Annotated in this window: 51 protein-coding genes and 1 pseudogene; 16 read left to right on the forward strand and 36 right to left on the reverse strand. The window is 61.9% G+C overall.

What is annotated here, in order from left to right; all coding sequences use genetic code 11:
* Positions 1-91 precede the first annotated feature (91 nt).
* The 3 genes from DVS29_RS31320 to DVS29_RS31330 are packed head-to-tail and all read right to left on the reverse strand — an operon-like array spanning position 92 to position 3,860.
* Entirely contained in the window at positions 92-466 is a 375-nt protein-coding gene (locus DVS29_RS31320; RefSeq protein ID WP_118184416.1) for a DUF4150 domain-containing protein, read from the reverse strand.
* Complete coding sequence (locus DVS29_RS31325) at positions 451-1,743, reverse strand: DUF2169 family type VI secretion system accessory protein (RefSeq protein WP_118184455.1); 1,293 nt, start codon at positions 1,741-1,743, stop codon at positions 451-453. Before DVS29_RS31325 ends, DVS29_RS31320 begins: the two co-directional genes overlap by 16 nt.
* 11 nt (positions 1,744-1,754) lie before the next feature.
* Positions 1,755-3,860 (reverse strand): type VI secretion system Vgr family protein, encoded by a 2,106-nt coding sequence (locus DVS29_RS31330; RefSeq protein WP_118184417.1) that lies wholly within the window; start codon positions 3,858-3,860, stop codon positions 1,755-1,757.
* Between the two features lie 370 nt (positions 3,861-4,230).
* On the opposite strand from DVS29_RS31330, the gene DVS29_RS31335 reads away from it, so the two are divergent.
* From DVS29_RS31335 to tssF, 3 genes are all read left to right on the forward strand, one after another.
* Positions 4,231-5,394 (forward strand): hypothetical protein, encoded by a 1,164-nt coding sequence (locus DVS29_RS31335; protein WP_118184418.1) that lies wholly within the window; start codon positions 4,231-4,233, stop codon positions 5,392-5,394.
* A complete protein-coding gene (locus tag DVS29_RS31340; RefSeq protein ID WP_118184419.1) occupies positions 5,391-6,185 on the forward strand; it encodes a hypothetical protein in 795 nt (264 codons plus the stop codon). Before DVS29_RS31335 ends, DVS29_RS31340 begins: the two co-directional genes overlap by 4 nt.
* 84 nt (positions 6,186-6,269) lie before the next feature.
* Positions 6,270-8,117 (forward strand): type VI secretion system baseplate subunit TssF, encoded by a 1,848-nt coding sequence (tssF, locus tag DVS29_RS31345; protein WP_118184420.1) that lies wholly within the window; start codon positions 6,270-6,272, stop codon positions 8,115-8,117.
* Positions 8,118-8,316: 199 nt separating this feature from the next.
* On the opposite strand, the gene DVS29_RS31350 is transcribed toward tssF, so the two are convergent.
* From DVS29_RS31350 to DVS29_RS31385, 8 genes are all read right to left on the reverse strand, one after another.
* On the reverse strand, positions 8,317-9,891 hold the full coding sequence (locus DVS29_RS31350) for an SH3 domain-containing C40 family peptidase (protein ID WP_118184421.1): 1,575 nt from the start codon (positions 9,889-9,891) through the stop codon (positions 8,317-8,319).
* A gap of 136 nt (positions 9,892-10,027) precedes the next feature.
* A complete protein-coding gene (locus DVS29_RS31355) occupies positions 10,028-11,326 on the reverse strand; it encodes a sensor domain-containing diguanylate cyclase (RefSeq protein ID WP_118184422.1) in 1,299 nt (432 codons plus the stop codon).
* 172 nt (positions 11,327-11,498) lie between these two features.
* Positions 11,499-12,152 (reverse strand): glutathione S-transferase family protein, encoded by a 654-nt coding sequence (locus DVS29_RS31360; protein ID WP_118184423.1) that lies wholly within the window; start codon positions 12,150-12,152, stop codon positions 11,499-11,501.
* A 104-nt stretch (positions 12,153-12,256) separates the two neighbouring features.
* Complete coding sequence (gene arr / locus DVS29_RS31365) at positions 12,257-12,670, reverse strand: NAD(+)--rifampin ADP-ribosyltransferase (RefSeq protein ID WP_118184424.1); 414 nt, start codon at positions 12,668-12,670, stop codon at positions 12,257-12,259.
* Between the two features lie 214 nt (positions 12,671-12,884).
* Positions 12,885-13,772: a LysR family transcriptional regulator gene (locus DVS29_RS31370; RefSeq protein WP_118184425.1), complete on the reverse strand. Its 888-nt coding sequence runs from the start codon at positions 13,770-13,772 to the stop codon at positions 12,885-12,887.
* A 44-nt stretch (positions 13,773-13,816) separates the two neighbouring features.
* Entirely contained in the window at positions 13,817-14,017 is a 201-nt protein-coding gene (locus DVS29_RS31375; protein ID WP_118184456.1) for a tautomerase family protein, read from the reverse strand.
* Between the two features lie 48 nt (positions 14,018-14,065).
* Entirely contained in the window at positions 14,066-14,296 is a 231-nt protein-coding gene (locus DVS29_RS31380) for a tautomerase family protein (RefSeq protein WP_118184426.1), read from the reverse strand.
* A 24-nt stretch (positions 14,297-14,320) separates the two neighbouring features.
* Entirely contained in the window at positions 14,321-15,736 is a 1,416-nt protein-coding gene (locus tag DVS29_RS31385; protein WP_118184427.1) for an MmgE/PrpD family protein, read from the reverse strand.
* Positions 15,737-16,002: 266 nt separating this feature from the next.
* On the opposite strand from DVS29_RS31385, the gene DVS29_RS31390 reads away from it, so the two are divergent.
* Complete coding sequence (locus DVS29_RS31390) at positions 16,003-17,400, forward strand: NAD(P)-binding protein (RefSeq protein ID WP_118184428.1); 1,398 nt, start codon at positions 16,003-16,005, stop codon at positions 17,398-17,400.
* Positions 17,401-17,456: 56 nt separating this feature from the next.
* Here the strand turns inward: DVS29_RS31390 and DVS29_RS31395 are convergent, their stop codons facing one another.
* Complete coding sequence (locus tag DVS29_RS31395) at positions 17,457-18,698, reverse strand: NAD(P)/FAD-dependent oxidoreductase (protein ID WP_118184429.1); 1,242 nt, start codon at positions 18,696-18,698, stop codon at positions 17,457-17,459.
* Between the two features lie 71 nt (positions 18,699-18,769).
* On the reverse strand, positions 18,770-19,558 hold the full coding sequence (locus tag DVS29_RS31400) for an ABC transporter substrate-binding protein (protein WP_118184430.1): 789 nt from the start codon (positions 19,556-19,558) through the stop codon (positions 18,770-18,772).
* 243 nt (positions 19,559-19,801) lie between these two features.
* On the opposite strand from DVS29_RS31400, the gene DVS29_RS31405 reads away from it, so the two are divergent.
* Entirely contained in the window at positions 19,802-20,782 is a 981-nt protein-coding gene (locus tag DVS29_RS31405; RefSeq protein WP_118184431.1) for an ornithine cyclodeaminase family protein, read from the forward strand.
* A gap of 103 nt (positions 20,783-20,885) precedes the next feature.
* Positions 20,886-21,527 (forward strand): helix-turn-helix transcriptional regulator, encoded by a 642-nt coding sequence (locus DVS29_RS31410; RefSeq protein ID WP_118184432.1) that lies wholly within the window; start codon positions 20,886-20,888, stop codon positions 21,525-21,527.
* An 84-nt stretch (positions 21,528-21,611) separates the two neighbouring features.
* On the opposite strand, the gene DVS29_RS31415 is transcribed toward DVS29_RS31410, so the two are convergent.
* From DVS29_RS31415 to DVS29_RS31430, 4 genes are all read right to left on the reverse strand, one after another.
* Positions 21,612-22,124: an HPP family protein gene (locus tag DVS29_RS31415; RefSeq protein ID WP_118184433.1), complete on the reverse strand. Its 513-nt coding sequence runs from the start codon at positions 22,122-22,124 to the stop codon at positions 21,612-21,614.
* A gap of 5 nt (positions 22,125-22,129) precedes the next feature.
* Complete coding sequence (locus DVS29_RS31420) at positions 22,130-23,332, reverse strand: NAD-dependent formate dehydrogenase (protein ID WP_118184434.1); 1,203 nt, start codon at positions 23,330-23,332, stop codon at positions 22,130-22,132.
* Positions 23,333-23,487: 155 nt separating this feature from the next.
* Positions 23,488-24,432 carry a LysR family transcriptional regulator gene (locus tag DVS29_RS31425; protein WP_118184435.1) on the reverse strand — a complete coding sequence of 315 codons (945 nt, stop codon included), beginning with the start codon at positions 24,430-24,432 and terminating at the stop codon, positions 23,488-23,490.
* 212 nt (positions 24,433-24,644) lie between these two features.
* Positions 24,645-25,391, reverse strand: coding sequence for a TetR/AcrR family transcriptional regulator (locus DVS29_RS31430; RefSeq protein ID WP_240655894.1), 747 nt, complete (start codon positions 25,389-25,391; stop codon positions 24,645-24,647).
* 32 nt (positions 25,392-25,423) lie between these two features.
* On the opposite strand from DVS29_RS31430, the gene DVS29_RS31435 reads away from it, so the two are divergent.
* Positions 25,424-25,840, forward strand: coding sequence for a 4-oxalocrotonate tautomerase (locus tag DVS29_RS31435; RefSeq protein ID WP_118184437.1), 417 nt, complete (start codon positions 25,424-25,426; stop codon positions 25,838-25,840).
* Positions 25,841-25,969: 129 nt separating this feature from the next.
* Here the strand turns inward: DVS29_RS31435 and DVS29_RS31440 are convergent, their stop codons facing one another.
* The 6 genes from DVS29_RS31440 to DVS29_RS31465 all read right to left on the reverse strand — a co-directional run bounded on the left by DVS29_RS31440 (position 25,970) and on the right by DVS29_RS31465 (position 33,178).
* Positions 25,970-26,980 carry a glutamate cyclase domain-containing protein gene (locus DVS29_RS31440; RefSeq protein WP_118184438.1) on the reverse strand — a complete coding sequence of 337 codons (1,011 nt, stop codon included), beginning with the start codon at positions 26,978-26,980 and terminating at the stop codon, positions 25,970-25,972.
* Positions 26,981-26,982: 2 nt separating this feature from the next.
* Complete coding sequence (locus DVS29_RS31445) at positions 26,983-28,299, reverse strand: aminotransferase class I/II-fold pyridoxal phosphate-dependent enzyme (RefSeq protein WP_118184439.1); 1,317 nt, start codon at positions 28,297-28,299, stop codon at positions 26,983-26,985.
* A 64-nt stretch (positions 28,300-28,363) separates the two neighbouring features.
* Entirely contained in the window at positions 28,364-29,389 is a 1,026-nt protein-coding gene (locus DVS29_RS31450; RefSeq protein WP_124800739.1) for a glutamate cyclase domain-containing protein, read from the reverse strand.
* Positions 29,370-30,686 (reverse strand): MFS transporter, encoded by a 1,317-nt coding sequence (locus DVS29_RS31455; protein ID WP_118184441.1) that lies wholly within the window; start codon positions 30,684-30,686, stop codon positions 29,370-29,372. Before DVS29_RS31455 ends, DVS29_RS31450 begins: the two co-directional genes overlap by 20 nt.
* Positions 30,687-30,764: 78 nt before the next feature.
* Positions 30,765-32,264, reverse strand: a complete 1,500-nt coding sequence (locus DVS29_RS31460) for an aldehyde dehydrogenase family protein (protein ID WP_205962552.1) — start codon at positions 32,262-32,264, stop codon at positions 30,765-30,767.
* Positions 32,265-32,290: 26 nt separating this feature from the next.
* Positions 32,291-33,178, reverse strand: coding sequence for an NAD(P)-dependent oxidoreductase (locus tag DVS29_RS31465; RefSeq protein WP_118184442.1), 888 nt, complete (start codon positions 33,176-33,178; stop codon positions 32,291-32,293).
* 210 nt (positions 33,179-33,388) lie between these two features.
* Between DVS29_RS31465 and DVS29_RS31470 the strand changes: the two genes are divergently transcribed.
* The 5 genes from DVS29_RS31470 (at position 33,389) to DVS29_RS37485 (ending at position 37,006) form a co-directional block, all read left to right on the forward strand.
* Positions 33,389-34,294 carry a LysR family transcriptional regulator gene (locus DVS29_RS31470; RefSeq protein ID WP_118184443.1) on the forward strand — a complete coding sequence of 302 codons (906 nt, stop codon included), beginning with the start codon at positions 33,389-33,391 and terminating at the stop codon, positions 34,292-34,294.
* Positions 34,295-34,452: 158 nt separating this feature from the next.
* Positions 34,453-35,022 (forward strand): hypothetical protein, encoded by a 570-nt coding sequence (locus tag DVS29_RS37070; protein ID WP_124800740.1) that lies wholly within the window; start codon positions 34,453-34,455, stop codon positions 35,020-35,022.
* A gap of 147 nt (positions 35,023-35,169) precedes the next feature.
* Complete coding sequence (locus DVS29_RS38015; protein WP_240655897.1) at positions 35,170-35,556, forward strand: hypothetical protein; 387 nt, start codon at positions 35,170-35,172, stop codon at positions 35,554-35,556.
* Positions 35,557-35,697: 141 nt separating this feature from the next.
* Complete coding sequence (locus tag DVS29_RS38020; protein ID WP_240655899.1) at positions 35,698-36,339, forward strand: alpha/beta hydrolase family protein; 642 nt, start codon at positions 35,698-35,700, stop codon at positions 36,337-36,339.
* 514 nt (positions 36,340-36,853) lie between these two features.
* Positions 36,854-37,006, forward strand: a complete 153-nt coding sequence (locus DVS29_RS37485) for a hypothetical protein (protein ID WP_164708032.1) — start codon at positions 36,854-36,856, stop codon at positions 37,004-37,006.
* A 25-nt stretch (positions 37,007-37,031) separates the two neighbouring features.
* On the opposite strand, the gene DVS29_RS31480 is transcribed toward DVS29_RS37485, so the two are convergent.
* On the reverse strand, positions 37,032-38,681 hold the full coding sequence (locus tag DVS29_RS31480; protein ID WP_118184444.1) for a thiamine pyrophosphate-binding protein: 1,650 nt from the start codon (positions 38,679-38,681) through the stop codon (positions 37,032-37,034).
* A 149-nt stretch (positions 38,682-38,830) separates the two neighbouring features.
* Here DVS29_RS31480 and DVS29_RS37075 point away from each other — a divergent pair, with 149 nt between their 5' ends.
* Genes DVS29_RS37075 through DVS29_RS31490 form a run of 3 tightly spaced genes read left to right on the forward strand, consistent with a single transcriptional unit; the run spans position 38,831 to position 41,126 of the window.
* A complete protein-coding gene (locus tag DVS29_RS37075; RefSeq protein ID WP_124800741.1) occupies positions 38,831-39,088 on the forward strand; it encodes a hypothetical protein in 258 nt (85 codons plus the stop codon).
* A gap of 44 nt (positions 39,089-39,132) precedes the next feature.
* Positions 39,133-39,558, forward strand: a complete 426-nt coding sequence (locus DVS29_RS31485; protein WP_118184458.1) for a tripartite tricarboxylate transporter TctB family protein — start codon at positions 39,133-39,135, stop codon at positions 39,556-39,558.
* Between the two features lie 8 nt (positions 39,559-39,566).
* Entirely contained in the window at positions 39,567-41,126 is a 1,560-nt protein-coding gene (locus DVS29_RS31490; RefSeq protein ID WP_118184459.1) for a tripartite tricarboxylate transporter permease, read from the forward strand.
* Positions 41,127-41,655: 529 nt separating this feature from the next.
* On the opposite strand, the gene DVS29_RS31495 is transcribed toward DVS29_RS31490, so the two are convergent.
* The 9 genes from DVS29_RS31495 to DVS29_RS31535 all read right to left on the reverse strand — a co-directional run bounded on the left by DVS29_RS31495 (position 41,656) and on the right by DVS29_RS31535 (position 49,909).
* Positions 41,656-42,651, reverse strand: coding sequence for a tripartite tricarboxylate transporter substrate binding protein (locus DVS29_RS31495; RefSeq protein ID WP_118184445.1), 996 nt, complete (start codon positions 42,649-42,651; stop codon positions 41,656-41,658).
* A 98-nt stretch (positions 42,652-42,749) separates the two neighbouring features.
* Entirely contained in the window at positions 42,750-44,480 is a 1,731-nt protein-coding gene (locus DVS29_RS31500; protein WP_118184446.1) for an L-aspartate oxidase, read from the reverse strand.
* Positions 44,477-45,091 carry a fumarate hydratase C-terminal domain-containing protein gene (locus tag DVS29_RS31505; protein WP_118184447.1) on the reverse strand — a complete coding sequence of 205 codons (615 nt, stop codon included), beginning with the start codon at positions 45,089-45,091 and terminating at the stop codon, positions 44,477-44,479. The genes DVS29_RS31500 and DVS29_RS31505 overlap by 4 nt, the downstream gene beginning before the upstream one ends.
* Position 45,092: 1 nt before the next feature.
* Positions 45,093-45,968, reverse strand: coding sequence for a fumarate hydratase (locus DVS29_RS31510; protein ID WP_118184448.1), 876 nt, complete (start codon positions 45,966-45,968; stop codon positions 45,093-45,095).
* 71 nt (positions 45,969-46,039) lie between these two features.
* Positions 46,040-46,393, reverse strand: a complete 354-nt coding sequence (gene sdhC, locus DVS29_RS31515; RefSeq protein WP_118184449.1) for a succinate dehydrogenase, cytochrome b556 subunit — start codon at positions 46,391-46,393, stop codon at positions 46,040-46,042.
* On the reverse strand, positions 46,393-46,740 hold the full coding sequence (locus DVS29_RS31520) for a succinate dehydrogenase/fumarate reductase transmembrane subunit (RefSeq protein ID WP_240655903.1): 348 nt from the start codon (positions 46,738-46,740) through the stop codon (positions 46,393-46,395). The genes sdhC and DVS29_RS31520 overlap by 1 nt, the downstream gene beginning before the upstream one ends.
* Positions 46,740-47,456 (reverse strand): succinate dehydrogenase/fumarate reductase iron-sulfur subunit, encoded by a 717-nt coding sequence (locus DVS29_RS31525; protein WP_118184461.1) that lies wholly within the window; start codon positions 47,454-47,456, stop codon positions 46,740-46,742. Before DVS29_RS31525 ends, DVS29_RS31520 begins: the two co-directional genes overlap by 1 nt.
* 115 nt (positions 47,457-47,571) lie before the next feature.
* On the reverse strand, positions 47,572-48,846 hold the full coding sequence (gene dctA, locus DVS29_RS31530) for a C4-dicarboxylate transporter DctA (RefSeq protein WP_118184450.1): 1,275 nt from the start codon (positions 48,844-48,846) through the stop codon (positions 47,572-47,574).
* A 370-nt stretch (positions 48,847-49,216) separates the two neighbouring features.
* Complete coding sequence (locus tag DVS29_RS31535; protein ID WP_164708033.1) at positions 49,217-49,909, reverse strand: sulfite exporter TauE/SafE family protein; 693 nt, start codon at positions 49,907-49,909, stop codon at positions 49,217-49,219.
* Between DVS29_RS31535 and DVS29_RS31540 the strand changes: the two genes are divergently transcribed.
* A complete protein-coding gene (locus tag DVS29_RS31540) occupies positions 49,878-51,122 on the forward strand; it encodes a LysR family transcriptional regulator (RefSeq protein ID WP_240655901.1) in 1,245 nt (414 codons plus the stop codon). The genes DVS29_RS31535 and DVS29_RS31540 overlap by 32 nt on opposite strands.
* 24 nt (positions 51,123-51,146) lie before the next feature.
* Here the strand turns inward: DVS29_RS31540 and DVS29_RS31545 are convergent, their stop codons facing one another.
* The 3 genes and pseudogenes from DVS29_RS31545 to DVS29_RS31555 all read right to left on the reverse strand — a co-directional run.
* On the reverse strand, positions 51,147-52,148 hold the full coding sequence (locus DVS29_RS31545) for an Ldh family oxidoreductase (protein WP_118184453.1): 1,002 nt from the start codon (positions 52,146-52,148) through the stop codon (positions 51,147-51,149).
* Positions 52,149-52,174: 26 nt separating this feature from the next.
* On the reverse strand, positions 52,175-53,122 hold the full coding sequence (locus DVS29_RS31550) for a hydroxyacid dehydrogenase (protein ID WP_118184454.1): 948 nt from the start codon (positions 53,120-53,122) through the stop codon (positions 52,175-52,177).
* 77 nt (positions 53,123-53,199) lie between these two features.
* Positions 53,200-53,365: pseudogene (locus DVS29_RS31555) on the reverse strand (UxaA family hydrolase); the annotation flags it as partial.

The following is a 53,365-nucleotide window of genomic DNA, read 5'->3' on the forward strand; positions in this document are numbered from 1 at the left end:
CGGACGACCAACCTGTCGGCAGATTCTCATGGCCAACTCGGTTCAAGTGGCAAGAGGTCGGCGCTCTGAAAACGAGTTGTGCAGACCTTCCCTAGCATTCCTCGCCACTGTAATTGCCGTTCATCCAGAACTGATCGTTGTGGCGAACGATGTATTTCCCCTCCACCCGCACTGTTCCGCTGTGATCGATCGGCCAGCATTTCGCTCCGGTGGTGCCGCTCTCGATACCATGCAGCGTTCCCGCCGCGTCTCCCTTCGTGTCAGGCGCAAAGCTGGAGTCGAACCGGACGATCGGCAATCCGTTCGCCTGGACCGTCTTCGCCGTCATCCCGGCATCGCCCAGATTCGCGGTGACGGGATAAGGCACAGGTGGCTCGCTGCTGCCCATCGGGGTTTTGCAGACGTCGGGCATCGTCGATACGATGGTCCACTGGCCGTCCTTGCGGGCGGTCACGTTGTTAGCCACGCTTCCTCCGTCTCGGTCTGTCTCGCATCGGTGTTGATCTGGAGGAGAGGCGCAGTCGGGTTTGTCTCGAAACGTGCTTCGCACACGCGCACCGTCGGCTGCACGGGAAATACTGCTCGCCAGGTGACGAGCACCAACATCTCCTCAGCGTCAATGAAAACGGTATCCGCACGCATCGGCACCGGTGCGATCGCTCCGCTCTCGAACCGAAGTGCAACCAGCGCGCGGTGTTCCGGTAGCCGTGCCCGGAGAAACCCCACGCACGTATGTGCTGGCGCCGCAAGGTTCGCAAGTTCGAACGAGATCCCGTTGTCGGGCCACGCGATCTGCTGGTCTGCCGGTGCGCCATTCCAGTAACCGAAGTCGAAGTCGAGCGGCAGATGGGGCCACCTGTCTGCCCGCCAAGCTTCGTCGTATGTCCCGGCTGCCATAAGACGTGGTGCCCACGCGCGCCCGACCACACCCAGCCCAACCGGTGCGACGCCGTAACTGGCCGCGACCTCTGCCATCCGTGCGGCGTCGATCGGCGCCAATGGATGCTTCGCGAAGACGGGGCTCTCGATCGGGCTATCCCATTCCTCAATCTGCGGTGCCGGTATCTCTGCGATCTTCGCCACATGCGTCAACGCGGAAGTGGCACTCGAAGACGCCACGACATCACCGGCGGTCGCGCATCCGGGGAATCGCTTCTCGACCCATCCGCGACCGAGCGGATTGCTGAAGCACACCTCGTTCAGCTCACGCTCGGCAGGCAGGCCGACGACGCCTGCGGCCGCAACAACGCGGCTGCACCCGCCGAACGCATACTCCCATCGCATTGGTACCGTCGCGACTGCTTCAGGGACCGCGAGTCGCCATCCACGCCATCCTTTCTGGAACACTCGCGGCCCCGTCACGCGAAGGCCCTTGTCGATGACGACCTTGTCTCCAAGGCTGATGCGCACGCGAACTGGCCACGAAGGAAGCGGCTTGCCCTCAGGTGCATGTGCTGTCGCGCGCACCAGAAAGTCACACTTCGGCTTGAACGGCGCGAGGTCGCTCTCCCACTTCACACTGCTCGACCCGGTTTCACCCTCGTATTCATCGGCCATCGCAAGCCGTACGGCGTCATTGCCCGCGAGCAGCCTGCATGCATGCGTGTCGGCGTCCGGAGCGTCGATGTGAATCGGCTCGAGCCGATATCCTGCCTTGAGCACGACCACGTGAAATTCGTGGTCATGCAGGTCAATGGCATGGAAAGCCATCGCGTGGAGTGGAGTGAGGTTTCTGAACTCCATCGCGGCCACGCTTAATTGATGTCGACGGTCTTGCCGTCGATCGAGACAGCCTCTGTTCCGCTGATGGCGAGATTCGTGCCACTGATGGTGATCGTTCCGTCGCTCTGGAGCAGGATGGACGCTTTACCGGTACGCAGTTCGATGCTGTCACCGGCAGTCAGCGTATAGGTCTTGCCGACCATCGTCGTTTTTGACAGTCCAACTTCTTCGCCGCTAGCGAGCCCGACGCCCGTGTTCATCGCGCCTGCAACCGTTATAGCGTACGCTCCACCCACCGTCAGCGCCTTGGCTAGGCCAACGGTTTCCGCCGACGCAAGAGCGATCATCAGATTCTGCGCACCTTCGATGGTTTCGCTCCTGTTGCCCCCGACAGTCAGGGTTTCATTGCTCCCGACCTGCTCGGTGCGGTTGACGCCGACCGTGATCGTCTCGTTGCTCCCGACGGTCTCCGTGCGATCGTTCTTCACGAGGACAGTCTCGTCGTGGCCGACAGTCTTGGTCCGGTCATTGCCGACGCTATGCGACTCGTCGTTCTCGACCTCGATACGCTGATCCTTCTCCGCGTGAATCCACAACTCCTCGGCGCCCATCTTGTCCTCGAAGCGGATCGCATTGGCGTTGGCCGGCGTGGCGCCCTTGCTGGAACGCGTCAGGATGCCGCTTTGCGTTGCGTTCGCCGGCAAGGTCCAGGGCGGCACATTCTGCGCGTTGTAGACGCGAGAAGTAATGAGCGGCCTGTCAGGATTTCCGTCGAGAAACGACACGACCACCTCGTCGCCGATTCTCGGTATCTGGACCATGCCGAAGCCGCGGCTCGCCCACGGCTGACCCACCCGGACCCAGCACGAACTCGACTGGTTTTTCTGGCCGAGCCGGTCCCACGCGAACTGCACCTTCACGCGGCCGAGTGTGTCCGTGTAGATCTCTTCACCATCCGGTCCAACAACCAGTGCGGTCTGCGGACCGGGAATATTCGGTCGTCCGATCGTAAGCGCCGGACGATAGGGGATTTTCTTGCGGATGCAGGTGAAGCTGCAGCTGTACGATGCCGTGCCTTTACCCGCCTGATAGTTGTTCTGCGCCGAATGGCTCACTGAGATGATCAGGAACTGACGGTCATCCTGCGACGCATCCGCATGGTCGTAGTGGTCGTCGACCTGGATATAGCGCGTGGGCATCAGGCGGCGACTCGTGCTGGTGCCCACAAAGATCTTGCTGTTGGCCGCCAGCGCCTCGGTACGGAAGCGCGCCAGTTCGTTGCCGCGGTTGCTGTCCGGAAAGCCCTGCGGGCCGAGATAGTCGTAGATCTCGTACGACGGCACGTTGCCCTGGTCGACCTGGGTATTGGCCGACTCGAGCCGGCGCGCGCCAGGCACCTTGTAGTCGGCAGTCTTCAGGCTGACGTTGTCCGATTCGAGCTGCCGCCGGGCCTGAAATGATGTGATGACGTCGATGTCGTCCAGTGACTCGCCCGTCGAGTACGGCAATGACGGACTCTGTCCGTCGATCGGCCTGGCTCCCGTCGAGCTGTCCGTGATGATCAGCCTGTGGGCACCCTTCTGGTGTTCGAAGAAGAAGAAAAGCCCTTCCTCCTGCATCAGGCGCAGCGCGAAGGTCAGATCGGATTCCCGGTACTGCGTGCAGTAGCTGCGCCGCGGCGGCGTCTTGCGCAGCCGGAACTCGTAGGTTGCGAGCGCACCGTATTCCTTGAACACCTGCGCCAGAATGTCCTGGACGCTGACTTCCTGGAAGATCCGGATGTCTTGCCGGCGCGACAGCATCCAGAGCCACGGCCGGACGACCGCGCTGTACATCGCAAATCCACCGTCAGTATCGAGATGGGCGAACTCCGTGACATACCCGTGAAAATATCGCTCGTCTGAACCGGCCAGCGACGCGGTCACCTGCAGGGAAATGGTGACCGGCTGGCCGATCAGCTGCTTCAGTTCGATATTGCGGTCCTGCGATGCGAGTCGCAGCTGAATATCGAAAACACATGAAAGTCCCTCGGTGGCCCGGAAATCCACCGCCACCAGATCAGAAACGCCATTTGAAGGGCCTTCAAACGAGATCAGGCGATTGTTCTGAAGCTGGAAAAAGCTTGCGCTCTCAGACATTTACATGGCATGCCCCGATACGCCACTGAAGAGGCAAGAATCTTAGCGTCAAACTTTTAAACTGGAAAGTATCCATAGCGAGTCGGAAGTTTTATACATTGCAAATTGAAAACCGGTTGGCGCCGCCCGTTCTTTTCTTGATGGCCGGAAACAAATTCCTTGTCGCCGCTGAAATATCGCGTGTCGGGAGAAATAATTTCCGATTTAAAGATTGTCATCTGGCTGTCAATCTGCAGGAGTTGTATTCGGTTGCCCTGCTGACTTATATTTTCGGACCATCCGCGTCCATCTTTTTTAGTTACATCCTGAAGACGGTTTTAAATCGGCGTTTCTGAATCTTTAAGTCGTCACTCCAGGTTTCTCAGCCACCATGCCCAATGTCCCCGCGTCCTGGGAGCCGTACTGCCACCGCCCCGATGCCGCGCATCATCTGTCGAACTTCGCGAGCGGGGTGCTCGGGCACGACGCGGGCGTGATCTTCTTCGACGGTTCGGCCTCGACGCGGCTCAAGTCCGCACGAGCGGACCGGGACGGCGATACGACGGATCTGGTCGTGTCGGTTTGCCGGGCGCCGCTGTTTCCGCTGGCGTTCCAGGGCGAAGCGGATCCGCAGACGGTCACCCAGATGGCCCGGCAGCATGTGGATGGTTCAGGAACCGGGAGCGTACTGGGCAGCGCAAAGACCCTTTACAACCGTGCGCGCGCACCGCTCGCCGATTTCATCGAAAGCCACAAGACCGCAGTGGACGGCGTGGCGATCGTTGCGGACACCGCGGGCGTCATTTCCGGCGGTCTTGCTGTCGCCAGCATTGCTGCGGGCGGGATTGCCCTCGCTCCTGTACTCGGCGTGGTGGCGGGTCTGGCCGCGCTCGCGCTGCTGGCCGAAGATGGCCAGATGTTCTACTACGAGGTCACCGGGAACGAGGTGCGCAAGAAAAAGCTGGCAAACTCGTGGGCGTACAAGCTCATCGAGACCGTAGCGCCGATACTGGCCATCCCGGATATGGCAGTTGGCGGCGTGCGTGCCGTTGGCGAGCTCCCGACCGCGACGCGCGAAGCAGGTCAGCTCGCGGAGGAGGCGCAGACGGCCACTACACGCCTCGCGGACCAGCGCAGCGCGATCGATGCGTACAAGGAAGCCCACCTGAGCAAGCTCGATCAACCCAATATCATGACGAAGACCCAGAAGATGCAGGCGAAGGCTAACCGGCTGGCCGGCGATGTCCAGCGCGCCCAGGCAAAGCTCCAGAAAGCCACCAACAGCCTGCGAGCGCTGCGCCTGATCGAACTGCCGGCGTATGCGGCGAGTACATATGGCCTTGGTGTCTACGCAACCGATCCGCCGGACTGGAGCGACACGACCAGTTCGGTGGCGCAGGCCTGGCATTCGGCAGCAAGCGGTGGGAGCCAGGATCCGCATCACCCGGCGCACGCGCTGCTGCCGACCCAGCTTCCGTCGCGGATAGCCGGCACACCGGCACCGCTCCTGCAGTTTCATGTGGGTGTACGTCCGGGCAACGGAGCGTCTCGATGAGTTCGCGGCACGTGACGTCCGGAAAGCCGAACAGGCAGACGTCCTCTGCACGCAATGGCCAGCCGGGAGACCGCCCGCGCGGAGCCCCGAGCAACGCCATCGGTGCCATCGTCGCGTTCTACTTCGCGGTCGGGTTGACGGTATTCGAGGCGCTGGGTTGCCTCGCCGACGTTGCAGGGTTCGCATTCGACGGCTTTCTTCTGGTCCAGCTTGCCGTCGTCGTCGCCGTCCTGTTGCCGATCCTGATCGGACTGGGCGGCGGACGGCTGTGGGCGGTCAGACTGTTTCGTGCGATCGCCTGTGCGGCGGTGCTCGCCTGCCCGGTCGTCATCCTGTACGCGATCCATCTCGTTGCCGGAAAGCCGCCGCTCGACCCGGGCCTCGGCTGGGTCATCATCGTTCTGGCAATCGCGCAGATCGGGGCCTTCGTCGTCATCTTCCGGGGGCTGCGACGGGTGCGATGGCTCGATCCGGCGTCACTCCCTGACGAGTGGGAGCCTCCGGCGGGCGTGGCGGAACCGGGCGCGCACAGACTGCCCACTGCCGCCCCTCCGTCGACGACGAAGCGCGGCACGTTGCGCGAAGCGATTGTCTGGATACTGGTTCTGGCAGTGGTGATGCGCTATTACGTCGGCATCTTCAGGATGGACTGGCCGGGACTCTGGCTGTCCAGCGGCGCGTTCAGCAAGGAGGTCGGCTTGATCGTCGTTCTGGTCGCGCCTCTCGTGCTGGTGACTGGAGGCATCATGGCCCGACGCCGGCGGCTGCTCCGGTCCCGCCAGACTGGCTGACCGATCATTTCCAGTTGCTTGCCCCTGCTGCGGGAAACCTGAGCTTTCCCGCCTCCCGGCTGCTGCGCGCGCAGATCCAGGACCATGGACGAACCAGAAGACCTCCTGCCGCACTACGAGCGCGAGCTTGCGAACCTGCGGCTTTCGCTGCGGGAATTCGAACGCGCCTATCCCAAGGCAGCCGCTCGACTGTCGATCTCCAGCGGCCGATCGGACGATCCGCAGATCGAGCGTCTTCTCGAGTCCGCCGCCTTCATGAACGCACGTGCCGTGGAGCGCATCGAAGACCCGGTGCCGGAGTTCACTGAAGCGCTGATCGAGACGGTGTTTCCACTCTTCCTGCAGCCGTTTCCCGCGTGCGCGATCGCGCGGTTCGAGATCGGCAGGCTCTTCGAATCGAGCACGCAGGCTGTCACGATCAAGCGCGGCACACCCCTCGAGCACCGTCCCTCGCTGTGCCAGTTCAGCACGGCGTACGACGTGACGCTCGCCCCGCTGACGGTATCGCGCGCGCGGTTCTCCCCGACGACGGTTGCGCCGACGACTGGCTCGACGCCCTTGCCGCAAGATGCAACTGGCGTCGTGTCCATCGAATTTGCATCGATCGGCCCATTGCTGGAGCCTGGCAGCGAGCTGCTGCCGGATACACTGCGCATCTTTCTGGATACCGGGCGAACGCTCGCAGCAGCGCTGCTCGATGCGATCCTGCTGCATGCACGCGGCGCGTATGTCGAGGCAAATGGCGGTCGCGAGTGGAAGTTCATCGACGGCACGCTGGCGAAGGCCGTCGGATTCGACGCCAACGAGATACTGGTCGATACCCGGCAAGGCACCCGGCGAACCGCGTTGCGCCTGCTGGTCGAATATCTCGCGTTCCCGCAGAAGTTCAGGTTTATCGATCTCGACCTGGCCATGATGCTGCGAACTGCCGGGCCCTGCCAGTCGCTCGCGCTGCACCTGCCGGTAGTAAGCCGCCCCGAGGACGTGTCGGCCACCCGTCAGCTTGAACAGCTGGGTACGCAGCATGTGCAGCTCTTCTGCACGCCAGTCGTCAACCTGTACCGATGCGATGCACAGCCGGTCGAGGTCAAGAGCGGCATGCACTGGTATCCGGTCGTCCCATCGCTGCTCAAGGCGTCGGAGACAACCATCCATTCGATCGACTCTGTCAGCTACTGCGAGGGCGAAGAGAACGCCCCCAAAGGCATCGAGATACCGCCTCATCGTGCGCTACGCCACTGGGTCTCCAGCCCGGGGGCGTTCTGGCTGCGCGAGCGCAGCCGGCGTGTCGCGATGGAGATGGCCGGCAGCGAGTCGGCGATCCGACTCGTCGATATCGAGGAACGTGCCTACGAACTTCCGGCGGGCAAGCTCGAAATCATGCTTGCCTGCACGAACGGCGACGTGCCCCGTTCGATTTCGGTCGGCGCACCGGGTGGTGACCTGCACAGCGAAACCCTGAATCTTCCAGGCCGGATCACCATGCTCGACATCCCGTCCGCGAGCGTCCGGCTATCCGACCAGGGTGCCGCCCAATGGCGGCTCGTGTCAGCCTTCACACCCAACCACACGAACCTGTCCAGCGTGACAGCGCTGAAGGACACGCTCTACCTGCTGGGCGATACGGCATCGCCCGAAGCCACGCGTTACGTGCGCGGCATCGTGGGACTCCGCTGCCGCCGGATCACCCCGACGATGCATCTCCCGCCGATCCGCACGCCCGTGCTCGTCCCGGGTATCGAAGTCACGCTGTCGATCGACGGCGCCGAGTTTGTGGGCGATGCGCTTCACACTTTTGCCCAGCTGATGGAAGGTTATTTCATGCGGTATGCCGGAAGGGGGTGCCTTGCGCTGGTGGTCCGGTCTGATCCCGGGGGAGACATCTATCGCGGCGAGCCGAGAATCCCGCCGCCCACGCTCAGCAGCCTGTAGCCAGAACTGTATTCACTCTACAGGCTAAGGAAAATCGAGAAAATCAGCGCACACACAGCAGCGAAAAACAGCGCAGGAACTGCCAACAAACGCATCGTTCGCATGTTGCTTCCTTCGTCATGGCAGGATCATCGCATCGCAGTGAACTTAGCGCGGACGTCGGAAGTTGCGTGTGCGCTCACGCACACAGTTCACCGGATCAGCCAGCAGGGTTTTCACCCTGTTCGGGCTCGGGTGCGCCAGTGACCGGCATGCCAAGAATGCTGATCTCGAACGTCGGCGTTGCCGCAAGCGATTCGAGGTCGGGGTCTTCGGGATAACGCGGAAGAAGCGGCAGGATCACCGAGCCGCCGACCACGGCGCGCAGGCTGTCGTCAGCTGGCCGCAGCCCCCAGATGTCCTGATAGACGATGGGCACGACATGACCGTCGACGCTGGCATTGCCGAGATACAGCATCACGTGTCCGCCGATATAGACGAGCGTGTGCATTGCCTCACCATGCCGGGACAGGTAGTCGAGTCGTTCAGCTGGCGTCGACTGCGACAGATCGATCATATGCCCCGCGCTCATCTGCGTCGACGAATGGCGCGGCAGCCAAACGCCGAACGCGGCGAAGATGCTCTGCAGTTCTGACGAGCAGTCGTTGTCGAAGTTCGTGTTTCCCCACCCGTACGGACGCCCGATGAGCGCCTTGAGCAAGGTCGCGAGATGGCGCGGCGTGGCAGTCAGCGGCGCGATGGCGACGTCGCTCGCGTCCAGCGTCGCTGTGCGTATCACCGCCTGTCCGTCTGGGTTGCGCGCGGGCACGAGCATGCCGGCGTTGCCCGCTGTCGAGGCAGGCTGCAACGGTAGCAGTGTTCCGGCAGGAGCATCGAAACGGTACACGCCACGGTCATCGCGTACCGGCACGGACGCGGCAACGACGACGCCGAGCCTGCCACGCGAGGCGACCCGCCAGGTGTGGACAAACGCATCATCCACCGAGGCGACGCCATCGCTTCGGACCCAACCCTGTACATCGGGCGTCTGCACATAGCTCCAGCTGCCGTCGGCGCTCGTGCCGAGCATATACAGCGGCGTGCCGGGCCGCACGGCACTCACCTGCAGGTTGTCGAACGGATAGCCCTCCCCGGCGATCCGGTAGTCGTAGAACGAGGGATCGAGAGTCGGCAGTTCCCGAACCGGCAGCGTGGTCGTTGCAATCGCGCGGCGCGACGCATCGTAGCTGTTCGCGCGCGTGAACTGCCCAGCGTCGACATTTCGCGCGATCGCATCGATCCACGCCCTGGTGTGCGCCCTGAAATTCATCCCATAGCCGACGAGGCGGCCCGGCTTGTCCGAATTGTCGAAGCGCGCAAACCGCTGCTCCTGCAGTGCAACGATATCCTTGCCGCCGTTCGCGTAGACCTGACGGCCAATGTACGCGGGGTTCCACGGCGAAGGATCATCGGGCGCTGCGCCGAAGTATCGATCGGACAGCGCGGCAAACTGCGCACGCTGAACGTCGGCGGCAAGGAAAGGCACGTCGTAGTTCGGGCTGCGCGGGTCGATCCAGCGATCGACGTTCTGGTCGTAGTGGCCGAGCGGAAAGACAGAAATCGGCGCGGAGGTCACCGGGCCGCCGTCACGCAACCGTGTCGTGGATTCACCCGCGCAACCGGAAAGCGCGCTCACGACAGCCAGGCAGGCGATCAGCGCATACCGGACGGCGTGGATTCGCCCTGGTGCGCGATCCGCTGCGCGCGGTGCAACGGAGTGGAAAGCATCGATCATTGCAGTAGAAATAGCCCAGCGAGGAGCCGATGATACGCGGACGGTTCTTCCAGGCTACGCTGCCATAGAAAGTGGCTTCGCCTTCCATGTGCACGCACAACGCGTCGCGAAAGTCCCGTACCCATCGTGCAGAAGCCTACCCGACCTCGACGCGATTACGGCCTGACTCTTTCGCCGCGTAGAGCGCCCGGTCCGCCCGCCGCATCAACGCGTCGACATCGCGCTCGCCCGCTTCCCGTGTGACGATACCGATACTGACGGTAAACGGGATCGGCTTCACGCGCCACGCGTGCTCGAAATCCTGTTCCTCGAAACGGCGTCGCAGCGCCTCCGCGATCCGATGCGCGAGCGCGGCATCCGCGCCCGGCAATGCCGCGACGAATTCCTCCCCTCCCCAGCGCGCGAACAAGCCGGACTCGTGCGGAATCGACATACCCACCTTCGCCAGCACCCGCAGTACTTCGTCGCCGATATCGTGGCCGTAGCTGTCGTTGATCTTCTTGAAGTAGTCGATGTCGAGGATAAACACAGACAGAAGGTCGTCGGTGCCGAGCACCTTTTCGACGAAATCCAGAAACTCGCGGCGATTTGGCAAGCCTGTCAGAGCGTCGGTCACAGCCTGCTTCTTCAGCAGATCGATGAGCTGGGCGCGCTCGCTGATATCGCGAACAACTGCCGTGAATTCGATCACGCCATTCACTTTGATCTTCGAAATCGCGATTTCGACGGGGATGATGGTGCCATCGCGATGCCGTCCATACACGCTGTTGCTTTCGTCCATGCGAGGCGGCGTGATCGACCGCAAGCTCATCTGCACCGAGTCGGCGAACTGCTTGACGTTTCGGGAATGATTCGCGCGAAACCTTTCCGGCAACAGGATTTCGATCCTCTGCCCCAGCACTTCTGCCGACTTGTAGCCGAACAGGTTTTCTGCCGCGCGATTGAAGAACGTGATGTTGTGGTGTTCGTTGATCGTCACGATCGCGTCGTAAGCCGAGTCGACCACCGCACGAAAACGGGAGGCGCTCACCTCCAGTTCATGCGCCAGCTGCATCTTCGAGACGGTATCGAAACCCGTCACGAGGACTTCGCGCACGGCCGCACCACTGCCCGTATGTCTGAGCGGTTTCAGCGAGAGATGCCACGGGTGCACGCCGTCATGCAGCGTGAAAGACTGCTGAAGTTCCTGCGCCGCCCCAGACGTAAAGCACGCAAGGAGTTGCTCGCGCAACGCGACTCCCGCTTGATCCGGAAGCAGCGCGTCGAATGGAATGGGGAACGCGTGCCAATCCGCGGGCATCCCACCCGCCATCTGGATGAACGGGTCGTTGCAGGCACGGATGACGAACTCGCCGTGAGCATCGCGCCCGACGACAGCGAAGCCGACCAGCGCGCCGTCCACGTACTCCTGTGATCTGTTACTCAAATCCGACATAGCCTTACCTTACGACACGTTGATGCGGCACCCATTCAGGTAGTGAAGGGTGTCGCTGAAACCGCCGCATCGACTGTTGATATCGGCAAGGCGTCAGGAGTCTTGAGGGAGGAAAGCGACAGGACAGCTTGAGAGGCTTTCCAACAGACCAACACACTGACAAAACGTCGTATTACACCAACGGAGAAGCAAGCCCTTCGGTTTTGATCGCGCGCTGGACCGCGGTTCGCTCCATCATCCGTTGCAGATACTGACCGAGCAGCGGCCATAGGCGCGCGGGTTTCGAGAAACCCCTCGTCCACCGGCAGAGCATGAACGCGTAGGGATCGAGGATCGTGTAGTGCTGTCCCAGTAACCAGGGGCCATTGCTCGATTGAAGCTGGAACTCCAGCTGGTCAAGCAAGGTGCCGATTTTCAACTCAGCGTGAACTCGCACCTGGTTCGCACCCGGCGCGTTGCCAGCGTCCACCCAGCGCTCCGGATAAAAATAGACAATCAACGCCGCTTGCAGTGTGTTCGTCAGCCACATGAGCCACTTGTAAAACTCCGCACGTCCCGGCGTTGCCAGTTGTGGCGCGATTCCGCTTTCTGGATGGGTGTCGGCCAGATGCAGGCAGATGGCAGCCGTCTCGTACAGCACCATATCGCCATCAACCAGTACCGGGATCAATCCGTTGGGGTTCAGCCGCAGATACTCCGCTGACTTGTGCTCATGCTGCCTGCGATCCACCAGCACTAACTCGAACGGCTGGCCGATTTCTTCCAGAACAATGTGAGGAGCCATGCTTGCATTGCTCGGGTAATAGAACAGTTTTTTGATGGTCATGTTTAACGGTGGTCATTGACGTCTGGCTTGTCGGGCTCACAGTACCGCTCCCGGAATTCACATGCTCGTCGCACATACACGCGGAACGAGTGTCATGGCGATGTCTAGTCGATGATATTGGTACCGTCCGCCTTTGCGCGCTCAACGTTCATCTTCATCTGCTGCAGCCGTTCAGGCGAGTGCCCTTGCCAATGCACAACTTCAGCAATGACCCGCAATGGATTCTGGGAGCGATATGAAAGCGCTGGATTACCGGGAAACTTTTTGTCCGTCAGGTTCGGATCGTCGATGAACGGCCCGGTTGGTTCTACGACATAGATGCGTTCCCGTCCGCTGCCGGTCGCCAGTTCAGCGCCCCAGATCGCTGCATCCAGCGTGGCCGTGAAATAAACCCAGGACAGTGGCTTGACGTCCGTGAAATTGGACTGGTAACCGACTACGACAAGGTCTCCGGGTTTTAAATCCGCTCGCGTGCCGTGGAAGAACGATTGTGAAAACGTAGTTGCGGCAGATGACATAGACGACCTTGAATCGCCAACTCACGCTGACAATGCGATTGAATATACCATCTGGTGTCGGATGGCATGTCGCGATTTCGATCGGCCGGCAACTATGCTGCTTACACATCATCTCGAACGACGAGACCGAGCGATATCAGGTTGTCTCCGAGCACAAGCCTGGTCGCTTCGTGGCGCGCCGTTGAACATCGCATCGCCGAAAGAGACACCGCCGCTATGCCGCAACCATCATCGGGCCGGATTCGGCACGCGTCACATCGAGGAATACCTGCATCGCGCTGGAAACAAAACCGTCACGCCGACGAATGAACAGCGTCTCGACGTGCGCTTTTTCCGGTGGAATGCGATGGATAACGACCCCATCCCGCTCTGCTGCCGCGGAAACGACGGCTCGGGGCAGAAGCGTGATGCCGACTCCAGCCGCGACGCACGCGAGGATGGCGTCAGTGGAACCGAATTCGAGCGGAGTTGCAGCGACGATACCCATGTCGGCCAGCAGCGTATCGAGACGCTGGCGATATGAGCAACCGAGCCGGAACACGATCGTCTTGAGATCCGGCACCGACGAAAGCAGCTTCAGGGTTCGCACCGTTCGCGGCGTGATCAGCACCAGCTCTTCCCGAAAGATCGTGTCGCTGCACAGCTCGGGATGATCGAGCGGGCCAGCGACGAAGGCACCGTCGAGCCGGCCGTCGGCGACGTCCGTGATCAGACTGCACGTCGTCCCCGTTGCAAGGGATAGTCGCACCTCCGGATATCGGCGCGCGAAGCCGCTCAGTATCGGCGACAGGCGCAGGGCGGCGGTCGTCTCCAGCGTGCCGAGCGCCAGCGGGCCGCCCGGCTGTCCTTCATCGAGGGCGGCCGTTTTCGCATCCGCAACGAGTTTGGCAATTCGCGTTGCGTAAGGGAGCAGGCGCCGCCCTGCCGGCGTCATGCTGACGCCGCGCGCGTGCCGTTGAAACAGCGGCACACCCACTTCGCGTTCGAGCGACCGGATTCGCGCGGTCACATTGGACTGGACCGTATGCAGTTCCGCGGCTGCCCGATTCATGCTGCCGTGACGTGCTACGGCTTCGAATACCTTGAGGTCGGCGACGTCCATGTTCTGCACCTCCAGACGATGGAAAACAGGCGCGAATCGCTATTTTAGGCTCTTTCCCCGTATTCTTCGCCGTTGATCCGGCTGGAGACGCTGATGTTTTCCACAGGATGCTCGTGAATGATCACGTTGATGATCTTTGGATCGGAGCCGATCGATTCGTGCGTCACCTGGATGATGTCCCGCATCAGCTTTTCGCGACGCTCCGCACTCAGCCCCTGCTTGATATGGCATTCGATGAACGGCATGGCCATGCTCCTCCGCTTCGTGTTACTCCTGTCTGCCGATCCAGCCAGTCACTTGAGACGGCTGATCAACGCCTTGTCGTCTGCCGCACCTTCGACATATTCCGGAAGATGCTCGCCGTGTTCGACAAAATTGACGCCGCGCCCCTCCCTGATCACCAGAAAGATGTCGTGGTGCGTTTCGCCCGTCGCCTCGCCAATGACTTTGAGCAATCCTGCTGCCAGCTTCCGCTTCTGTTCGTCGGTTCGTCCGAAACGCATGTCACATGAGATGAGCGCCATGTTTCTCTCCTGATGTAGCGGGGTTTACTGAATGCCGTGATGCGTCGCCGGAAATTCTGGTGTGCGATCCACGCGGACCATCAACGCCATCAACTCACCGATCGAACGATTTTCAAGGTCCGATACCCATTCGACGATCTCGTCTCGAAGGCTTTGGTCAGCGTATTGTTCGCTTAGCCAATGGAATTTCTCCACGGCCCGCTCCCAGGACAACGGGTTTTCCAGACCGCCTTCAAAGCCCGTATGCGCTTTCGTGAGCACACGGCCATCCTTGCAGCGGATCGTGATCCGGGTGTTGAGCGCCTCCGGATATTGCGCGCTGAAAGTTTCGTCGGCACGTACCGTGACACGCGCGAGCAGCGCTTGCGCATCGTCGGCACGGATGCGCTCCGGTTCCAGCTGAGCCGGCCCCACGACGTCATCCAGCAGTGCTGCGGCGATCAGATACTTGAGGTTGTAGTCAGCCTGCTCCTTCGTCCGCGGCGAGTCCTTCGATCCGAAACTCCCGCCTCCCGCGATGTCGTATCCCGTCTGGAAAATATCGCACGCGACCGATTCGACGTCCTCGCCGCGAACCCGGTTCGCACGCTTCAGAGCAAGCGTCGCTTCGAGCACGGGCTGTCCGTGGATCAACGAGCAGTACTTCTTCATCACGGTCTGATGGATGATGTCGAGGCGCGGATCGTTCCAGTCGATTTCGATCGGCTGCGCGAACATGCGCTCGAGGCCGTTGGGCCCTTCGAACAGACGAAGCGGACCTGTGAACCCGCGTTTTGCCAGCGACGCGGCATAGATGGCGCGCATGCCGGTGATACCCGGCGAGAAGCCCTTCCATTGCGATACCGGCTCGGAATGAACGCAGGTCAGCGAAACGTTGTCCACGGTCGCGATCGCCACCGCATGCGCAATCTGTTCCGCCGACATGCCGAAGAGCTTGCCCGATCCCGCTGCCGACGAAGCCGCCAGCTGAATCGCGTGATTGAATCCTTTCGCCATGACCGGCACGACGGCCGTGATGCGCGACTGGATTTCGTATGCCACCGCGAGCGCGAGCACGAACGCCTTGCCGCTCGCGCGCACATGCTCCGCGGCAGCGAGAATGGTTCCGAAGTTATCGCTCGGATGACACAGGCCACCCGGCGACATGTAGCTGTCAAGCAGATCGACATAGCGAACGAGGCCTGAGTTGTACAGCGCCGCCTGATCGGGCGACGTCCTGCCACCGCCAATCAGCGAGCACGACCCAGCGCCAGCGCCGCGATACTCGTCGAACTGGTCGCGTAGTTCTGCGAACGGCTTGCCCGGTAGCGCGGCGATCGCACAGCCCAGGCTATCGAGGATGTTGCGTCTGAAAAGCTTCCTCGCGTCGGCGGACAAATGCTCTTCGCACGCGTTGCCGGCGAACTGGCCGATGCGTTCGACGATGGTTGGCTCATTCATGCCCCACTGCCTCCATGGATTTCTGCCGGCCGGAGTCGCGACTGCGATGGTGGATACACCCTGGTCTCGCGGCGGCGCCCGCCTCTCGTTTCATACCTTCTCATCCTTCGAAATCGATATCAAACGAAATGATTGGATAGGGGTATCGCGTGTCCAGATAGCTATCTTTAATGTCGATGATCTCCAGGAAAATCCTAGAATAAGAATCAGCGCACGTTCATGACGTGTCCTGGGTAGACCGGCGTCGGTAAGGGCTGCAGCGAAAAATGTCAGACGAAACGCTCGAAACGGACTATCTCGTGGTCGGTGCGGGAGCCGCCGGGATGGCCTTTGCCGACGCGTTGCTCACACATTCCGATGCAACACTCACGATTGTCGATCGTCGCCATGCACCCGGCGGGCACTGGATCGACGCCTACCCCTACGTCCGTCTCCACCAGCCGTCCGCTTTCTATGGCGTGAGTTCCATGCCGCTTGGGCAGGGCGTGCTCGATTCGACCGGAACGAACACCGGCTACTATGAACTTGCTGGGGCAGACGAGATTCGTGCTTATTTTGCCGACGTCATGCGCCGACGGTTTCTATCGAGCGGCCGGGTCCGCTACTTCCCTTGCAGCGAATATCTTGGGGACGACCGTTTCGTGTCCCGGTACACGCAAGCGTCATGGAAGGTAAGCGTAAGACGCAAGGTCGTCGACACCACGTATGTCGAAGGAACGGTGCCCGCAACGAGCCCGCCCCCGTTCGAAGTGGCTGACGGTGTTCGCTGCGTGCCCGCTGGCGATGTCACGCGTATCACGGAGCGGCCCGAGCGTTTTGTCGTCATCGGTGCGGGCAAGACCGCGCTCGATACCTGTGTATGGCTGCTCGAACAGAACGTGCCCGCGTCGTCCATCCGCTGGATCAAGCCGCGGGAGGCGTGGTGGGTGAACCGCCGGTTTCAGCAGCCGCTTGCGCTACTCCCCGAGTCGTACCGCGGCATGGCGATCCAGCTTGAGGCGATGGCGCAGGCCACCTCCATTGAAGACCTCTTCGCCCGACTCGAAGCAGAAGGGTTCTTCCTTCGCGTCGATCCTGCCGTCGCTCCCAGCATGTTCCGCGGAGCGGTGATCAGCGAGACCGAGGTGGACCTGCTGCGTCAGATCGAGGATGTCGTTCGTCTCGGCCATGTAGTCCGGATCGAGCGCGACGAGATCGTGCTCGATGAGGGCCGTGTGCCGACGAACGACGCGACGGTACATATACATTGCGCGTCAAGGGGGCTGATGCGCCGTCCCGTGCGTCCGATATTCGAGGCCAGGCAGATAACCGTGCAGCCATTCCTCTGGGGATTCGTGTGTTACCAGTTCGCCATGCTGGGCGCGATCGAGGCCTTGCTGGAAAGCGACGAGGAGAAGAACCGACTCTGTCCGCCGATCGCTTACTGGGATGTGGACAGGGACTACCTCCGTGCTTTCCTCGCGACTCTTGCGAACGAGCGGGCAAGAATGGCTTATCCGACGGTAGCGAACTGGGCAAAGGAAAACCGCCTCAACCCGTTCGGTGGAATCGGGCACCACCGTGATGCGCCGGAAGTGATTGACGCGCGGGAGCGCATCAAACGCTACGCTGCCGCGGCGGCTGGCAATCTCGCGCAGTTCATCAAGACGAATGCCGGCCTTTAGCGGCGCTCGATATCACCGTTGACCGGCAAGCCCGAATCCGATGAGCGCATCGCAATCTACCTGAATCGCTCAGGACGAAACGGCCACGGATCGGCGACCGGCTTCTCCCCGGTCATCAGCTCGGCCAGCAGGCGGCCTGTCACAGGGCCCAGCGTCAAGCCATGATGATTGTGCCCGAACGAAAACCAGAGCCCGGAATGACGAGGGGCGCGTCCGATGACCGGCCGCATGTCGGGCGTGCAAGGCCGCAGGCCGAGCCAGGGCGCGTCGTCGAGACGGCGGCCAAGGCCAAAGACCGGCCGTGCGACACGTTCCGCCCGCGCGAGCTGGATGCCGGTCGGCGGCGCGTCGCGCCGCGCAATCTCGACGCCTGTCGTGAGCCGCAGACGCCCTTCCATCGGCGCGACGACGTAACCTTGCTCCGTGTCGACGAGCGGCACGGATAGCAGCGCGCCCGTCGCCTCGTAATGCATGTGATAGCCACGCTTGGCCCTGAGCGGAATGCGGTAACCAAGCGGCTCGAAGATTCTGTCGGACCAGGGACCGAGCGCCACGACCACCTCCTTCGCGCTGATCCGGTTCTGCGAAGTCTTCACCGTCCACGCGCCGCCTTCTTCTCGCAGCGTGGTCGCATCGCCCGTCACGAGCGTGCCGCCACCTTCCTCGAACAGGCGGGCGTAGCCCTTAGTCAATGCGCCTGGGTTGGCGACACTCTTCGGATCCTGCCAGTGCAGCGCGCCGCAGAAACCTGGCGCGAGACCGGGTTCGCGCGCTCGCAGCGCGGCAGCATCCAGCGGTGCCACGCGCAGACCATGCGTGCGCGCCGTCGCTTCGGCAACTGCGGCCTGCTGTTCGAATGCATCGGCCGAGCGGAATGCCTCAAGCCAACCGCCGTCGTGCACGAGGTTACGAAGCCCTGCGCGTTCGATCAGCACATCGTGCTCGGCGACGCTGTGACGGATCAGCGGCAGCATGTCGCGCGCGGCAGCTTCGAGCCGCCGCGGCGACGACTCCCACCAGAAGCGCGCGAGCCACGTCGCGAAAGACGGCAACGCCCGGTAGTCCCAGTAAAGATCCGTCGAGCGATTGCGCAGGTAGCGCAGCAACGTTGCGGGCTCGCGCGGAAACGCGTACGGCACGACGGATGAACTTTCGATCAAGCCGGCGTTGCCGAAGCTGGTCTCTTCGCCTGGCGCGCGCCGGTCGAAGAGCGCCACGCTGCGCCCGCGTTGCTGCAGATGCAGCGCCGCCGATACGCCGACAATCCCGGCGCCCAGCACGATCACATCGAAGTCCATACGTCTGTTCCCGTTTCAAACCCGCGGTCGTGAATGCGCATTCGACGACCCCTGCTCCGGTGCTTCAACCCTCACTTTGCGATGATGTCCCGCTTGAAGTACTTCTGCGAAAGCGAGCTCAGTGTCCCATCTTTCTTCAGCGCCCGCAGCGCCGCATCGACCTTCGCGGCCAATGCCCTGTCGTTCTTGCGCATGCCGAAACCTGTGCCTTCGCCAAGCGTCGCCGGGTCGACGAGCGGCTTGCCGACGATCGCATAGTCACGCCCATCCGGCTTGTTCAGGAAGCCGTCCTCGACGGTCTGCGCCTCCTGCACGGCCGCGTCGAGGCGCCCCGCCACGAGGTCCGCATACACCTGATCCTGATCCTGGTAAGAGGCCACCGAAACACCGGCGGTCGCCCAATGCTGCTTCAGGAAGTCTTCCTGCGACGATCCCTGCAGCACGCCGACGCGCTTGCCCTGCAGACTCTTCGCGTCCGGCAGCAGCGTCGTGCCGCGCTTCGCCACCATCACGATCGGCACCACGTAGATCGGCGGCGTGAAATCGATCGACTGTTTGCGCTTGTCGGTGATGTTCATCGCGGAATTGATCACGTCGAACTTGCGCGCCTGCAACGCGGGAATCAGGCCGTCGAACGAGTTCTCCACCCACTCGCATTTCACGCCCATCTTCGCGCAGACCGCATTGCCGATGTCGACGTCGAAGCCCTGCAGTTGCCCGGTCGGCGACTTGCTCTCGAACGGCGGATACGCGGCCTCGATGCCGAAACGCAACGTGTCCTGTGCCTGTGCGTCGACGATGCCGACCGTACCGATCAACGCGGCCGCGACGGCCAGCTGGAGTGAAAGCTTCAGAAGCATGGTGATTCCCTGTGTAGTGAAGATCGATCGATGGTTCTGGACGCGCATGGTGACGCACGCGGCGCCTTCGGGGCGGAGCGAGGCGCCGGAAAGCCGTCGTCGTTCGCACCTGTTCCGGACATGAAGTCTATTCTGGACGAGATGAAAAGCAAGCAATTTTCAAAAATAAACGTCCAGTCTGGACTTTTTGCCCGTAACATGGCGCTACCGCCGCGAGCCGGCAATGATCTGGAGAACAGGCTGATGAGCACGACAAACCAGGACTTTCCGCTGATAGTGCGGCATGACGAGGTGCGCGAGGCCCTGCCCCATCTCGACGTTCGCGGCGCGCTGACCCGCATGTTTCTCGCCCTTGCCGGCGGCAATGCGGTGCAGCCGCCACAGACGCTCAGCCTGTTTCCGCGCGGCGCGGGCGACTTCATCACGTACCTCGGCGCAGTCGCGGATGCGGCGGTGTTCGGCGCGAAGCTGTCGCCGTACATCGTGGCCGGATCGAAACCCGTCATTACCGCGTGGACCGCGCTGATGTCGATGGAAAACGGGCAGCCGCTGATGTGGTGCGACGCCGGTCTGCTCACCGTCGAACGCACGGCGGGCACGACCGCACTGGCCGTCGACCGCCTTGCCGCGACCAGCGCGTGCCGTCTCGCGATCGTCGGTGCGGGGGCCGTCGGGCAGGCGCATCTTCGTCATCTCGCGCCGCTGCGTGCATGGGAATCGATCGACGTGTTCTCGCCCGGGCTCGCCGACGACGAAGCGAAGCGCGCCCAAGTGACCGCGCTCGATCGGCGCGTGCGCATCGCGAAGCAGCTCGAAGACTGCGTACGCGATGCCGATGTCGTGGCGCTGTGCACGTCGTCGGGCCAGCCGGTGCTCGCGGACGGCATGCTGTCGAAACCCGCACTCGTGACGTCGATCAGCACGAACGCGGCCGATGCTCACGAAATTCCGCCAACGTGGCTTGCCGCGATGGACGTCTACTGCGACTATCGCGAGACCACACCGGAGAGTGCCGGAGAAATGAAACTGGCGCGAGAACGGCATGGCTGGTCCGCGCAAAGCGTGCGCGGCGATCTGGCCGAACTGGTGGCCGGCACGGCCGCGCGGCCTTCTGGCGAACGCCACGCGCTTTTCCGCTCGATCGGACTTGGGCTCGAAGACGTGGCGATCGCCTATGCGCTTTTCACGCATCTGACCTCGCCGCGTGAGGGCACGCAATGCTAAGGCCGCCGCGCGCACTGCCCATGGCAAAATAGGGCGCACCATGAAAACGGGTTGCGTGGCGCTGCATCGTCGGCTCGCGCAACCGGGAACCTCCTTTGATCCCATGCGAAAAACCAAGGTCTCAGCTGCACGCCGGCTGCTGCTCGAACGGTACAGCCGCGTTGCCGACGGTATCGCGCTGCTGTTCTTCCCCTACGTCGAGGTCGTCATTCACGACCTGCGCAGCCAGACGATCGCGTACATCGCGAACAACCTGTCCAAGCGGGAAATCGGCGACGACGCCGCACTGGAAGATCTCGACCATTCCGCGCAGGCAGGGACGGTCGGCCCTTACGAAAAGATCAACTGGGACGGCAGACGCATGCGCTGCGTCAGTACGGTGCTGTTCGACGATGAAGGAGTCGCGGTTGGCGTGATGTGCATCAACTACAACATCGCGGTGTTCGACGACGTGAAGCACGTGATCGATCGCATCGTGTCGGGCGCAGGCATCGTGAAGCAGCCTGAAGAGCTGTTCAAGGACGACTGGCAGGAGCGGATCAACACCTTCCTGCACGCATGGCTGCAACAACGGCAACTGGCGCTGAATGCGCTGACGCGCGATCACCGCCGTGAAGTCGTGGAAGCGTTGTGGGCGGAAGGCGCGTTCAAAGGCAAGAGCGCGGTCAATTACGTGGCCAACGTGCTGGGAATGGGACGCGCAACGGTCTATCAGCACATCAAGGATATGCGGGGAGCGGGTTAGTTGGCCATCGGCGCGGATGCATGAGCGCCGGACGGAACACTGTAAGGCGGCAATACTTCGATATCCTGTGTTTCTATCGCGACGTCAGTTCCATCGCTGAGGCCATGAGCCTCGTCTCACTGCTGTCCAGTAGACCCAGCCGATCGCAACCAGCGCGACCGCTCCAGACATCGTCGGCAACACCAGAAAAGACCAGCCAGGTTGAGCGGCGAAGATGATGACGGGGTTGCTGCCAGCCGGCGGGTGAACGGTACGCGTGAGCATCATCAGCATCAGTGCGCATGCGGCCGCCGCAGCCATGGGCAGATACCCCGGGCCGAACAGATGCAGGCACAGCAGGCCCGTCAAAGACGTCAGAACGTGTCCTCCGATGATGTTCCGCGGTTGGGAGAACGGACTGGAAGGAAAGCCGAACAGCAGCACACAGGTGGCCCCAAACGAGCCGAGAATCCATGGTTGCGACGTCTTCTGTGCCAGCATGCCCACGAGAGCCAGGCCGATGAACGCGCCCAGACCGGCAAGCAGGATGCTGCCGGCCTGGGCGCGCCACGTCGAGGCCCCGTTGGCGCCAGCAGGAGCGGCGGACGGGGTCGTCATAGGTGTCAGGCCTTCTTGAAGCGCGCCGCTTCTTCCGAACCCTTCGTCGCGTTGCCCGCGCTGTACGAGTGCGCGCCGACGCCCGCGAGCTTGCCGCCTTGCACGATCAGGTATTCGTCGCGGATCGGACGTCCTTCGAAATAGCACTCGAGGATTTCGCGCGTACCTGCGGCGTACCGGGCCTGTGCCGAGAGGCTGGTGCCCGAGATGTGCGGCGTCATCCCCTGATGCGGCATGCTACGCCACGGGTGGTCCGCCGGCGCGGGTTGCGGGAACCACACATCGCCGCCATAGCCAGCGAGCTGACCGCTTTTCAGCGCATCGACGATTGCATCGCGATCGCACAGCTTGCCGCGTGCCGTATTGATCAGGTACGCGCCGCGCTTGAAATTCTTCAGCGTGTCGGCGTTGATCATGTGTTCGGTTTCGGGGTGCAGCGGACAGTTCAGCGTCACGACGTCACACACCTTCGTCAGGCTCTCGAGGCTCGTGTGGTGCGTGAGATTGAGTTCCTTCTCCACCGATTCCGGCAGGCGATGGCGATCGAGATAGTGCAGTTTCATGTCGAACGGCTTGAGCAGCCGCAGGACGCGCAGTCCGATACGACCGGCGGCAACGGTGCCCACGTGCATGCCTTCGATGTCGTAAGAACGTTCGACGCAATCGGCGATGTTCCAGCCGCCCTCGTTGGCCCAGTTATGGGACGGAATATAGTTGCGAACCAGCGCAAGCGTCGTCATCACGACGTGCTCAGCCACGCTATTGCTGTTGCAGTAGGTGACCTCTGCAACCGTGATGCCTCGATCCATCGCAGCCTGCAGATCGGTGTGGTCCGAACCGATGCCCGCCGTGACGATCATCTTGAGCTTGGGCGCCTTCGCGATACGCTCGGCAGTCATGTACGCGGGCCAGAACGGCTGCGAGATGACGATTTCGGCGTCATGCAGTTCGCGGTCGAGAACGCTGTCGGCGCCGTCTTTGCTGGACGTCACGACCAGTTGCTGGTCCTTCGATTCGAGATATTTGCGCAGGCCCAGTTCGCCCGACACGCAACCCAGCAGATGGCCCGGCGTGAAATCGATCGCCCTGGGCGTCGGCGCGGTCTGTCCATCGGGATAGCGCGCGATTTCCGGAATGGTGTCGCGGGCATATTGCTTCGGCATGCCATTGACCGGATCGTCGTACAACACACAAACGATTTTTGCCACGATATCTGTCTCCGCTCTGAAGGAATGGGAACCGGGTGCCATGCGCAACCCGGGTACGATCGCGCTGCCTGCGACCGATCGACCGCACAGAGTGTTGATCAGGGACGTGGTGAAGGTCTAATCGTTTCGACGTATCGGCTGGTAAATTCGGCTTATCAAGCGTTCATCGATGCACGCGCAACCGCTTGAGATCGATCCAGGAACGTATCGAAACTCTCCTGCAAATCGAGGTGTTTCGCCACCTCCCACAGCGCGGAGACGAGTGGCGGCCGGGATGGAAGATCGCGGGTGATAAGGCCGATCTCCCGCGTCAGTTCCGGCTCGAGCGAAGTCACTGCGACCTGATCGGTATGGTCCATCACGCTCAGAACGCTATGTGGCAGCACGGTGTGGAGCTGGGCGTGCCGCACGTTCGAAATCAGCGTCAGCAGCGAGTCGGCCTCGAGAACGACTTTGGGCTGAACTCCTGCGCGCCTGAATGCGGCGTTGATGACCTGGCGGTTCTGCATGGAGGAATCGAGAAGGCCGAACTGCAATGCCCCAACCGCGTTCCAGCGACGAACACCCAGACACGCTCCTTCCCCCGAGCCTTTGGGGGACGTCAGGACGTAGCGCTCGCGGTACAGCGGAAGCACTTCGAACCCCGCCTGCGTGTCATCGTCCAGATAGGTGAAGCCAATGTCGAGTTCGTAGTCGTCGAGCTGCCGGAGGATGGCAGCTGAACTCAGCGAACGCACCGAATAGCGGATCATCGGGTGCTGTTCGCAACAGGGTGCAACCAGCGATCCGACAATGGGTATCGTGGTGGGAATGACACCGATCCTGATCGTGCCGGTCAGCACCCGGGCGGTCGAGGCATCCTGCCGCATATGGTCCAGCGCAGCGATGGTCTGGCGAGCCCACCCCAGAACCCGCTCGCCCTCCTCGGTGAACCCGAGAAAACGGCGATCGCGCCGGACGATCACTAGGCCGAGCTCCGTTTCGAGGTTGCGTATCGCCGACGATAGCGCCGGCTGCGTGACGTTGCAGCGCTCCGCGGCGCGCGCGAAATGCTGCTCTCTTGCCAGTGTGATCAGGTAGTTCAGTTGACGGATGAACATCGTGCAAACCTGCGGTTTGGAGCCGGCACCTGTCCCATGACAACAACTCATGAAACGGACGGCATCACGTATGAATCGGCGCCCTGCCGGGATGGGCGTTCACAGCTTTTGTGAACGAACGGCATCACCGGGAGGCATTCGCCCCGTTATATCTGAACGGATATTACGATAACTCGATGGACCGTTGGGTCCTTAGGCGGATATCGCCCCGACTACCGAGGCGCTCTAGCCGAGGCCGCCCGTCCCTTCCTCTTGCCCTCCGCCTCAGCGCACGATGGATTCAACTGGCGACGGGTCGCTGCCGCGATCTGGTCAGCAAGCGCTGAATCCGGAACGGCGCGAGCGAGCGTCACCGCGCCGATCAGGGCGGCCAAAGCCGCATACGCACCATCGATTGTCGTCGGAGCATCCACGCACGGCGGTCCGGACGCGATGGCGGACGCGACCTTGCGAAGCTCCGCCTCGAAGACGGACCTGGACTCCGCGTCGGCTCGGGCAACCTCGGGAGCGAGGCTCTGCAGTCCGCAGCTCTCAGCCAGATCGCACTTGCGCCGCTCCCCCACATAGAACGCGACAAAAGCCGGCCACCACTCATCCGGACGTTCCGTCTGCAGCGCATGAAGCGCGTCGACGACATCCGAGACACCTTCGACGACGGCCTGCCGAAACGCCGTCGCCTTGGAATCGAAGTGCACGTAAAAGGCGCCCGAAGTCACACCGGCCTCGCGTGCCAGGCCATCCACGCCCACGCCGCCGAAGCCGCCTTTACGGAAGCCGCGGCCGGCCGCCTCGAGAATGCGCCGCCGCGTGACCTCTTTCTGTTCCGTCCTGGACATGTGACGAATTCCCCAATCGATCTGCCAGTCGATATTGTACTTGACCGCATAACGATCGTTATGTAAATTGGGATAACGGTCGTTATGCGAATGGCCGTGCCGCTTCGTCCGATGCGGCTTCAACCCTTTTGCAGGATCTTGCAGGAGTCACCGCAATGCCTCTCACGCTCACTTTCACCGAAGGCGTTCTTCCCAAAGGCTCGGAGTCCCAGGCAGTCGCCCGCATTACGGAAGCCTTCCTCAGACACCACGGTCTGGCAGATAACAAGGCCATGGCGCCCAATGTGATCGCGCAGGTTCACGTCCTGCCGCGCTCGTCCACGTTCTCCGGAGGAAAGGAGTTCGCTGGAGCTTGGATCGAGTGGAAGGTGCCGTCCTTCGCGCTCGCGGACCGCAAGGTGCAGCAGGAATTCTTCGCCGAAGCCACCGAGATCGTCCACGAGCTTTCAGGCGGCCGCCAGCCGAAGAACCACATCTATTCGAATGCGGTGCACACCGTCGATGGTTCCTGGAACTGGGACGGCAAGGCGCTCACCAACGCGGAACTCAGTGAGGTCATCGGCTGGGGCTGACTGGACAGGTACCGCCGCGCAGGCGGATAGGCCGGATGCTCGACTGCCGGCGGGGGAACCCGCCGGCTGCTCATGCACGTTTGCCACGCACGTTTGCCACGCACGCGCGAACGTACTGCCATCGGAGCGCTACCTGAATGCAGGCTCGATGATCGTCGAGATCAGTTGCACGATTGCCAGATGAGTCGCCTCGGGTATGCCGTCGACGTTCCCGTCGATCACGTTCGCCACCGAATTGATGAGGCCAACATCGACGCCCCGCCTCAGCAGCGCGGCCTCGCGCGCCGGACTGTGCGCGAGCGCGGGCTTGCCCATCCTGACCGCGAATGCTCCGGCAATCGCATAGCAACCCCAGTTCGAGCAGGCCGCTGTCACCAGTACGTCGGTTTCCGTCACGGCGCCGATGCCGGCGCTGCCATCGGGACGCTGATCGCCGAACTTCACATGCTTGCGGACAGCTTCTGCTACGACGCCCATCCCGATCTCGTTGCCACCATCGCCGACCGCCACAGTGGGAATCTTCCGCGCGATCGCTTCGTCGAACAGAAAGTCGATCCGGGCCCGGCCCATTCCGTAGTCGATGCCGCGCATGCTGCAGTAGATGCCGTCCACGTTGCGCCCTACGCGTTCGGTCGAAAAGAACAGCGCTGGGCGGTAACGGTCGATGAGAACCTTCGACGTCTCTTTGGCGCTCGCCTCATCGAGTGGAAAAGGCTCGACGCACACCACCGCGAGACTTCCGTCATCGCGTGCGATCTTCGCCTGCTCGTAGGGCAGCACAGTGAGACCGGCGCTGGTCAGAATCGCGGAAGTGGTCTCGATCAGCGTCGCTTCGACGAACGCGATACAGAGCGCCTTCTTCGCGAGGGACAGCGCTCTGACGATAGCCGCAAGACCGGCCGGACCATCGTTCTCGCCAATCGTCGGCGAGACCCACGCGCGCGATACCGAGCCTGTCGTCACAAACACGTTCGCACGTTCAGGAATCGCGGCCAGTGCATCCGCAGCCGCGCCGACGAGCGACGAGCGCTGGCGTTCGCGTGCCGCGCGATGGAGATGTTCGACTCCGCGACCGCCAAGATCCAGCGACACCAGTGCATCGAGACGATCGTCGATTGCGCTGAAGGTGTGTTCAGCCATGATCAATCCCCCAGGACAAGTTGCCGGATCGCATCGCGGTCGCCAATCATCTTCGCTACCTTGTCGAGCGACAGCAAAACCGCTGCAACCACCGCGTCGAATCCACCGACGCGGTCCAATGCGTCGAGCGTTGGCTTCAGGCGCAACGACACCCGTGCACCGGGCTGCCCATGCGTGTTGACGGTCAGGATGCCGTAGTCGTTCAGCAGCACCATGCCAAGCGCCGACGTCGCTTCACATGGCACGACGACAGGCTGCGCGTGCTCGTCTCCGGCCAGCTTCAGCAGCACGCACAGCACCGCGTCCTCATCGATCATCGGGCCGAGATCGCTGCGCTGCACGAGTTGCCTGCCGAGTTTCGCCTCGAGAATCGCAGCGAGCTGCTGCCCCGCCGCCGACTCCTTGCGCAGGTCGTCCGGCTGATACTTCTGGAGCGAGCGCAGCACGGCGGCCGCGATCGGCGCGCGGGCTTCCATGCCGAACTCCGCTCCCTTCGCGGCGGCTGCCGTCACCAGTTCCGCACGCCCGACGAGCACGCCCGCTCGCGGTCCGGAGAGGCCCGCCTTGTCACAGTTCGTGATCGACAGATCGGCGCCGAGCTGAAGGCTCAACTGTCCACCGTGCAGTACGGTGCGCAGACGCGCGCCGTACGCTTCGTCCAGCAACACTTTCGCGCCCAGCGCGTGCGCGTGCTGAACGACTTCCTGTGTGACGTGATCATCGAGCCGCTCGAGACTGCTGGTCACCGTCGTGACGACCACCAGTGCGGGTCGATGCGTCTCGATGACCTTGAGCCATTCCTTGTCGCCCTGAATCTCGTGAACGCTCACGCCCGCGATCTTCGCGCCGCGTATAACCGACGCATGCGAGCGTCCGCCGGGCGGCACCACGGAGACAATGGATCGCCCACCTGCCAGCGCGCCAATCGTCGCGATGATGCCGGCGCTCGTCCGGTTGAACGTCGCCACTGCGTCGGTACCGCGTCCGCCCATATGGCCGATCGCGACCTCGCGCAATTCCTCCGCGGCGAGGCCGGGACCAACCCACTCTTCGCAGAGTGTTCCAATGTCGTCCGCACTCACCGGAAAGTCGCGCTGGTTGCCGGTGAACACGCCGATCGATTGCGCGCCAAACAGCTTGACGCGCTGCGCTGCGATGGCTTGACCTTGTCGCAAGCGCAGCGCTTCGTCGACGCTCGAGCGGATGATGGTGCCGCGTGCGAAGCCCACCGTCGGGTCGATCGGATTGCCGAAGCTGTCGGTCCTGACTACGTGCTGAGCGGGCGCGTCCGAGTTGCCCGCCTGCCTGACTTCGCTCATAAGAAATTCCTCTGCATTGAATGAGGTGCTGCTGCGAGAGTTCAATGGGGTTATCGCGCGCCATTCATAGCGATACGTTGACGACGCTGCGAAGCAGTTCCACAAACGCGGCATGACCTTGCCAGCCGATGCCGTCTACGGCCACGTCGGCTCTTGAGGTGGCGCCGTCTCGCGCGCCCGCGCGTACCGTCGCCGCAATGAGCTCATGGTCGAGCTTCGAGCTGTGCAGCAGATCGGCATTGCGAAGGCGCGCGGCCAGTGCAGCCGCTACCGCGTAAGCGCCCCAGTTCGACACGGACGCGCTGACCACCACGTCCGTCGCCGTGACCGTCACCACGCCTGACGCATGGCCGGCAAGCGATCTGCCTCCGTACGGATGCACCGCCGTGATCGAGTCGCGCACTGCGCCGAAGCCCACTTCATTGCCACCGTCACCAATCCCGATGGTCAGCACGCCACGTTTGCGCGCGCATTCGGCAAGCTGATAGACATGCCCGACGTCGTCGGGATTGCGGCAGTCGCCGCGCACGCCGTGAAAAAAGCCTTCGCGATTCGGGCCGTCACGCTCGACGAACACAACGGCGGCCGGCCGGTATTCGTCCATCAACGACTGCGCCACCTGTTTGCCCGATTCGAGCCCGAGCGGAAAGCAGACGGTCGAAACCGCGCTCGTATCGAGCTCCGCATTGATCGTCGCGGCAACCGCCATAACCGGCGCCACGTGCGCGTCTTCGGTCACGAGCACCACACGCACGCCGAACGCCAGCACGAGCGCCCGCGCCAGCACAGCGGCGCCGACCGGCCCGTCGGTTTCGCCGTGCGGCAGCTTCGGCGGCGTACCCGCGCCGGTCCCGATGAGGACGACGTCGCCGCGGGACAGCGTATCGGCCAGCCTGCGAGCCGCCAGCGAACTCAGCGGCTCGCCGTGCCAGGCGCGACAGACCTCGTACATCGGCACGACATAGCCGGCCGGCAGGCCGCCGTCGAGCGGACGGATCTCGACGGTCATCAACCGGTCGATGCGCTCGCCGGTGATCTGGTCGTTCGTGGGCGTCATCGCGAGACCACGCTCAACGGTCGATCGGCTCACGGAAGGTCTCCTTCACCAGCAGCACGCAGATCAGCGAAATCACGGCCGCGGCCACCACGTACCAGGACACCGCCATCGAATTGCCGCTGCGCGCGACAAGCCACGCAGCGATGAGCGGCGTCGGCGCGCTTGAGACGATCCCTGACAACTGATAGGCCGTCGACGATCCGCTGAAGCGGTAGCGGGTTGGATATTGCTCGGCGTAAATCACGCCATGCAACGATCCGGTCGATGCATGCCCGATGCCAAGACCGAGCGACAGCGCGATCGTGATCAGCACAGGGTTGCCCGTATCGAGCAGCGCGAACATCGGAAACGCGTAGACCGCGAAGAAGATCGCGCCAAAACCGTAGACCACCTTGCGGCCAAGCTTGTCGGAGAGCCAGCCGAACACCGGTTGCATGACGAGATCGACGGCCGCGGCGATCAGCAATCCGGTCGACGCTACGCTGCGTGGCAGGTGCAACGTGGTGGTGATGTAGGTCAGCGCGTAGACGGTGATCAGAAAGTAGCCGACGTTTGCCGCGGTCTGGAAGAACACCATGATGAGGGTCTTCATCTTCTCGTTCTGCCAGACTTCGAGCAACGGCACGCGCGCAACGTTGCCGGACGCTTTCACCTTTTCGAAGTTCGGCGGCTCGCTGACCTGCAGCCGGATATACATGCCGACCGCGAGCAACGCGAGGCTGAAGATGAACGGCAGCCGCCATCCCCACGCGAAGAACTGCGTGTCGGGCAGACTCGAGACGACCGCGAACGCACCGGTGGAGACGAGCAGACCCGCGGGAACACCCATCTGCATGGTTGCGCCGAAGAGCCCGCGCCGTCCTTCAGGAGCATGTTCGACCGACATCAGCGCGGCACCGCCCCACTCGCCGCCCAGCGCGAAACCCTGCACGATGCGCAGCAGAATCAACAGCGCCGGACTCCAGTAGCCGACCGCGTTGTACGACGGAAGAAACCCGATCCCCGCCGTACAAAGCCCCATCACGAGCAACGTGAAGATCAGCATTTTCTTGCGGCCGATGCGGTCGCCGAAATGGCCGATCACCATGCCGCCAAGCGGACGCAGAATAAACGCGACGGCAAACGACGCCATCGATGCGAGCGTGGCGAGTTCCGGCGTCAGCTCGTTGAAAAACACCTTCGGAAAAACCAGTGCGGCGGCGGTGCCGTACAGAAAGTAGTCGTACCACTCCACCGTCGTGCCGATGAACGAGCTGAACGCCGCTCGTGTCGACGCGGAGCGCGATTCGCGCTCGACCTCGTTGGTGGTTGCTTCCAGATGTGCACTCATGTCTCACTCCAAACCGTTGCTTCGTGTGGTTGGCGGCAGCCCGGTCCACTCGCCGGGCTGTCTCGTGTGTGACGACCGTCAGACGTTGATCGTCACGCTTTTGCGTGCGGTGTAGGCCTCGAGCGCGCCTTCGATCGAGTACTCGGCCCCGATGCCGCTCTGCTTCGCACCTCCGTACGACATGCCGGGAATCTGGCCGCCGGCGCGGTTGACCTGCAGCCAGCCCGCGTCGATCTGCGTGGTGACCTTTAGTGCCGTTGTGATGTCGTTCGTGAAGACGTAGGCGGCGAGACCATAGACGGTGTCGTTCGCCCACTGGATCACTTCATCTTCGTCGGTCCAGGGAATCGCGACCAGCACCGGACCGAACACCTCTTCGCGCGCCACGCGCCAGCCGTTGTCCACGCCCGCGAAAATCACCGGCTCGGGGAAGAAGCCCTTCGCATCTTCGACGGCGGGAGGCAGCGAACCGGTCAGCACCGTCGCGCCCGCGTCGATCGCTTCCTTGATGAACGCGCGCACTTCCGAGTAGCGCTCCGCGTTGATGATCGCGCCGATGTCGTTCGATTCGTCGAGCGAATCGCCGATCTTCAGTTCCTTGACCTTCGCGACGAGCTTCGTCATCACGATGTCCCACACGTCCTTGTGAACGTACAGGCGCGATCCCGCCGTGCACGACTGTCCCTGACGCGCAAAGCGCATTGCGTTGATGATGCCGGTCACCGTCGCATCGACATAGTCGGGCGTCGCGGCATCCGGATACACGATGCATGGGCTCTTGCCGCCGAGTTCCAGGGTGGCGTGGCCGATGCGGTCGGCAACCGCATGACCGACCAGCTTGCCCACTTCGAGCGAGCCGGTGAACGATACTTTCGCGACATCGGGATGCGCGGCAAGCGGCGCACCCGCGTCGATGCCGGTGCCCGTCACCACGTTGAACACGCCTGCGGGGAAGAGACCGGTTGCCAGTTCGGCGATCTTGATCACGGCGAGCGGCGCATCTTCGGCAGGCTTCAGCACCAGCGTATTGCCGGTGCCGAGCGCCATACCAATCTTCACGGCGGCCAGCACCACCGGCGAATTCCATGGAATGATCGCGCCGACCACGCCGAGCGGCTCACGCGTCGAATAGCTGAAGAGGCCTGGGCCGAGCGGCAGTGTTTCGCCCTTCTGCTCTGCGACGACGCCGCCGTAGTAGCGCAGCACTTCGGCCGCGCCCAGCACTTCGGGGCGGCTTTGCGTGCGCAGCGCGTTGCCGCTTTCCGCAGCCAGCACGCGGGCAATTTCCTCCGCGTGAGCGGTGACGCGATTGCCCAGCTCCGTCAGCAATGCGCCACGAGCACGCGACGCGAGGCGGCGCCATGCCGGAAACGCGTTGCGTGCCGCGGCGACGGCCGCCTTCACGTCTTCGGCATCGCTTGCGCCGATGGTGGCGAGCTTGTCGCGGCGCGATGGATTTTCGATGTCGAGCGTGTTGCCATTGGCAGGAACGCGCCATTCGTTGTCGATCAGCAGGCCGGTGATGCCCGCTTTCGGCAGTACGATTTCAGGAGCGACATGATCGGTGCGAGAGTTCACTGTGATTCCTCGTATTGAATGCGTTATCACGCTGCGGGCAGGCTCAGACGGATGCCAAGCAGTTCTTCGTAGAGCTCGTTGACGCTGGTCGAATCTTTGCCGCCAAGGCCCTTCGCGCGTGCGGCGTTATAGGTCTGGAGGACTAACTGACCGAGCGGCATCGGCAGGTTCGAGAATTCGTCGAGGCAGAGCTTGATGTCCTTGTGCATCAGGTCGATCGCGAAGTTCGCGGGACGCTCGGCCGTGAACAGCGTCTTCGGCAGGTAGTCGAGCATCTTGCTTCCGGCGAGCCCTGCGCTCAGCACATCGCACAGCACGTCGAGCTTCGCGCCGGCCTTTACGCTCGCGGTGAGCACTTCGCCGAGCGCCACCGTGTTGATCGCGGTGAGCAGGTTGTGCGAGAGCTTGGTCAACTGGCCCGCGCCCGTGTCGCCGCAATGCACGACACGGCCTGCGAGCACGTCGAAAATGGGCTTGAGCTGTTCGATCACCTGCGCCGGGCCGCCAACCATCAACACGAGCTTGCCGTTTTCAGCGCCGGCGACGCCGCCGCTGACCGGCGAGTCCAGAAAGGCGACATGCTTCTGCGCGGCAGCCGCGGCGATTTCCTTCGTCGTCGCCGGATCGACCGTGCTGAAGTCCACGATGACCGCGCCTTCCGCGGCGGTCTTCAGCACCCCGTCCGCGCCGGTCACCGCATCGCGCAGCGTCTTTGGGCTCGGCAGGCTGAGCAGGATGCGTTCGGCGTCCACCGCAGCGTCGGCAGGGCTTTTCGTTGCCACGGCGCCTTTCGATGCGAGTTCGTCCATCGCAGCACGGCTCGGATCGAACACGCGGACCTGATGGCCCGCTTCGACCAGGCGAGCGGCCATCCGGCTACCCATGCGACCCACACCGATAAATGCAACCTTCATTGATGTCTCCTCCAACGGATCCAGTTAGTTCACCCGGACGACGCAGGCGTCGCTAACCCTCTGGCGACAAAGCGGAATTCCTCGAAATCCACGCGCTTCCACGTCTCGGTGAAATGACTATAGGAAGACAAAAACAGAAAAAAAAGACGACACTTTTTGACGGTATGCGTAACTATTGGTTACCATTCGTCGCGACGTTATGGAGTCGCCATGCTCAATCTCAGCCGCCTGCATCTGCTGCATGAACTGTCCGTCCTCGGAACCATCTCCGCGGTCGCCGATGCGGTCCATCTCACGCGGCCTGCCGTGTCGAAACAGCTGGCGCTGCTCGAGGAGGAACTGCAGACGGTCCTGATCGAACGCTCGGGCAGAGGCGTGCAGCTGACGCCGGCCGGGCGGCGCCTGGTCGCACGGGCAACCGACCTGTTTGGAATGGTGGAAGAGATCGAGGCCGAGGTTGCCGCGGCTAACGTCGAGGTCAGCGGTGAAGTGCGGATGTCCGCCTTTGGCTCGCTGGCAAGCAGCATCGTGCCGCTCGCCGTCAAGATGTTGCTCGACGAGCATCCTCAATTGAGCCTCGTCTTTACGGAACTCGAGCCATCGGAAGGGTTACGCGCAGCGGCAGCTAAACAGACGGATCTTGCGATCGTGGACGATCTGGTCAGCGCGGAAGCGCTCGCCAATGTGCTGGAATTCCGGCCGCTTTGCGTCGATCACTTCGACGTCGTGGTCGCCGCCGGCCACAAGCTCGCAGGCAGACGGTCCGTGCAGTTATCGGATCTGGCGCACGAGCGATGGGCGTTGAACCAGTCCGCGGCCGCTTACCACACCTTCATTCTGAACGCCTGTTATGCGGGGGGCTTTACGCCGAAGGTCACCACCAGCAGCCGCAACATGGCCGTGACCCTCGAGATGGTCAGAACAGGTGGCGCAGTCGCGTTGCTGCCACGCCTTGGGTTAAGGCACGTGGAGAACGATCCAGGCTTCGCGGTCATTCCAGTCGATCCGGTTCTGAACCGGCGCGTGTTCGTGGCGTTGCCGAAGGGCACTGCTAAACGGCCTGCGGTAGCGGCCGTCCTGGATGCACTGACGTTAGCAGTCGGCGAATCAAGCTAGCAACGGCAAAAGACTCCATACGGTCTACGAAACACGCTCTGTCCGGTTTCGCACACAGACCAGCGCGACGCCGTGACCACTGCGCTCATGTGACAAATTCACGAACTACGGCGGGTTGCGCGAGTCGAAAAACTATCGTTCCTTTGCAGGGCAGATGGATGCTCGATACTGTAAGGAAAATTAAAGTTACTGCCACGTTAGCGTGCGTCGCTATCGCGATAACGTTCGGCTTCGTCGGGTCATGTCCGGGGCAGACTAACGACGACAGTTCCGGTCAGACTGACGCCGCTTCAAACGCCGTCGCGGACGCTCCGTCGCTAAGCATCGCTCCCGTTGATTCCACGAAACAGGGATGCGGTTCGGTCATACTCAACTGCGATACATCGACGCAATTCGCCACGCCCAACCACCAGCTGGTCGACTCCGCAACGGCGCGCGATCAGGCACGACGCAAACAGGCTCAGGCAGATCGCGAAGCCGCCGACAAGGCCTTGCAACGTCGCATCGAGTTCGCCCGGACGCATCCGAATGCCATCTTCGTGTACGGCCAAAAAACAGCTCCCGCGGAAAGCGTCACCGATATCTTCAATCGAACGCTTGGCGTGAGCTATACATCAATGACGACGACGAGCTTCAATTCATCGGGTGATCGCACCGAATGCGTCAACGCCTGCCGTGGCCCGGCTTGCTGTGTGACGACGCCATCGGCGGCAAACAGCAGTCAGTGAATGCCGGGAGCAATTCTTGCTCAGTCTGCGAATGTCCGCGCGCAGCGCTCCGCATCATCTATTCGCGTTTTGTTATGCCCTGTGTCCAGGTAGAACCGGAGACCGCCTCAGTCAGACGGGCGCTCTGACGTGGACGTGGAGACGACCATGATGACGACAACGTTGGGCTTACGGTTAGCGTCGGCCGCTGTGCTCACGATCAGCCTCGCCGCGTGCGGTGGTGGCGATTCGACCAGTACGGATGCCGTTGCAATGAAAGCATCCGCTGAGGCGAAGTCGTTAGCCGCAACAGGAAGCGCCACCGCAGACAGTAGTTCGAATGCGTCCAGGGTCAGCCGACTTCAGCGCTATCAGATCGACCCCGCGAAGGTCTTCGTCGCCGGCATTTCTTCTGGCGGCTTCGCAGCGGTGCAGATGCACGTTGCTCACTCGTCCACCTTCAAAGGGGCCGCTGTTTATGCTGGCGGCGTGTACTGGTGCGCGGGCGCCGGCGGGGCAGCGACAGCCTTGACGAACTGCGGCGGCTTGACGTGACCGACGAATCAGGCGTCGTACAACAGCACGCTGACCGCATCCGAGGCGTATCTCGACACGCAATCGGCCCTCGGCACCATCGACCCGGCGACGAACCTGCGTCGGCAGCCCGTTTACCTCTGGTCCGGCACGCAGGACGAAGTGGTCAATCCGCTCGAAATGGCCGACCTGAACTCGGAGTACCAGCACTATGGGGCCCGCGTTCGTTTCGACCATACCTTTCCAGCCGAGCACGGGTGGGAATCGCCTGACGGCGAACTTGCCTGCGGCACGCTCGGGAGTCCCTACATGGTGCGTTGCTCGGAAAATGGCGCAGTCTACGACTCCGTAAAAACGTGGCTGACGATGTTCCTTGGCTCATTGAAACCGCGCAACAACGGAAAGCTGTCGGGTACGCTTTCTTCATTCGATCAAACCGAATTCGGCGCGTCCCCCAACCTTTCGATGAGCTCGACGGGGAGCGTTTTTGTTCCCAAAGCATGTGCGCAAGGGCAAAGGTGCGGACTCGTGCTCGCCCTTCATGGCTGCCTGCAGGAGGCTTCGCTGATCGGAAACCGCTGGGTCACCGAGGCGGGTATCAATGAATGGGCCGATACGAACGATCTGGTGGTCGTGTATCCCGACACGATTGCGTCATCTGCGCCAGAACCCACGAACCCGAACGCATGCTTCGACTGGTGGGGTTATTCCAATCAATACGACCCGAACTACGCACTCAAAAGCGGCTTGCAGATGTCGGTGCTCTTTGCGATGGTGCAGCGCGTGACGGGTCGACCGAATTGAAGCGTTGCCCGCGATGGGCAGCGTGTGTCTCACGGATGGTCCGCAGGAGCACAGACGGTCTTGAGGCGCGGCTCCGGACCAGAAGCGACTGCAAAGATCCGCTTGCAGTTGCGCGCCCCTCGTTACGCGCATTTTGATTGGTTCGCTATTCTAACGATATCTCCCGAGACGGGCGCAGCGCGATCCTGAATTTCGGAGGAGTCGTTCCAACGGGGCCGGTTGGATCGCCGCGAATTGACCCGATCCAGCCCCTGGATCCCGCACGATCTCAGCGGCAGCGTCCAGAAGTCGACTCGTCGTTGAAACGCCCACGGCAACACCGTCTCGAACAATTAAGCGTTCACTGGCGACCGCATGTCGCGTCCGGCCTGCTGACAAACAATTTATGATTGAGGTCATCAAATTGTGGGGCGCCCCTGTTCTCGCAGTCCAATCCCGATCGGCAAACGCATCGCTTGCCGCTGAAGGTGATTGGCGCCCCTGCCAGCTTCGTCATCATTAAATAGAGGTCACCATGAAATACATCAACCGCATCGCGGCGTCTGCAACGCTCGCGGTAGTCGCCTTCGGTCTCGCAACGTTCGTCCAGATCAAGTTCTTTCCGAAGACCGCCGACAACAACCCGGTCGCGCGCATCGTCCTCAACGTTGAGTCCTGGAACAGCTGATTCGTATAACTACAGAATCAAAGGCTCACGCCACCCGGGCCCTGATGGACGGCACCGCAACACCTTCGATCATGATGTTCACGCATGCCGGCAGCTTCGATCGCTGCGCGGCGTGTGCCTGGTCCACCGCATCTCTCACGTCGTCCGCCTGCTCGACGAACACGCCTGATCCACCGAAAGCCTCGGTCACACGATCGTAACGTGTGGGCAGCAACTCGCAACCGATCAACCGTTCGGCGCCGTAGCTTCGCAGCTGGATCTGGTACTCGGCGTTCCAGCGCGCATCGTTGCCCACGACGGCGATAAAGGGCAATCCATAGCGCACGGCGGTATCCATTTCGGCTGCATGAAATCCGAACGTGCCATCGCCCATCACGGCAACGACGGGCGCGTCTGGGTGCGCAACGCGTGCCGCCAGCGCGAACGGAAGTGCGGCGCCAATTGCCCCGGCAACGCCGTTGACGATGCGATTGGGCGCTCGCAGGCAAGCTTGCGCCCATTGCCCGAATTCGCCGCCATCGGAAACGAAAATGGCATCGGGATGGCTGTCCAGCAGCGTCTGGAACGGCGCGAGCGCCTGAACCGGATGGACACGCTTTTCAAGCGACGAAGACGCCGTGCGCCATTCATCGGGCCGCCACGCGATCGCGTCTTGCACATCGCGCGCCCATCGTTCATCGCACGTGTCAACGTCGCCACGCACCGCGGCCAGCATGTCGAGCGCCGGGAACGTATCCGCCACAGCCGTCCCTTTCAACCGTTCACCCACCGCGCGACGGGTACGTGCAATCTCGTGCGGCTCCGGGTCGATCTGCAGGAAAGTACAGTCCCGCGCAAATGCAGGCGATTTGCCGAACGCCAATGTGAAATCCAGCCGCTTGCCCAGCAACATCACGCAGTCGGCCTGCGCGAGGACTTCGGCGAAGGCACCCAGGCTCGGATCGTTGACTCCCCGGGGACTCTCCATGCCGACTACCGGAATACCGAGCGCCCCCGCCAGCGCTTCGCTCCGCTTGCGGCCCGCGCGGCCCATGCACGCGGGTCCAACCAGGATCAACGGGCGCGACGCGTTGGTCAGGCTCGCGGCGAGGCGCGTCGCTGTTGCGGCATCGAGCAGTTGCGCAGGTGGCAGGAAGTGCCCGGCTTCGACTTCTTCGGGCAGGTGAGAAGCGCCCTCCAGCACGTCGGTCGGAAGGCTCAGATGAACGGGCCCTGGTCGTCCGGACTGCGCGACGCGTATCGCCTGAATAACTTCATCGACGAGGGTATGTGGATGTTGTGCGGTGGCGGCCATCTTGACCAGAGGCGCTGCGAGATCCGCCTGCCGCATTTCCTGGAACGCGCCCATGCCCAACTGATCGTGCGGAGCATGCCCCGAGAGAAGCAGAACCGGCGATTCCGCCATCTGAGCCGTATAGAGCGCCGACACCGCGTTCGCGTGACCTGGACCGCCGGTCACCAACGCTACGCCGACCTTGCCGGTCAACCGTGCATAGGCGTCCGCCATGTGCACGGCCGCAGCTTCATGGCGCGTGTGGAACAGCTCGATTCCCGCGCCAATGCATGCGTCGAATACCGGCATGATGTGGTTGCCCGACAGCGTGAAGATGTGCTTCACACCTGCTTTCGACAACGCCCCTACCAACGCGTCAGCGCCGCGGCATGCGATCGACATTGCGATATCTCCTGTTCAAGACGTTTTGATTCCCGCGTTTCATGGGTGCCGGGTGGATTATTCGCGTCATCTTTCATGGCGAACAGTGAGTAATTCTTGGCGTGAACGAAAGATTCTCTTCTTCTCGCGCTCAACGATGGGAGACACCCATGTTTTCCCTGATGGCAAACCCGAGGCTAACACATTACATTGCAGCTCATACATATGAGTTGTATGACTGTGCCGGATCGGCAACGCTATCAGCGGGCGATATGCGCGCGCCGGTGACACAGCAAAATCCGATTCGTAGTGCTATCTTTTCCCGACTATTCAGGGTCCGGGCAAAGTTGCCGGAACTGGCCCGCCACACGTCTTTGCCGGGCTTCGATGCGGATATCGATCGCTCAGGCGGCGGAGGTGTGCATTGAACCGCAGACTTTCTTTCAGCAAGGATTACTACGCCGGCGCACTGATGGTCGTGATCGGCCTGAGCGCCGCGTACGCCGGTGTGTCCTATGACGTTGGATCGCTGACGAGCATGGGCGCTGGATTTTTTCCGCTAGCGGTGGGCTCGCTTCTGGCGTTTGTCGGCGTTCTGATCGCCACGATGGCCAAGGATCTGCCCAAGCCCGCGCAAGATACCGCGGATGCGCATTCCCGACTGCCCGACCTGCGTGGCGCCGTCTGCATTATCGCGGGCACGCTGGCCTTCATCCTGATCGGCAAATACGGCGGCCTGCTTCCCGCCACCTTCGCGATCGTCTTCATTTCCGCGCTCGGAGACCGGACCAATACCCTGTTTCGCGCAGCCGCGTTGTCGATCGTCATGTGCGCGATCGCCCTCGTTGTCTTCTCATGGGCGCTAAAGCTTCAGCTGGCGCCGTTTGCCTGGGGATAGTGAGCAACATGATCGACCAATCCTTGCACGACCTCTTTTACGGCTTCTCGGTTGCACTTCAGGGCTCCAACCTGATGTGGTCGTTCTTCGGCGTCCTCGTGGGCAACATGGTGGGCGTGCTGCCGGGCATGGGCGCACTTTCGGCGATTTCCATCCTGCTGCCGCTGACCTATGTCATGCATCCTGTGCCGGCCATCCTGATGCTCGCCGGTATTTTCTACGGATCGCAATACGGCGGCGCGATCGGCGCCATTCTGCTCAACCTTCCTTCTCATCCTCCCCATGCGATTACCTGCCTCGACGGGTATCCCATGGCGAAGGCCGGCCGGGGCGGCGCGGCGCTTGGCATCACGATGCTGAGTTCATTCTTTGCAGCGTCGACCGGCATCATCCTGATGATCTTTGCTTCGCCATTGCTGACGGCAATGGCATTCAAGTTCGGCCCCTCGGAAATATTTTCGGTCATGTTGCTGGGTCTTCTCGCGGGTTCGACGATGTCGAGAGGTTCGGCGCTAAAAGGCGTTGCGATGACGCTTTTCGGCCTGCTGTGCGGCATGGTCGGCACCGACGTGAATACGGGCACGTTCCGCTTCACCTTTGGCCTGACCGACATGAACGATGGGCTCGAACTGGTTGCCATCGCAATGGGCCTGTTCGGCGTGGCGGATTTCCTCTGCAACGTCAACAGAATGCAGATATCGAACAAGTCGCTCGACGTGCGCTTCAAGGACATGCGCCCGACCCGCGACGAGCTCAAAGCCAGCTTCTGGCCAATGGCCCGAGGGACGGCCGTGGGTGCTCTTTTCGGCGCCATGCCGGGTACCGGCCCGACGATCACGACGTTCGTCGCCTACGCGCTCGAGCGCAAGCTCTCCAGGCACCCACAGAAGTTCGGAACCGGCGTGATTGCCGGCGTCGCGGCGCCCGAAGCATCATCGCACTCGAAAACACAGGTTGATTTCATACCGACGATGAGCCTCGGCATACCGGGCGATCCAGTCATGGCGCTGATTCTCGGCGCGCTCATCATTCAGGGCATTACGCCTGGCCCCCAGCTCATTTCGGACCATCCGGATATTTTCTGGGGACTCATTGCAAGCTTCTGGATCGGGAACATTCTTCTCGTTTTGCTAAACGTGCCGATGATCGGCATATGGGTCAAACTGCTAAGGCTGCCGTACCGCTATCTCTTTCCTTCCGCGATGTTCTTCATTGCCGTCGGTGTGTTCAGCACGCAGAACAGCCTTTTCGAGGTGTGGCAAGTGCTGGCGTTCGGCGTTATCGGCACTGTCTTCAACTACCTTGGATTTTCGGTTGCGCCCATCCTGCTCGGCTTCGTTCTGGGACCGATGATCGAAGAGAACTTTCGCCGCGCGCTGCTCATTTCGCACGGAAATATGTTCATTTTTGTCGATCGGCCGATCAGTTGCGGGTTCCTCATCGCATCGCTGCTGCTTGTCGTGATGGTCACGCTGTCGGCACACCGGAACCGCCGGCGCGCGAACAGGACGGATCGCGTGCGTCCGGCCGGGACGCGAGCCGAAATGCCCCGGACGAGTGGCGATTAAAAGGGGCGACAGCAAGAACGGCAGCCCGCGATCTGCCTAAGCGCGCCTAAGCTTGCCTAAGCGGCGCCGTCGGTCCAGCTAGCGTAAAACCGCTTCAAAACTGTTGTAAGCAGGCCATTGTGTCGCTAGCGCACGATCGCCTGTTCGGCGCAATGCCAGTACAATACGGGTTGCTACTTAACTGAAAACCCGAACGCACGTGAATACCCCCTCCTCGCCCGTCCACACGCCCTTCGATACATTCCAGCGAATTCAACGCCAGCTCGCCGCCGCAGCACGGTGGATGCTCGAGTTGCACGACGACATCCACGATCTTAAGGCGGATGTCGAACGTCGTTCAGTCTTGCGCTAACGCAGGCAGGCAGCGCCGCCGCGTTCGCAACGCGGCATCAAAGATCGGTCGATGAAATAAAAAACCCGCCAGGACATTGCATCCGGCGGGCTTAACAAAAGCGAAAGTCGACGATCAGAAGGTCAAACCGGTATTTTTTATATCATGCCAGCCAGTTGGCTCCGCTAGCCTTGCAGCTCAATTTGCACTGATGTGACTGGTGCTGACGACCTTTTGCCATTTCGCCGATTCCGTCGTTATCCTGCTCTGAAGCTGCTGCGGCGTATCGCCCACCGGGTCCATACCGAGCACCGCCAGGTGTTGGCGCGTGTCCGGTTGCGACAGCACCTTGACGGTGTCCTGCTGGATCTTGCTGATGACGTTCGCGGGCGTACCGGCCGGCGCCACGAGCGCGAACCAGCCCGTCACGTTGAAACCGGGCAGCCCGGCTTCACTCACGGTGGGAATGTCGGGCCACGCGTTCGAGCGATGGTCCCCGGTCACAGCGAGCACCTTGATCGTCTTGCCCTTCATGAAGGGCATCGCCGCGGCGATATTGGGCAACACAACCTGTACGCGGTCCGCCATCAGGTCATTCAGCGCAAGCACTTCGCCCTTGTACGGCACGTGAACCATCGGAATACCCGCGGCGCCCGCGAACGCTTCGTCGGCCATGTGAACCTGACTGCCGATGCCGGCGGAGCCGAAGTTCAGCTTCGGATGCTGCGTCTTCCCGTATTCGATCAGCTGCTTGAGGTTCGAGATGGGCAGCGATGGCGCAACCGCAACGACCATCGGATTACTCGCGACCGTCGTGATGTCGCTAAAGTCTTTGTCCGAGTAAGGCAGCTTTTTATAAATGAACTGGTTCACCGTCAACATGCTTCCCGAAGCCAGCATCAACGTATAACCGTCGGGTGCAGACTTCGCCTCGACCTCCGCGCCGATCATGCCACCCGCGCCAGGACGATTGTCGATCACCACGGACTGCTTCCATAGCGTCCCCAGTCCCTGGCCAAGCGCGCGGGCCAGCACATCGGTCGAACCACCCGCCGTGAAGGGAACGATGATCCGGACGGGCTGGGCAGGCCACGCGTCCTCTGCGCGAGCGATCGACTGCATCTGCAGAACGGCGGTCAATGCGGCAGCGAGCGCGAGCCCGTGCCTTAGCGTGCGAACGAAACTGGGGGGCATTGCGATGTCTCCTTTCTAGATAATGTGGACCAGCACCGGCTCGATTCGAGCTGAACAGGAAGCGGGTTTTCAGCAATGCGCCTGTAACGCGGCACGCTTCATTCCGTCAACTGCTCACATAGAATCGTCTCTCCCGGGCGTACCCGGGTGAATGTCACAGCTTCCTGCCTGATCTCGACGCCATCCTCGCGTTTCCGGATCGTCGTGTAAGCGGACATCTCCAGATCTCCAGCCTCAGGAAAATCTTCGCGGAAATGCGCGCCCCGCGAATTCTCGCGGGAGATCGCCGCCTCGGTAATGATCTGGCTGACTGAAATCAGGTTCTTCAGGTTCAGCCAGTCGTGCCATTGCGCGTTGAATGCGCGGTCGCCATCCACAACGCCGGTCAGCATCAACCGTCCATGCAGTTCGCCCAGGGTCTTCCGCGCGCGCAAGAGTCCATCGCGGTCGCGAATGATGCCCACATGCGTCCACATGCATTCGTAGAGCGACTCCCGAATGTCTTCGAGGCCTGTTCCGTTTCTGGAAAACGGGGCTTCAGCCTCCTTGATCGCGACTTCGATGGCACGCGAATCGGGTTCCCGGTACTGACCTTGCGCTTTCACCCACGTCGCCATGCTGTCGCCCGCAATTCCACCGAATACCGTGGAATTCGCGACGCCGTTGCCGCCCAGGCGGTTCGCGCCGTGCACGCCGCCGGTGTCCTCGCCGGCGGCAAAGAGGCCGTTCAACTCGGTGCGGCAGTCGGTGCTGAACGAGACGCCGCCCATCATGTAATGCGCAGTCGGCACCACTTCGACGAGTCCGCCCGCGAGATCGAACCCGCAATCCGAGCAACGTTCCACCATGCCTTTGAACTGCTTTCGAACCTTGTCCGGGCCAAGGTGGCTCATCTGGATATACACCCCGCCATTAGGCGACGTTCGCCCCGCGCGCATTTCGGCATAGATGCCGCGCGATACGATGTCGCGCGTCGCACGCTCGCCGCGCGTGTCATAGGTATCCATGAATCGCTGTTTCGCGCCGTTCAACAAGTGCCCACCCGCACCGCGCAGTCCTTCTTCAAGCACGGTGCCGGTCATACGCGTGTGAGTTCCGGCAAGCAGCCCGGTAGGATGAAACTGCACCATCTCCATGTCGCGAAGCGTGAGCCCCGCGCGCAGCGCCATCGCAAGTCCGTCGCAGCTCTTGTCTCCGGACGGCGTGTGGAACTTGTACATCGTCGGGCCGCCTCCCGTTGCGAGCAGGACCGCCCTCGCCTGGACGAACACGAACCGGCCGGTCCGCATGTCGATCATCAACACCCCGGCGATGTGCCTGCCGTCGGCGGACTTGATCAACTCGATGGCCCGGTGTTCTTCGAGGCGCTGGATACCACGGCTCCACACCTGCTCGGCCAGCCGGTTGATGATCTCGATGCCGGTCAGGTCGCCTTTGTGAACGGTCCGGTCGAACGTCTGGCCCGCGAACGCCTTCTGATGAATCGATCCATCCGGATTGCGGTCGAAAAAACAGCCAAGCTCGTTTTCAAGCTCGCGCACGCGCTCGACAGCCGTACTTACCAGCGCCCACGCGAGGTCCTGGTTGGACAACCATTTGCTGCCTTCGATGGTGTCCATGAAGTGACGTTCGACCGAATCGCCTGGCGCCAGCGCGACGTTATAGCCGCCTTGAACCATGCGTGTGCAACCGCATTTCCCGAGCAGCCCCTTCACCGCAATAGTGATCGAAAGATCTGGAGCCTGCCTGTGCGCATGAAGCGCGGCAAAGAGACCGGCGCCGCCCGATCCCAGAATCAGGATATCCGTCTTGATGTGCTCGATATTCATTTTGTCGGTACTCCGAGGCTTTCGAGCACTTCAGCGCGTCGCGCGGCGGTGTCGCCCCTGACTTCGTCATACAGGCTGCCACCGTGGCTGTCCATCGCCACGAGCAACGGACCGAAGCCTTTGATCCTGAACTTCCAGAGCGACTCTGGATTGAGATCGTCGAGATCGACGGCCTCGATCTTCTCGATCCACGTCGTTTCGAGCGCGGCCGTCCCGCCGATGATCGCCAGGTAGACACCGCCCAGATCCTGGAACGCCGACTTCGATCCTTCGCGCAGACCGCCTTTTCCCACGATCATGCGCACGCCGTACTGCTCCATCAGTGGGCGCGTGAAGCGCTCCATGCGGTCGGACGTGGTCGTGCCGATGCAGACGGGTTGATACCCGGCCGGGTAGGCGTCGCTCGGCGCGACCTTACGCACGTTCGGCGCCGTGTGAATGACCGCGTGTCCGCGAAGATCGAATTCCGTGGCGCGCCCTTTGTCGAACATATGGATCTGCGTCGCATCGCGGATGCCGAACAGCGTGTGATGCAAGGTCACCGTATCGTTGACTCGCAGCTTGCGGATCTGCGACTCGTCGACGGGCGTATGGAGGTCGTAGTGAGCCATTTCAGAATCCGTAAGTGAGACCATCGGTGGTAAGCCGCGCCTTCGCACGCCTTGCGGAATGGCATTGCATGTTGACCGCAATGGGATTCATCGTGATGTGCGTCGACGCCAGTTCGATATGCACCGCAAACGCCGTACTATCGCCCCCGAGACCCTGCGGGCCGACACCGAGACGGTTCACTGCCTCGGTCAGTTCGCGTTCGAGGGCGGCGCCCTCGGGGTCCGCGCAAGCGGTGCCAAGCGCGCGCGTCGCGGCACGCTTGGCTAGCGCAACGGACAGATCGGACGTACCGCCAAGGCCGACGCCCACGATAGTCGGCGGACACGTCTTGCCGCCGGCAGCGATCACACAGTCGACGACGAACATCTTGATCGCGTCGATGCCTTCGGCCGGCACGGCCATCTTCAGAAACGAATTGTTTTCCGACCCGCTTCCTTTCGGCACCATCTCGATGGTCGCGGTCTCGTTCTCGTCCGTGAAGTCGACGTGAATGACGGGAACCTCGATGCCGCACGACGTGTGATTGTTCTTGCGTGTCAGCGGATGCACGACCGACGAACGCAGCGGGTGCTCCCGCGTCGCGCGCTCGCATCCTTTGCGGATGGCCGCCTTCAGTTCAAATCCGTCGAACTCGACATTCCGGCCCAGCGCAACGCTGTAAATGGGGATGCCAGTATCCTGGCAAAGCAGGTTCTCCGTATCCTCGGCCACGCGGATATTGGTCCGCATCGTCTCGAGAACCCGCTGTGCGACCGGCGACGTCTCGCCGGCGGAAAGTCTCTCGATGCCAGCTTTCACGTCGGGCGGCAGCAACTTGAGGGCGCGGATATACAGCTCTTTCGAGGCTTCCTCGACGACGTCAAGGTCAAGTTTCATCGCTGTCTCTTCGGTATTCGTCAAACAGATGGTGGGGGGTTTAGCGCAGTGCGGATGCTCGCGAAACGGCGCTAATGGATCAGCGCGAGCAGGAACGCGAGACCCGTACAGGTGCTCGCTCCTAAACCGAAGGCGAGCCAGTCCTTCCTCAATCCTGCCCATGGCAGAAATTCGATCAGCAACAGGCGAATGCCGCCCATCATGTGAAGCGAGAGCAGAACCACCAGCCCCCACTCGCCAAACTTGAACAGCGGTTGATCGGTCGCGCGCAGAAAGCCGTCGAGCGACGCCTCTCCCGTAATGGCGTGACCGAGTGCCCAGAAATGAACCGGCAGGAACAAGGCCAACGCCAGGCCTGAAAGACGGTGCACGAGAAAGGCCCACCACGCGGGGTGCGTGCGAGCGCGATAATCGTTCTTTCTCATCACGACACGACTCCATAAACAGCACGCAGCCCCATCAGCGCGAGGCCGGCTGAAAAGACCAGACAGATGGCCTGCGCGAACTTTCCGCGCCAGTGCAACCATTCCTCCGCGATTCTCAGCAGACCGATAGGCACGTGTATCGCGCACGAAATCACGAACACGGAATAGAAGGCGCCAAACAGCAGATTTCCGCGCGTGCGGCCGAGAATGGCCGCTGCGCTCAAGCCGCTATGGACCGCGTAGATGATGACGCCGAGATGGACGAACACACAGAGCGCGAGTGCGGTTGCACTCATACGCTGCCAGTACCAGAGACGAGCCTGGGTGCGAAGAGACATGCCATGCATCACAGGTCTCCTTCGCGTGCAGCCTTCATCGTCATCCGTTTGAGGCCGGCAATGCCCGCGGTCGGTGAAAGATGTTTGGGGCAACGCTCCGTACAGGTCGCCTGTGTATGACACGAGTGACAGCCCGCATCACCAGCCACAGCTCGCAGACGTTCGATCGTTTGCGTGTCGCGTTCGTCGTTGACGAGCGTCCACGCCCGGTTCAGCGCAGCCGGGCCCAGATAGTCCGGACGCCAGGTCACCACATCGCAGGATGAATAGCAGACGCCGCAACCGATACACTCGACCCCCGCGTCCGCCGCCTTTCTCGGCGCGCTCTCGGGACTGACTCTCGCGAAATCGTCGTGGCGCGTAAGGCTTCCGGAAAACTGCCCCTTTGCGCGGCTCCACTTGTCGAAAAAGTCGCTCATGTCGGTCACGAGATCCTTGATGACCGGAAGGTTCGACAGCGGTGCGATCTCCAGTTCGTCGTTTACCGCGACTTTCGAAACGTGTGTGCGGCACGTCCACCGCGCCCGGCCGTTGACGTTCATGGCGCACGATCCGCACATGCCCACGCGGCACGCGAACCGGTATGCAAGGTCGGGCTGCAGTTTGCGCTGGATGAACGTCACGACGTCCAGCACCGTCTGACTCTCATGACGCGGCACATCATAGGTGACGAGCCCCCGGATAGTGCTTCTCCAGACTTTTACTCGAAGTTTCTCGGTATTCACGATGCCTCTCGGAAAGCTGCTGACGCAGTACGATTGAACGGGTTTCGTGTATCGATTGTTCAGCAATTCTTCGTGAAGAAAAATCGAATAATTCTGGCGTTCAGGCAAAGGTTTTCTATGCCTCGCCGCTCACTCGACGAAGCTTCAGCACCGCGGCCATCTGAACGTTGTCGCGCTCCTTTTCGAGCCCGGACACAACCAGCGTAGCAACCGCGTTCCCGATCATGTTGGTGACGGCCCGCACTTCCGAAATGAAGCGATCCACACCGAGAATGAGCGCGGCGCCTTCGATGGGAATCTGTTTGAACGCCGTGAGCGTGGCGAGCAACGTGACGAAGCCTGCACCCGACACGCCAGCTGCGCCTTTCGAACTGATCATCGAGAGAACCATCAGCCCGATCTGATCTCCCCAGGACAGCGGAACGTTGTAGGCCTGAGCGATGAACAACGCGCAGATCACCTGGGCCACACAGGTTCCGTCGAGATTGAACGAATAGCCCATCGGCATCACGATACCGACGACCTGCTTCGGACACCCCATGCCCTCGAGCTTCCGGATCAGCTGCGGAAACACCGATTCGGACGATGTCGTGGCAAGGACGAGAAGAATTTCTCCCTTCAAATGATTCAGCAATCGAAGCAGACTGAAACCGCTCATCCGGCAGATGGTGCCCAGCACGACCACGAGGAAGAAAATCGTGGCGACATAGATCGTGATGAGCAGCATGCCGAGCGAGTTCAATGCGGACAACCCGTATTTCCCGACTGCGAAGCCCATCGCGCCCAACGCGCCGAGCGGTGCAAGCTTCATGATGAAACCGACGATCTTGAAGAGCACCTCCGACACCGACTCGAAGAACGTCAGGACCGGCTGCCCTTTGTCTCCGATGTAGGACAGTCCCACCGCGAACAGGCAGGCGATCACGACGATCTGAAGCATGTCACCCGAAGCAAACGGACTCAGGAAGCTCGACGGAATGATGTTGAGCAAAAAGCCCGTCAGGCCGCCGCCGTGATGCACTTCCGTCTGATATTGCGCCAGCACATGAACGTCGGCCGTGCCCGGCTGGATGTTCATTCCTACGCCGGGCCCGATCAGGTTCACCATCAACATGCCGATGAACAGCGCCAGCGTGGTCAACACCTCGAAATAGATGATGGTCTTTCCGGCGATCCGGCCCAGGGTGCGCATTTCACCGATCTGCGACGCGCCACATACGATCGTGGTGAAGATCAACGGCGGCGTGATCATCTTGATCAGACGGATGAACGCGTCGGACAGCGGCTTCAAGGACTGGGCGAACGTTGGGAAGAAATGACCGACGGCGATCCCGATCACGATGGCGATCAGAACCTGGACATAGATGTGCTTGCAGATGCGACGCAACATGGTGTCTCCTTGATCTCACCTCGTATCGCGCAGACGCGATTCCAGTGAGAAAAATGCCGGGCCACACGGACCCTTGCACTTTGACCAGTTGTGGCAACAGCGTGGAGATCGCCTCTGCCGGGCGAATGCTTCCAGGCCGTCTTATACGGTGAAGCGGGCTGACCGATCGCAATCAGCTTCGAATGCGATCGAGCGCTTTGACCAGTACCCGATCAACACCTCGCCTCGACGTTGCGAATCGCCACCACAGCAACACCAACCGTCTCTTCGCGTTCATGCAATACGGCGTGAATCATCGTCTACTCCTTGTTCAGGTTGAACTGGGCGTGAGCCGGCTGGCGCCAGCGCCACGCGCAAGTGTCGAGATGGCCTAACCGGTCAAGGCAGGCACGGAACGAATGATCAGATTGACAGCCGCGAGGATCAGGACGATCCAGAGCAGCGTCAGGACACGCGGCGCCGAAATCGCACTGCGCAGCCGCGCCCCTGCGAACAGTCCCACCGCGCCACAAGGCAATAACAGGCTCACGAGCGGCAGGACGGCGGGATTTTTATAGAGTCCGGAAGCGGTAAAGAGAACGAGTCGCGCAACGGCCGTAGCGGTAATGAGCGTGCTGATGGTTGCGCGGCGCTGGTCGGGATCGGGAAGGCGACCGGCCAGATAAATCGTGTAGACAGGTCCGCCGGTGCCGAATACCGCCGTCAGGCATCCGCCAAAGAAACCCAATGGAAGCGCCCAGCGCCCGCCTATTTCGCGGAACTCGCCTCGGGACATGACTTTCCACAGCGAGTAGGTCAGCAGGCACACGCCGAGAACGAGTTCCAGCGGTTTTTCCGGCACCGAAACGAGCACGCTCACGCCCAGCAGAAGCCCGATGCAAAGCCAGGGTCCAAGCCTTTTGAGCTCCTGTGTCTGAACAGACTGGAGGTTGCGCATGCCCACGAGCATTCCGGCGACGAGATCCAGCACCAGCATCACGGGGGTTGCCGTACGCAGCGGAACCAGCTGCGTCAGCAATGGGATGGCGACGATGGATGAACCGAAGCCCGTCAGTCCGTACACCAGATACGCGATCGCCACCACGCCCCCCGCGACTGCGATCGAACTGACACCGATTCCGACCGCGCCGGCAACGATTTGCGCATTCAACCAGGCTGTCATTGATGAAGGGCCTCGGTGTGACGTTCAGTGTGGTGGACAGAAGTGGGCGATACGTCTGCTGCACTGTGCGAGAAAATTCGGCCGCGCTAATTTCGGCCGCATTACTGCGTCCATTGTCGCTGGCGGCTTGCTAAAGAAAAACGCAGTAATGGTTTTCCTGAGACCAGGAAATACTTTAGGTTGCGTATCATTTTGGACATCGACCGATGCATGTCGTCTGCGTGAAACGCGAGCAATGCCATCCATTCGCACTCTCAAAATATTTCTGTCCGTCGCTCGATGCGGCACCTTTGCCGCCGCCGGCAACAAGGTTGGCCTGACCGCTGCTGCTATCGGCCTGCAGATCCGCGCGCTCGAGAGCGATCTCAACGTTCAGCTCTTTGACCGCAACGCACGCGCGGCGGTACTGAATCCCGTGGGCCGCGCACTCATTCCCGAAATCGAAGAAATCGTTCGCCGCTACGAGCTTCTCGAAGCTTCGGCGGGCGGCGGCGAAATGTCGGGAACGGTCGTGATAGGCGCACTGGTCTCCGCGCTGATGGGTGCGTTCGCCGATGCCCTGTGGTCGATCCGTCGCCAGCATCCTCGCCTCGACGTGCATCTGCTGGCCGGCATGTCCAGCGATTTCGCGCATCAGGTCGAAGTCGGCGAACTGGATGCGGCAGTCGTCACGCAATCGCCGCATCCGCTGGCCTCCACATTGCTTTGGACTCCGCTCTATTCCGAACCGATGATTGTCATCATGCCGACCGCGCCGCACTTCGAGTTGCCGTCGGAGCAGGACGACATTCTTCGCAATGCGCCGTTCATGCGCTTCGACCGCAGCACCTGGACCGGACACCTCGTGCAGAACGTGCTCGATCAATGCAAGCTCGAAGTCAACGAGGCGCTGGAGCTGAATTCCGTCGAGGCGATCGTCGCGCTCGTGCGTCAGGGCTTCGGTATTTCGATCGTTCCCAAACTCGCGAACGTCGATTTCGACAACGATCGCGCAATCAAGGTCATGTCGCTCGATGGTGTCGACGTGCGACGCCGGGTGGGACTGCTCGAACGCGTGAAGCACAGCCGTACGGCTTTCACCGACGCGATCAAGCGCTACTTCACCGCGACGTGAAGCGACGGACGTCGCGGCATACCCTCACGCCGCCAACGCGCGCAACTGGTTGAGCAGGGTATCGGGAACGTCGATGCCGTCACGCAGCGCGACATCCGCAAGATCGGCCCGGCGTTGCCCCGGCAACCGCACGTCGGCATCCTGCAGCATCACTTCGATCAACGCCTCGACACGCGACAGGTAGGTGGCATTTCCTGCCAATGCACCTGGATCGATCGCCCAGAACAGATGACCCACGCGCGACTTCTCGCCCGCTTCGGTCAGGAACGAACCCGCCTCGTAACCGAAGTTCGCACCGGCCAGCGCCGCCGCAAGCAATTCGACCATCAGCGCGAGCATCGCGCCTTTCGCCCCGCCAAATGGCAGCATCATGCCTTCCAATGCCGCCTTCGGATCGGTCGTCGGGCGGCCGTCGCGCGATGTCGCCCATCCCTCGGGAATCGGCTTGCCTTCGCGAGCGGCCACCATGATCTTGCCCCGCGCGACATTGGACAACGACAGGTCGATCATCAGCGGGTGGCCATCGCGACGCGGAAACACGGCCGCCACCGGATTGGTGCCGAACACGGGATGCCGTCCGCCGCACGCCGGCATTGCGGCGGGCGTATTGCTAAACGCAAGTCCCACCAGGCCGGCTGCGCCGACCGGCTCCAGGTGCCACGCGCCCGCGCCGAGATGATGACTGCGCGTCACGCTCACAACCGCACTGCCGTGCTCCCGGGCGCGACTCACGAGCGTTTCGATCGCGAGCTCGCACGCCGGAAACGCCATGCCGTCCGCGGCATCGATCAACACCGCCGTATTGCGCGCTTCAGCGATCGTCGGAACCGCCTTCGCATCGACACGGCCGTTTCGCAACTGCGCGACATACATCGGCAGGCGCGCGACGCCGTGCGACGACAAACCTCGTTCGTCGGCATAGACGAGCGCGCGCGCGGTTGCCTCGGCCGTCCGCGACGTGGCGCCAGCGGCAAGCATCGTGCGCGTGGCAAGGTCGTAAAGATCGTCGGACGATATCCGCGTCATATCAGGGCTCCTTCGTTAGCGTTGAGTCATTCACCCGCGAGTAACGCATCCGTCACGCGCGACGCGACCAGCGTGCTGACACGCTCGTTCGACTGCACCGTCAAGCCGGCGATATGCGGCGTGAGAATCAGGTTAGGCACGCCCGCAAGCGGCGACCCCGCTTTGAGCGGTTCGTCGGCGAACACGTCGAGCGCGGCGCCACCGAGGCGGCCCCGCTTCAGCGCGTCGGCAAGTGCGCTTTCGTCGATCACTCCGCCACGCGACGTATTGATCAGGACTGCATGCGTTTTCAACATCTTGATTTGCGTGGGACCGATCAGATTGTGCGTGCTGTCGACGAGCGGCACGTGAATGGTCACGACGTCGGCAGCGCGCAGCGCGTCATCGAACGACATGCCGCGCGCGCCCGCCTCCTGCCAGCAAGCCGCATCCGCGGGAATCTGCGGATCGTGGCCTACCACCTGCATGCCGATGCCCCGCGCAAGCCGCGCAACGAGCTGCCCGATGCCGCCGAAACCGATCACGGCCATCGTGCCGCCCGCCGCTTCGCGCCCTTTCGAGAGCGCCGTGCGCGGCCACTGCCCCTCGGCAACGGCGGCGCTCGACAGATACGCGCCACGCAGCAGCATCAGCGACGTGGCGATTACATACTCGGCCACGGCAGCGGCGTTGGCGCCCGTTGCGGGAAACACCTGCACGCCGCGTGACTTGCACGCGTCAAGCGCGATATTGTCGAGCCCGACACCAAGCCGCCCGACGACCGACAAACGCGGTGCGCCGTCCAGCAGCGCGGCAGTGACCTGGGTCCGGTTGCGCACGATCAACGCGTCGGCATCGGCCAGCAGATCGCGCAGCCGGTCCGGCTCATCGACGAGCGTTGCTCGTGCGTGGACATCGAAATGACGCCGCAGCGAATCCACCGCCGACTCGTCCATGAATTCGCTGATGACGATTTTCCTGCGACCGGTCTTCATTGTGGACGTTCCACCGTAGCGAAACTGCGTTCGCAAAGCCCGTCACGAGGGCGGGCCTGGAAGGCGCGACCGATGCGTCACGCGCTTTCGAACAGACGCGTGAGCACGAACTCGCGATGGCCCAGCGTTTCCGCCGAGGTCCAGCGTCCGTTCGCGGTGGCGAGCATCGATTCGAGCAGCTTGTCGCCGGCCTGGTCGAGGTTCTGCTCGCGCTGCAGCAGGCCCGACACGTCCACGTCGATA

The sequence above is a fragment of the Paraburkholderia phosphatilytica genome (assembly GCF_003443895.1).
Lineage (GTDB): Bacteria > Pseudomonadota > Gammaproteobacteria > Burkholderiales > Burkholderiaceae > Paraburkholderia > Paraburkholderia phosphatilytica.

What these genes read in the sequence shown, in the direction of transcription:
- DVS29_RS31325 (WP_118184455.1), bottom strand. Translation starts at nt 1,743, where the DNA reads ATGGAGTTCAGAAACCTCACTCCACTCCACGCGATGGCTTTCCATGCC.
- DVS29_RS31330 (WP_118184417.1), bottom strand. Translation starts at nt 3,860, where the DNA reads ATGTCTGAGAGCGCAAGCTTTTTCCAGCTTCAGAACAATCGCCTGATC.
- DVS29_RS31335 (WP_118184418.1), top strand. Translation starts at nt 4,231, where the DNA reads ATGCCCAATGTCCCCGCGTCCTGGGAGCCGTACTGCCACCGCCCCGAT.
- DVS29_RS31340 (WP_118184419.1), top strand. Translation starts at nt 5,391, where the DNA reads ATGAGTTCGCGGCACGTGACGTCCGGAAAGCCGAACAGGCAGACGTCC.
- tssF (WP_118184420.1), top strand. Translation starts at nt 6,270, where the DNA reads ATGGACGAACCAGAAGACCTCCTGCCGCACTACGAGCGCGAGCTTGCG.
- DVS29_RS31350 (WP_118184421.1), bottom strand. Translation starts at nt 9,891, where the DNA reads ATGATCGATGCTTTCCACTCCGTTGCACCGCGCGCAGCGGATCGCGCA.
- DVS29_RS31355 (WP_118184422.1), bottom strand. Translation starts at nt 11,326, where the DNA reads ATGTCGGATTTGAGTAACAGATCACAGGAGTACGTGGACGGCGCGCTG.
- DVS29_RS31360 (WP_118184423.1), bottom strand. Translation starts at nt 12,152, where the DNA reads ATGACCATCAAAAAACTGTTCTATTACCCGAGCAATGCAAGCATGGCT.
- arr (WP_118184424.1), bottom strand. Translation starts at nt 12,670, where the DNA reads ATGTCATCTGCCGCAACTACGTTTTCACAATCGTTCTTCCACGGCACG.
- DVS29_RS31370 (WP_118184425.1), bottom strand. Translation starts at nt 13,772, where the DNA reads ATGGACGTCGCCGACCTCAAGGTATTCGAAGCCGTAGCACGTCACGGC.
- DVS29_RS31375 (WP_118184456.1), bottom strand. Translation starts at nt 14,017, where the DNA reads ATGCCGTTCATCGAATGCCATATCAAGCAGGGGCTGAGTGCGGAGCGT.
- DVS29_RS31380 (WP_118184426.1), bottom strand. Translation starts at nt 14,296, where the DNA reads ATGGCGCTCATCTCATGTGACATGCGTTTCGGACGAACCGACGAACAG.
- DVS29_RS31385 (WP_118184427.1), bottom strand. Translation starts at nt 15,736, where the DNA reads ATGAATGAGCCAACCATCGTCGAACGCATCGGCCAGTTCGCCGGCAAC.
- DVS29_RS31390 (WP_118184428.1), top strand. Translation starts at nt 16,003, where the DNA reads ATGTCAGACGAAACGCTCGAAACGGACTATCTCGTGGTCGGTGCGGGA.
- DVS29_RS31395 (WP_118184429.1), bottom strand. Translation starts at nt 18,698, where the DNA reads ATGGACTTCGATGTGATCGTGCTGGGCGCCGGGATTGTCGGCGTATCG.
- DVS29_RS31400 (WP_118184430.1), bottom strand. Translation starts at nt 19,558, where the DNA reads ATGCTTCTGAAGCTTTCACTCCAGCTGGCCGTCGCGGCCGCGTTGATC.
- DVS29_RS31405 (WP_118184431.1), top strand. Translation starts at nt 19,802, where the DNA reads ATGAGCACGACAAACCAGGACTTTCCGCTGATAGTGCGGCATGACGAG.
- DVS29_RS31410 (WP_118184432.1), top strand. Translation starts at nt 20,886, where the DNA reads ATGCGAAAAACCAAGGTCTCAGCTGCACGCCGGCTGCTGCTCGAACGG.
- DVS29_RS31415 (WP_118184433.1), bottom strand. Translation starts at nt 22,124, where the DNA reads ATGACGACCCCGTCCGCCGCTCCTGCTGGCGCCAACGGGGCCTCGACG.
- DVS29_RS31425 (WP_118184435.1), bottom strand. Translation starts at nt 24,432, where the DNA reads ATGTTCATCCGTCAACTGAACTACCTGATCACACTGGCAAGAGAGCAG.
- DVS29_RS31435 (WP_118184437.1), top strand. Translation starts at nt 25,424, where the DNA reads ATGCCTCTCACGCTCACTTTCACCGAAGGCGTTCTTCCCAAAGGCTCG.
- DVS29_RS31440 (WP_118184438.1), bottom strand. Translation starts at nt 26,980, where the DNA reads ATGGCTGAACACACCTTCAGCGCAATCGACGATCGTCTCGATGCACTG.
- DVS29_RS31445 (WP_118184439.1), bottom strand. Translation starts at nt 28,299, where the DNA reads ATGAGCGAAGTCAGGCAGGCGGGCAACTCGGACGCGCCCGCTCAGCAC.
- DVS29_RS31455 (WP_118184441.1), bottom strand. Translation starts at nt 30,686, where the DNA reads ATGAGTGCACATCTGGAAGCAACCACCAACGAGGTCGAGCGCGAATCG.
- DVS29_RS31465 (WP_118184442.1), bottom strand. Translation starts at nt 33,178, where the DNA reads ATGAAGGTTGCATTTATCGGTGTGGGTCGCATGGGTAGCCGGATGGCC.
- DVS29_RS31470 (WP_118184443.1), top strand. Translation starts at nt 33,389, where the DNA reads ATGCTCAATCTCAGCCGCCTGCATCTGCTGCATGAACTGTCCGTCCTC.
- DVS29_RS37070 (WP_124800740.1), top strand. Translation starts at nt 34,453, where the DNA reads ATGCTCGATACTGTAAGGAAAATTAAAGTTACTGCCACGTTAGCGTGC.
- DVS29_RS38015 (WP_240655897.1), top strand. Translation starts at nt 35,170, where the DNA reads ATGATGACGACAACGTTGGGCTTACGGTTAGCGTCGGCCGCTGTGCTC.
- DVS29_RS37485 (WP_164708032.1), top strand. Translation starts at nt 36,854, where the DNA reads ATGAAATACATCAACCGCATCGCGGCGTCTGCAACGCTCGCGGTAGTC.
- DVS29_RS31480 (WP_118184444.1), bottom strand. Translation starts at nt 38,681, where the DNA reads ATGTCGATCGCATGCCGCGGCGCTGACGCGTTGGTAGGGGCGTTGTCG.
- DVS29_RS37075 (WP_124800741.1), top strand. Translation starts at nt 38,831, where the DNA reads ATGTTTTCCCTGATGGCAAACCCGAGGCTAACACATTACATTGCAGCT.
- DVS29_RS31485 (WP_118184458.1), top strand. Translation starts at nt 39,133, where the DNA reads ATGGTCGTGATCGGCCTGAGCGCCGCGTACGCCGGTGTGTCCTATGAC.
- DVS29_RS31490 (WP_118184459.1), top strand. Translation starts at nt 39,567, where the DNA reads ATGATCGACCAATCCTTGCACGACCTCTTTTACGGCTTCTCGGTTGCA.
- DVS29_RS31495 (WP_118184445.1), bottom strand. Translation starts at nt 42,651, where the DNA reads ATGCCCCCCAGTTTCGTTCGCACGCTAAGGCACGGGCTCGCGCTCGCT.
- DVS29_RS31500 (WP_118184446.1), bottom strand. Translation starts at nt 44,480, where the DNA reads ATGAATATCGAGCACATCAAGACGGATATCCTGATTCTGGGATCGGGC.
- DVS29_RS31505 (WP_118184447.1), bottom strand. Translation starts at nt 45,091, where the DNA reads ATGGCTCACTACGACCTCCATACGCCCGTCGACGAGTCGCAGATCCGC.
- DVS29_RS31510 (WP_118184448.1), bottom strand. Translation starts at nt 45,968, where the DNA reads ATGAAACTTGACCTTGACGTCGTCGAGGAAGCCTCGAAAGAGCTGTAT.
- sdhC (WP_118184449.1), bottom strand. Translation starts at nt 46,393, where the DNA reads ATGAGAAAGAACGATTATCGCGCTCGCACGCACCCCGCGTGGTGGGCC.
- DVS29_RS31520 (WP_240655903.1), bottom strand. Translation starts at nt 46,740, where the DNA reads ATGCATGGCATGTCTCTTCGCACCCAGGCTCGTCTCTGGTACTGGCAG.
- dctA (WP_118184450.1), bottom strand. Translation starts at nt 48,846, where the DNA reads ATGTTGCGTCGCATCTGCAAGCACATCTATGTCCAGGTTCTGATCGCC.
- DVS29_RS31540 (WP_240655901.1), top strand. Translation starts at nt 49,878, where the DNA reads ATGGATGAACCGAAGCCCGTCAGTCCGTACACCAGATACGCGATCGCC.
- DVS29_RS31545 (WP_118184453.1), bottom strand. Translation starts at nt 52,148, where the DNA reads ATGACGCGGATATCGTCCGACGATCTTTACGACCTTGCCACGCGCACG.
- DVS29_RS31550 (WP_118184454.1), bottom strand. Translation starts at nt 53,122, where the DNA reads ATGAAGACCGGTCGCAGGAAAATCGTCATCAGCGAATTCATGGACGAG.